Source organism: Bradyrhizobium sp. 4 (assembly GCF_023100905.1).
In the GTDB taxonomy this organism is placed as follows: Bacteria; Pseudomonadota; Alphaproteobacteria; order Rhizobiales; family Xanthobacteraceae; genus Bradyrhizobium.
Map to the genome: position 1 here is coordinate 2162572 of NZ_CP064686.1, position 57146 is coordinate 2219717.

Consider the following 57146-nt stretch of genomic DNA (forward strand, 5'->3'; position numbering starts at 1 on the left):
GAATGACACTGTGCGCGACGTCGTCAAAATCGTATCTCCTGAAGTGACTAGGCGGGGGGTGATTTTACGTACCATTCTTGCGCCTGAGCCTCTGCGGGTGCGGTGCGACTCGATTCATCTTCAGCAAGTCATCATCAACCTCGTGATGAATGGCGTGGATGCCATGGAAGAGGTGCCCAGCCCGCATAATCTGACGATCCGGACAAAGCTGGCTGATACCGATCGGATCGAGGTCCGGATATCCGACACCGGGCCCGGCATTCCCGACCCGAAACTGGTAAGCATTTTTAATGCGTTTGTAACAACGAAACCGCACGGGACGGGATTGGGACTGCCGATCGCACGAACGATACTAGAAAGCTACCGGGGCGAGCTGTGGGCAGAGAACCGCACTCGGGGCGCGGTGTTCTCTTTCAGGCTTCCGCTGGCAACCGCCTAGGCTTGCGAGCCACCGCCGGGCTTGCCAAAGAGCTGGCGATGCGGGTCGGGGGCGGAAGTCGTCTCGCCAAGCGCGCCCTCTACGTGCTGTGATGCCCACCCGGTTCCTCCCTGAACGCGGAGTCCTAAGCGCAAGTTCATGTCGCTCGTCCCAAAATGCGGTCCGGGGAATGAGTAAGATGCGGTGCATCATGCCGCATTTCCCGAGCCCTTTCGATGCCGTGGACCTTGTTGATGACTGGATCGACGCCTGTCCGCAGCATCGATTGGGTAACCTGACCTTTATGATACTAATGCACGCATCGACTGCTCCAACGGCGTTAGCTTCAAAGGCCGAACGGAGCTTCGACGGTACTGGCAGCCCAGACTGCTGAGGTGGGACTGTTCCGCAGCGCGTCGTGGAAGCTGCTGTTCACAGCTGTCGACTTCGTTCAAGGCCTTGATAACGTGAGGAGCGCGCGCCTTCGTCGTCATTGAAGTCGAAAAAGAACCTTGGCATGAGCCTCAAACGCCGAGTGCCGTTCGCCGTTCCTAGCTCTTCTTGGCTCCCGGAAAAATGCCGAGGACCTCGCCATCTGCATCGCGAACGGTGACAGTTCGCCCAGTCATCTCAGCCAGCCGCTTCGCAAGCGCGCACGCCTCATCCGCATTTTCTAGATCCAGAGCGACCACCGACAGCTTTGTTGCGTCAGCTCCAATGACGGCGATATCGAAAGGTTTGTTATAGGCCATGGCGCAACTCCTGCTGTTGGCGGGTAGCGCGATCCTTGGTACAGCAACCGTGATTTAAGGATTAGACACTTTGTGCACAAGTGAACACGGAACATGGTGCGCCACGATTTCGCGGTAAGCAGGCGAACGGACTGTCTCAGATCGCCTGCCTCACCATCCGTAGAAGTTCTTGGCGATGGCCAGGGTCTCAAGTTCGCTCGTCTCCAAGGCTATCTTTTGCACCAGCATCACGTCTCCTTCGACGAGCTCGCCAACCGGGACAAAGCACCATCCCGTTCCCAATCGGCCGGATGCATCGACCTCGCGGATGTTGGCTGACGTTCTCTGATAGATGCGATAGCGCATGCCGGTTTCGCACCCGACGACGTCGAAATAGCCCTTGGCGTCGAACTGGGCACGCTGCTGCGCAGTCAGCCAGCCGCGGAGCAGGCACAAGCCCTTTGTCCGCCTCTCCTCCTGATAGCTTCTGTAGAAAGCCCCACACGCCCGCCGCCGAAAGATCCTGAGGTAATGAGAACCAGCCACGACAATCACTCGTTTGCTTGAAAGGCCGCATCAACGCAATTCCAGTGAAAGATGCCGAGATGCCCGCGCGTGTTCCTAATGCTTGATGCACGCCGATTGCTGCCTTAGGATACGCCGCCCTGCCTCGATCACATTTTGTGAACGATGCCCGCCGAAGAGCGCTCGCTTACGGCGCGGAATGCGGCCGGAGCGAGCCATCGCCTTCAAGGGGCATTCGCAAAATGAACTTGGTTTCTGCCTCAGACGAATCCAACTCGATCGAGCCACCGTGGGCTTTGGCGATTTCGGCCGCGATATAAAGGCCAAGCCCAAGTCCCTGCGACGGCCCGTGCGCCTCTCCCCGGTAGAACGGCTGAAACAGGCGCTTGCGAGCCTCCTCCGGAATAGCCGCGCCTCCATTGGCCACCGAGAGCTCGAACATCTCTGCTTTGGCGGTAGCTTCGACCCGCACGGGCCGGTCCGGCGCGCCGTGGCTGATTGCGTTGCCGAGCAGGTTGGAGAACAACTGGGCGATGCGGGCCGGATCGCAGAAAACCGGCCTCTCGACTTCGAAATTGGTCTCGATGCGGCGCTCCGGATGGGCCGCGACCAACTCGGCCACAACCTGGTCCAGCACGGGTTCGACGGCGGTAATGGCCTTAGAGAGCGAGATACCCCCTCCAAGGCGGCCGCGCGCCAGGTCCATGACGCTCTCGATCATCTTGGCCATTCGGCCCACGCTGCTCTGCATCATGGCCTCGAGCCGCAGCGCGTCTTCCGGCGTCTTGGCCTTGAGCATCAGCCGTGCACCGGCCGCGATCGATGCAAGGGGATTGCGCAGGTCGTGACCGAGGACGGCGATGAACTGCTCGCGCAGCTCCGCGTTCTCGCGCTCCTGTCGCAGACGCTCCTCCAGAGCGGTCCTGAGCTCGTCGCTCTCCTTGCGGGCGTCGATGAGCCCGCGCTCATAGCGCCGCCGATCCGTGGCGCGCATGATCGTCAGGCGCGTGAGTAGGAGCGCGTCGGCATCGGATCGTCGCTCGCGGGCATTCGCGATCGCCGGCAGCCGCGTTCCGTTTTTAGTCAGGAGATCGAGAGCGAACTCGTCGAAGAAACCCTGCATCCGGAGCAGCGGCGCCACATGGGTCTCCAGGAATATGCGACCGGCCATGTTGAGCAGGTCGCTGAGCCGCATCCCGGACAGGTCATCGGGCAGGTAGCCCATCCAATCCGCCAGGGTCCGATTAGCACGATCGATGCGGCCGTCCGGGCGAACGGAGAGGTACCCGCACGGCGCGTTCTGGTAGAGGTCTTCGAAATCGCTGTCAGCAGGGTGATTGTTGTTCACTCAGACGAAGTCCCGGATTGCGGCGATGACTTCGTCCGGGGCACTCAAATTGGGACAATGGCCGGTTGCCTTCAAAACCACCATTTTGCTGTTAGGGATGTTGCGCTGGACGTACGCACCCACCTGTTGCCCGGCGATGATGTCTTCGCTGCACTGGAGGATCAGCGTGCGAGCGTTGACCTTGGCCAGGTCCGCGCGGTTGTCGGACAGGAATGTGACCCGGGCGAACTCCTTGGCGATCGCCGGATCTGTTCGACAGAAGCTGTTGGTCAGCTCCTCGCCAAGTTCGGGACGATCGGGATTGCCCATGATGGCGGGCGCCATCTGCACCGACCAGCCCATGTGGTTCTCCTCCAGAAAAGAAAGAAGCTCTTCGATCTGCTGAGCGCTGAAGCCCCCGAAATAGTCGCCATCGTCGATGTAGCGCGCCGAAGGCCCCACCAGCACCAGGCTTTCGAAGAGTGTCGGATCCTTGATCGCGGCAAGCAGTCCGATCATCGCACTGACGGAATGCCCCACGAACACGGCATCCTTCAGGCGCAGCGAGCGCCCGATCTCGACGACGTCATCGGCATAGCCGGACAATTTGGAATACTTCTGGCGATCGTAAGCGGTGAGGTCCGAGCGGCCCGCTCCGACATGGTCGAACAGCACCGTGCTGAAATCGGCCTCGAAGGCCGGCGCCACGAACCGCCACATGTTCTGGTCGCACCCGAACCCATGAGCGAACATCATCGCACGATCGCCGCGGCCGCGGACTTGCACGTTGTTGCGGACCTCGATCGTCATTTGTTACCCCCGAGCGTGTGACAGTTCTTGTGGTCTGGACGAGCGTAGGGTGAACTGGACCCCTATGCATCCCTTTTCGAGCGCCGGGCAGCTATGACGTTCAGATCAGGAGACCCGACAAAGCCTCGACCAACTGCGCCGGCGCGAAGGGCTTGGGCAGGATGACGCTACGCGGCACGCCGTTTGAGGCCCAGCGATGGGCGCTGTCCCCGGAGACGTAGAGGATCCCGCAGCTTGGATCGCGCTCCCGTACGAGACGGGCGAGCGCCCAACCATCCATTCTGGCGGGACCCAGATTGATGTCGGTGACAAGTGCTCGCGGCAGAGAGCTCTCGCTGAGCAGACCGGCCGCCGCTTCGCCTGAGGCGGCGCTGAGCACGCCGTAGCCTGCCTCGACCAAGGTCTCCTCCAGCATCTCGCGGAGGAGATCTTCATCCTCAACCAGAAGAATGGTTGATCTTTCTGCGGCGTTTTGGGAGTTGCTCAGGTGCATCCTCTCGCATCTCCTATCAAAATGACTCCCGCGGTCCTGATGACGCACGTCACCCGGCCCAACGTAGAACAGGACGAAGCGTTCATTTTTTCTTGCTGCGTCGCCCTCGCAAGGAACCAGGAGAAATGTTGGCGCAGACTTCGCCGATGTGCCAGCAGCAGTCAATTGCCCATCGTTGGGCCAGAGATGCACCTTAATAGGGGACAAACTTCGAAGGCGCTTCCAGTCAGGCCGCGTCCGGTCCCGGAATTATCGCTCGGTGCGAAAGTGGGGTCACAAGCGGTCCCGGACCGCTTGCTCGCGGCAGGTCAGCTATGGGCAACAACTGACACTGGAGGACCGCCAACTGAGGCGGCCTTAATTCATCTTGCGGCGAAGCTTGCGTTGCAGTTCGCGCTGTTCCTCGATGTCCTCTTGGACCATCTGGCGCAAATCATCCTCGCGCTTAGTGCCGGAGGGCGGGGTCTCCCGAGGTGGTTCTTTGTCAGCCATGGTGGCATCCTAAAACACTGGCCGCCGGCCGCCGTGAGGCAGCCTTAATCTTCCCAAATGCGCTCGGCCGCACTTGTCGCATTGTCAAAGGTTGACGGTGCGACCAGTCCCGACGTCCAGCATCGAATATCGCAGCCGAAGGGGGTAGCGCAAGCCGGGCAATGCGTAGGCTGGGGGCGGGGCTGGCGAGACTGTTCGGACATGCAGATTGTATGCGCCCGAACAGCAAAATAGGCCACTAACGAATTCAAACTAGGCCACTGAGGTCGGGAGCAGGCCGGGGCTGCCGAATCCGGCCATTCCGCAGGCACTAACGAATTGACCCTGGGGCGTTCGGGATGGCTATCGCAAACCCATTGGTGCCACCAGCGGGAGCATGCCACCTTGGGTCCTCCAGACTACCCGCCTATGTTCACTTCATTTTCCGAGAGCCGACGGTGATGAAATAAATCGGTTTCCCGGCTTCATCCGTCACCTCTATGCTCCATTCCTGCCCCGGCCGGAACTTGCCATCGATGTCTTTGAACAGAGCGCCTGCATAGCTTGTGGCCTCCCGCCAAGCCGCTGCGTCATCTGCTAATTCCTCGCCCTGGTCGTCAGCGCTAGGGGCTACGTTATGGACGTGAAAAAAGTATTTTGGCATTCTCGGGAATGCCGCCGAGGCGCTTGCTGTTCCTATCGTGCAATTGACGCTAGAAGAATACCTAGAACGGGCAGACCGATACCGGATCGCGCTGGAAACGGTGAAGGACGTCTTCGCCCGCCATCTCCTCGAGGTGATGGAACAGAGCTACCGGACACTGGCCGAGAGCGAGCTGCACTGGTGACCCGAATGGCCCGTTCGAGGCCTGTCCGCTAATGAGCTCGAATGCGCGCTGATATCCATGATGGCCCGGAGCACAACACGCTCCAATCAGAGGCCGGATACATTGATGCAAGACCGCATCTGCCAGGTTGACGAAAACTCTTGCAACGCGCGGCCGGACCATACATCGGGTCACAAGCGGTCCTCGACCGGCTGCGCGCCCCAGGTCAGCAATGGGCTACATGCGGTCCTAACCGGCCGCGCGGCAGGCTCGGCCGTCGCGTATCGAACTTCGCGCTTCTCGATCTATCCGGAACCTTGATCCGTTGATTTCTAACGAGGCGTCAGGTGGAGATAGGTCGGATCGAACCCTGCTAGTTCCTTCAAGCGTTCCAGGTCGAGCGAGTTGAAGCCGGACTTGTCCGTTTCCACGGGTCAGAAGCCGCCCGTTACGCCAAAGGTGACCGCTTCGCTTTGCCTCGGTCAGTACGCGTCTGGGCCGTCACAGAATGAAGGTAAGTCGGGTGACGCGACCTTGCCGGGCCGCCTTTTCGACCATCCTGAGTTGTATAGCGTGATGCAGCAGACCAACGGTGCCTGCTAATACTCTGAAGCTAGTCGGCGTTAGAGCCTTGGCCTAGAAGCGTCCCCATGCAGCGATCGAGAGCGTCCAAAGGGAATGGTTTCTGTAGAAGTGGCCGACCGTTGAATTGCTCTGGTACGCCATCGACGCCATAGCCGCTGGCGAAGACGAAGGGAATGCCGCGGAGCTGCAACGCCTCTGCGATAGCTTCCGAGCTATCCCGGCCAAGCTGCAGGTCGAGAATAGCAGCGTCGCATTCAGCGCTCATGGCCATGGCTAACCCAGAGCCGAGGTCGCTGGCCTCCCCAGCAACCTCGTGACCAAGCTCCATCAGCATATCCGCAATCATCATGCGGATAAGCGTTTCGTCTTCGATCAGAAGTACTGCAGCCATGCTTCTCCTTACGCCGGCAGGCTTGTGAAACGGGAGTCTTTTTCCCGGGCCCTTCGTTCGCGAGCTCGCCCACGTTCCTTCTCTCTCGAAAAACACGGGCGAAACTAAGCCCCCTTTACACTGGGTACAGCGCAGCCTCGCGACGAGGTTAATGAGCTGTTTTGTGCAAAAGTGAACTTAAGCGCGTGAAGGAATTGACGCTCCTCGCATTTTACAGCCAGGGCTGAACAATTGAGCCCAGCCGGAGTCAATTAGAACGAGGAGGGATGCGATCCGATGGATGAAAGGAAAAAGCTCGAGCATCAGATAGCACTGGCTACTCGGACAGCCGCATACACCTCAGACGAGAACACCGCCAGGAGGCTGCGGCAGTTTGCTGATCAGCTGGGGCGCAAGCTTTCTCCCTCTTCTTCGCGGCGCGCTCAAATCACGGCACGCGCCTATCAGCTTTGGGAACGGGCCGGACGTCCCTCGGGGCGAGATTTGGATTTCTGGACCCAGGCGGAGCGGGAGTTCAGCCCCGGCGATACTGCGGGCCAAGATTAGGGGACTGGCTCCGCGCGATCTCCTCGCAAAAAATTATCCAGCGCCAGTTGTGTGCACTATCAGACCGTCAGCAAAAACGGACCATCGATCTTCATTGAGCGCACTGAAACCGACCAGTGCTGCTCACCCATGAAGAATTTGCAGCAATGCTAGGCTTGGACGAGCAAGGCAAGCCGGTCTTTCAACGCTCCATCCTGATCACCAGCAACCCTTTGCCGCCAGGATGACCACGGGCCGATTCTCACACTCCATGCGGAGTGGCAATTTTGACCGAGGCGAAATCCGTGCTCGACGTGACGCGCGAGGTGAAGGGCGCCCAAGGAGCCCCCTAATCGCCGCCTCGAGACCGAGTGTCCGAGGCGGCGTAGTGGGCCTCAGTATTTGAACTGCGGCATAGCCTTCAATTGGTCCTTGGTCGCGTTGTAGACGACGTGGTCCGGATACCAATTTTCGTTGGCTGCACGCACGGGCCGGTTGGAGCGGTTCACTTCTCCAGTCGCGGCACCGGCATTGTTGACGCCAACCGTCGGTTTGTCGGCAGGCGGCGTGGTCGTCGACGTGCGAACGGGCTCGTTGACCCACTTCAGCTTGTCATAGGGCACAGCAACATAATGCTCGCCCATACCGAGGAATCCACCAACACCCAGGATGACGTTCGCAGTCTTGCCCGACTTGTCGAGAATGACCTCGTTGATGTCGCCGATCTTCTCGTTGGCTTCGTTGTAGACGTTGACGCCGACGAGCTTGGAAGCCCGCCATTCGCCTTCCTTGTGCGACGAGGCGGCACTATCAGCGGCGGTCTTGGTCGAGGCAGTTTGCGCCGATGCCGAGCACGTGAACAACGCCGTGGTGAGCAACGCGGCGACGAGATACTTAGACATGCGTCTTCTCCGTTTGCAAATAGTGGGGCGTACTTAGCGCAGCAGCATAATGAGAATGATCAGCGGGATCGGGATTCCGACGAGCCAAAGCAGAATCGGCATGACATCTCTCCTTTCGTTTTCGATGGGTTAGCGGTTGGTTGCAGGCGCATACGCCTTCTTGCCCCAAGTGCCGTCGCGAAGCCCGCCGCCTTCAGTGGCAGCCAGCGATGCGCAGAAGGCGCCGATAAACAGGGAAAGCGTTAGCCAGATCGCAATCTGCATGGCGGCCTTCCTTGCCGCGTCGAGATCAGTTTTCACCTGAGTGACGACGTCGTTGACGCGCTTCTCGGCGTCCGCCTGGCTTAATCCGGTTCGCGCAGACACGACCTTAGCAACGTAGGTGCGGTCGGCGGGACTGACATCGTTGTCTTTGTGGAAGCTGTTGGTGAACAGGCGGACCATCTCACCACGCGAGTCGCCAGTCTGCTGGCCCTGGGAGGACGGGTTATCCGAGCGCAGGAGCGTGTCGACGTAGCCGCTCATCGGCGAATTCTGTGCAGCGTTCGCGGCGCCCTGCGTCGCGCCAGCAAGCGTTCCGCCTAGCAACGTGGTTGCCGGAGCAGCCAGCAACACAGCGCCGAGAACCGAGGCGGCCGCCCAAGCTAAAAAGCCATGCGCCGTATCCCGGAAGTGCACCTCGGTGGTCTGCACGCCGACCCACTTCGTGCGGAGACGGCCGGCAAGATAACCACCTACGGCGGACGAGATCATCGCCATGACGATGAAATATAGACCAGTTCCGATCTTGAAAGTCGTCGCGGACACACCCGAATTGCCCCAGGGCGACACCACAGAGAAACCCATGCCTGCGCCAAAGGATAGAAGCACGAGCGTAAGGGCGAGAGACGCAACGGCCCCGGCCAGGACGGCAGCCCAGGAAACCCCGGCCACCGACGGTTCAACCACCCCGACCTGTGCGTCTTCTCGAAAAGCTTGTGCCATTTGTTTCTCCCAGCAGCTGTTACCCTGCTTAGAAGATGCCCAAATGGAACAAAGGTTCCATGCATTCATGCGCCCACAACGACTTTTTGAGTCTTAGAGGAGGCCCACCCGGAGCTTTAACGATTGCTATCCGGCGACGGGGACTTGGCAGCCGAGAACACTTGAGAACACGCCGAGCCGTATCGGTTGCGTCCCTCGGTACGTCGGTGATCTTGGTCGAGACCTCATGCGCGCCCTGCGTCGCCTGCTGCGCGCTCGGGAGAATTCCTGCGTAGCGGCACCTTGCTCTCTACGGCCGCGGTAATGGCGGACGAGATTTCCAAAGCCGCTCGCTCGTGCCGCTCATCTACGGGATCGCGGCGACCGACTCATCTATCGCTCCGCTTTGACCTCCGATGCCACGACGGCAAAGCCGTTTCCGGCACCGCCTAGATGTGCCGGCTCTTTCCGCCCCCTGGATCGTCATCTGAGCAGTTAAAGCTAAGGTCCGCTGTGGGTCACAAGCGGTCCTCCGCCGGCTACGCGCGGCAGGTCAGCTACGGGCCAAAGCGGAAACCATAGCGGCTTGAATGAACAGCCAAGGCACATCGGCACGCCACCTGCTATCGCATCCGGCAGTCCATTTGTGGTAGAATGTAGATCGCCAGACGCTGCCTTGGGGGCTGCCAAAACACGAGGCAGTCGATGTATATTAGACGAAGGACCTCGCATCCTGCGCTCCGCAGCCTCGTTCGCTCGTTCGAGGAACGTCGCGCAACCTTGGGTCCCGAAGGGCTGACGTGGCCGCTAACGGCACGCCCCCACCAGATCATTGATATATATCTCGGCGATCCATTTCGTGTTCGAATTGACGGAAATGCCTTGCAGACGGCCCCCGAAATGGTCGTGGTAGGTCCGCAAGGGGCGCGCCGAATTCATCTCCACATGTCAGGCGAAGTACACGTCTTCAACATTCTGCTACAGCCGGCTGCGCTCAACAGCCTTGTCGGCGTCGACATGACGTCTTTGGTCAATGACGGCGTTTCGGCTCGCGATGTTATCGGCAAGCGCGCCGAACTGCTGAACGACGCCGTGCGCTCGGCTCCGGACTTTGCCTCGCGTATAGCGGCCGCAGAACGCTGGTTTGCAATGATGCTAGATGACGGTTTGGCACAGGATGGGATCGGTTTTACGTCCCGCCTGCTGCTGGCATCACGGGGGCGAATCCGCATCGACCAGCTTGTGGAGCGATCAGGCTTGAGCCCACGTCATTTTCAGCGCCGCTTTGCGTCACAAGTAGGCCTTTCTCCAAAACTCTATGCGCGGACCATCAGATTTGATGCAGCTTTGACGGCTCACCGCAACGAACCGATGAAGTCCTGGACGCAAATTGCGCATGAAGCGGGTTACTTCGATCAGGCGCATTTCATCCGTGAGTGCCACGCATTAGTCGGCGTTGGACCAAGTCAATTTATAGGTGATTGGGATAATATTCTTTCCCCAGATGGCTGAAATATACAAGCATGTCAGCCCGCGCGGCGGCTATTTGGTATCGAGAAACCGAGCCGTCGGCGCTGGCGGCTGAGTTAACCGGTCCATTCAATGGAGCTTACGGATGGTGTTTCCAGCACAGCAGTCCTTTCTGGCACTTTTCGCAGCTACTTTCACGTTGATCTGTACGATCCCTAGCAGTGCGACCGCTGAGGAAAAACATGCCATCTCCAACGATATCGTTGTGACGCTGCTTGGCACAGGTGGCCCCGAACCGACCGCCTTGCGTTTCGGACCGGCCACACTCGTTCAAGTCGGCGGGAAAAATCTATTGTTCGACGCTGGTCGGGGAGTGACGGCACGACTTTATCAATTGGGTGTATCGTCGGGTAAAGGCATCGATGCCGTTTTTCTGACCCACTATCATTCAGACCATGTCGCCGGCCTGCCCGACCTGTGGATGACGGGGTACATGTTCGGGCCGTTTGGATCGCGTGCCCAACCTATGAGGTTGTGGGGCCCATCGGACAGCTCAACCTCGCCCAGCGGTGTGGCAAAGATTGCTAAAGGCTTCGAGGTGGCATTTTCGGATGACATGAGCATCCGTCAAGCTGACGAACACATCTCAGCGGCTGCCATGCAGATTGAAGTCCACGAGTTCCAAGCGGACGGCGTGGTGTTTGACGAGGCCGGCGTTAAGGTCACGGCGTTTGCGGTTAATCACGGCGACCTGATCAAACCATCGGTGGGCTATCGCATCGACTATGCCACCCGATCTGTAACGATTTCAGGTGACACCAAACTTGACGAAAACCTTATTAAGCACGCAACGGGAACCGATCTGTTGATCCACGAAGTGTTTGCGCTTTCGGCACAATTGGCAAAGTTGCCGCAATTGAAGCCCGTCGCAGATCATCATACCTCCCCTGAGGAAGCTGGCATCGTATTTTCGCGCACAAAGCCCAAGCTCGCCGTCTATTCGCACGTCATCCTGCTTGAAACGAAGGTGACCGAGCTTGTGGCCAGAACACAGAGCACTTACGCGGGTCCATTAGAGGTCGGAGAAGACCTCTTACGCCTAACAGTGGGAGAACGCGTGGTTGCAACGAAATGGAGTTCAGAACTTCGAAGGTATCCGGATTAGTTCACTTCCGCTTCGGGTCAAAAGCGTCGGTCTAGCACTCCACTGCAAACTTCCGGTCTACCCTTCTGAGCCGACATGTAGCGGCACCGCCCCAATGGTAGCGATGGGCCATAAGCGGGCCTGCCAAACCATCGGCCCTTTGCTCAAGCTTCAGCGCAGAAGGACCGTCGAAGTTCTCCATTCAGGGGAGCTGATCTGCTCGCTTTAGCAATTGACTCCGCCCGGCTCATTGCCGCTCCGGCCCGTGCAAACCGCAGAAGTGCACGTTCTTTTTTCAAAGAGGTGCGAAGCGCGCGGGCATGGTCGAGCAATCTGCGACTTTCCTCCCGCGTAACCTGGCACGGGGTAAATAGCGGATCGTCTATAAGGGCATTTGGATGCGATCTCGACGGTTTCTGCATGCAAACAGATTAGCGTCCACACAGCGGCCCCTTGCTTTGGCTCGCGCTTAGAGCAGCGCGGCGGACTTGCCCGGCGATGAGCCGCCCGGCTGGACAGCGCAAAAGCCCGGTTCGATGGGGTCTCTCCGGGCCTCTGGCTCCGCTTCGTCGCGCGCCGGTTCGGGATCGAAAACCGCCGCCGACGAGACGCCGGCAACGAATACAACCTCAGCCCGAGTCGGGCGGCGAAATTGAGGCGCACACCCCGCCGCATACGCACGGCGGTCCGCGACAGCGGTGGAGCGTCACGATGAAAAGATAAGCAATGCCACCAGCACGACGTTGAAAGCGCCCAATGCGATCACGCCGAGGTCAAACAAACGGGTCAAGCTGATCATGGTGTCCCCCGATACACGCTTACCGGGTGGTATGATGCGCCTCCTACGACCGGGCGTCTATGCAGTTCGTGCCATCCCATGGAGAGACTCGCTGGGCTGGAGTCAGCTACGGGTCACAACCGGCCTTCGACCGGCGGCGCGCGCAAGTCAGCTAAGGGCCACAACCAACATACTTGAATTGCGTAGGTCAGCTGAAAAGACACTCTCACGTGTCGACGAGCATTATCAGTTTTTTGGGAGTAATCGCCTCATGCTTTCCCGTCTAAGCTCGCTTTCAAAATGATCAGCCCAACCTCACTCAGGCGCATGCGGACGGTTGTGGATTCGGCCGTCGCGACGGCCGTCTGTGGCTCGTCCTCGACCAGTTCGTTCGCAAGGAGTTTCCAGAGCACGCGCGGCGAGACGCCATTGCGCTCGCTCTTCCAAGCGCTGCCGTTCGGCCCATAAGTGCGAAACACTTTCTGGTCATTGGTCGCGATCATCGCGCGACGAACCGCAGGCGTAAGGTTTAATCTCTGGTGCTCTGGCGCTCTCATCAGGCACCAAGAGAGAAGATACCAAGTTGGCTCTGTTGATCTAAATCAAAACGACCGCTTAGGGTCAAAAGCGTCGGTCTAGCACTCCACTGCAAACTTCCGGTCTACCCTTCTGAGCCGACATGTAGCGGCACCGCCCCTACGGTAGCGATGGGCCAACAGCCGACATTCAGAAATAACCCGGGCCCGCAAGCAGAGCGCGAATGCACCCCCTTAAGGTGGCGTAGGGATCAAGCCGTGACGTTTCATGATCTCGCCCATCCGAGCAGGATCAGGAGGCGCAGGGCCGCCGATGGCTGCCGCCATTTCGCGGAAGAATTCGGGCCCGAGAACCCCCGGTGTGAGAACGCAAAGCATTTTCGCAATCGCCTGTGTCTCGTTGACGAATCCGTGGACAACACCTCGCGGGATGAAGAGATCGTCTCCTGGCTTGATCTCGATCCGTTTGCCAGCGACCGTCCAAGTGATGACCCCCTCAAGACCATAGATCGTTTCTTCCCAGTCACGGTGATGGTGCGGGACCGGCATACGAGAGTTTGGCGGGATCATCACCTCAAACATATCAAGTGCCCCGCTGGTGTCATACTTGGTGCGCAAAAACCGCAATTGCATCGCGCCTACCTTGATGAGTTCAGCCATGGTCGCGCCTTCCGTCGGCTAGAGACAACATCGCGGGACGGCTGCAGCTCATCCGAACCGAACTATCGGCAGGAGCTTATGACCGGGCCTTGGGGATGTCTATTGAGGGAAAGCGCGATGCTGATCACGGGGGTACCTGGAGCGGAATCGGCGCGAAAAGCTTCCGCAACTTAGGCAGCTCAGGCAGCTCAGGCAGCTCAGGATCAAGCCCGGAAGTCGCCAGTCCATCTTGGGCCTCGTCAACTCGGCCTAGGTTCCAGCTCGCGAGTCCGTGACGCGCTGGTTAACCCCTGGTCCACCTTGCTCGCGGCTGATCCCGATTGTAGGATCAAGTCGTCTGCCAATTCGTGGATCATGGTTGAAAAAAAATGGCAGCGTCGCAGCATTCGAGATTCTGCAAGGGCTGCTGGGAGCAGATGCATCTGCCGGTGCCGCTTCACGGCGTTCTCTCAGCGCCATTTCGTGCGTTCGGCATTCGGCCGAGCCGAATGAACCCCAACACCTGTACCGTCTGCGAGTTGATGTTTACGAAGGTGATGAGAGCCCGAAAGATCACCATCGACGCGACCATTATGTTTGCCGATCTGCGAGGTTACACCAGTCTCTCCCAGTCCCAGTCTCCGGATGCCGTTTCGGGGCTGCTCGACGCATTCTATGATGAAAGTGCAAGCGCCATCTGGCACTATGACGGGCTTCTCAACAAAACCATTGGAGACGCGGTGATGGCCGTCTTCAATTTCCCCCTGAAACGTGATGACCATGCCAGAAATGCCGTGCTTGCGGCCCGCGAGATCCAGAAGAACTGGCGCGCCAAGCGCGAGAGTCTTGTCAAAGCGCACGGCCTGACCGAAAACGAATTGGGGATCGGTATTGGTATCCATTCAGGAGAGCTCAGCTTTGGGGAGTTCGGTCGGTCTCACCGAGACCTGACCGCAATCGGTACCGTCGTAAACACGGCCTCCCGCGCGCAGTCGGTAGCTGAAGCCGACCAGATTCTGGTAACGCAGGCGGTTTATCAGCGCGCCCAGTCAGACTTGACGGGCAGTCATGCAAAGCCATTCCAGCTCAAAGGGTTCGAGACCCCGATAGAGCTTTACGCCGCATAGCAAATTGTCTGCCCCGTCCGCCTTCGGTACACCACGAGCGGGTCTGGCGTCATTCTTGCTGCGGTTGAGTGCGCAGCTCCTTTCATTGCGCGCCACTCTGCGGGAAATCTGGAACGGGCTCCCATTGGGTGAACTATCGCGCCCCGCCGAGCCCAGCACCTATGACCAAGCGGCGAACGAAATCGCCGCTAATCACTCAGGACGAAGTCTGCTCTGGGTCTTGGCCGTGTAAAAACTCCATTCCGGGGAAGCCGGGGAGAAAGCCGGACGGGTTTGGCGTCAGGCCGCGATCGCGGCCATCAACGGCTTGGTCCCAACGATGTTCATAACCCGAGTCAGATTGTAGGCCAGGACCGAGAGGGCCATTTCGGCGGCTACTTTTGGGAGGGTTTTGGTCAGGAAGTGCGTCGCACCCATGCGCGCCTTCATGGTGCCGAACGGATGCTCGACGGTCTCGCGACGTAGTCGCATGGCGAGCGGGTTCGCATCGAGCCGCTGCTGCACGGCGTCGAGCAGATGCTCGTGTTCCCATCGCGTGATCCGTCGCTCGGACCCAGGCGTGCACTGGGATTTGATCGAACAATTCTTGCAGGCGTTGGTCCAGTAGCGCCGCAGCATCTTGTCGGCTTCTTCGTTTGTATAGCGATACGGCAACCGCTCGCCGGCCGGACAACGATAGGCGTCGTCCTCCGGCAAATAGACAAAGTCCTGCTTGCCGAAGCGTCCGTCCGACTTGGCGCCCGAAGTCATCGGCTTGGGCAGGGTTACCGTGATGCCGGCCTCGTGGCAGGCGAGGATTTCCGGGCTGCTGAAGTAGCCGCGGTCGGCAACGGCCTCGAGGGTCTCGGTCTGCAATACAGCCTTTGCCTGCCTGGCCATATTGGCGAGTTGCGCCCGATCGTCACCTCATGGGTAATGATCAGGTGATGATCAGTATCCACAGCGACCTGCACGTTGTAGCCGACGACGCCCGATCCGCGGCCGCTGGTTGCCATCGAGCGGCTGTCGGGATCGGTCAGAGATATCTGCTGGTCGGGCAAAGCCAGCATCTGTTTCTCGCAGACGGCAAGCTTACTCATTTGCTCCTTCAACTTCGCCAGCTTCTCCTTGAGCCGTGTCACCTTCGCGGCCAGCGCTTCGGTCGGCTCCTGCCGGTCGGCGGTGTCAAGCTGGCTCAGGTAGCGGGCGACGCTCTCCTCCAGTTGGGCACGCCGCCGCTCCACCTTTGCCCGGGTGAAGTTCCTGTCCCGGTTGTTCACGGCTTTGAACTTGCTGCCGTCGATGGCAACGCTCGCCGTCGCGAGAAGGCCCATCTCACGACAAAGCTCAACGAAGCGCGCACATACCTTGCGTAGCCCCAAGCCGTTGTCCTTGCGGAAGTCCGCGATCGTCTTGTGATCAGGCACGAGCCGGCCCAGCAACCACATCACCTCGACATTGCGGCCGGCCTCTCGCTCCAACCGCCGGCTCGACTGAACCCGGTTCAGATAACCGTAGATGTAAAGCTTCAGGAGCACCGAAGGATGGTACGACGGCCGTCCGGTCGCCGCTGGATCCACCCCATCGAAGCCCATTTCCGCCAAATCGAGCGCATCGACAAACACGTCGATCACGCGAACCGGGTTGCCTTCGTCAATGAAATCATCGAGGCATTCGGGCAGCAGCGTCGATTGCCCACGATCCGCCTCTTCAATAAAGCGCCCCATCAATTCTCTCCCGAGAATCAGACTCATCGAGAGAATCATAGCAGCGCAATGGCGTTTTCACACAGCCAGGGTCACAAGCGGTCCCGGACCCGTTGCTCGCGGCAGGTCAGCTATGGGCCACACACCGGAATTGGCGATGCCGTGCGGGGGGCCACCAACCTAGTGGCGCTTTAAGGGACATCTTCCTCTGGCCGTGTCCGGTCTCAAAAACGAACTGGACGATGAGGCTCTGCCTCCGTGCTGCGGGCTGATCGGGATTTTGAGTACAAGCACTAGTCCAGCTGCGTCTGCAAACAGGCGAGGCGCCGACCATCGCACCATAATTCCACGGGGTGTTCGTCCACTATCGCAGCGGCCCGTTTCCTTTGTTTCGACCTCGGCCGCGCAGCCTGTCCAGGTCCAAACTCAATGCATTGCCGAGTTCGTCGAGCACGTAACTTGATGGATCATCATGATACTTGGCTCGCCAAACGGCTCGGTGCGTTCGTCACTTAAGCTAACATAGGCTTGGGATTGCCAAAATTTCCCGGAAGTCGTCAGATTCTTGTTGGCAGAAGCGAAGCAACTTGGCATGCTCCTGTAACCGGGCCGGCGCGTTCATCTCTCATCTATTTACACCCGGGTTCTGAAGCAACGGCAACGCTGCGGCAGGCGTTTTAGTACGTGTTATTTAGATCGACTGATAAACTCTTGAGGCCGCCTTTAGGTGGCCTCTTCGTTTCGCGTTCAATTCCTGCGGGGACATTGCAATGGCAAAACCAGCCGTTTCCCGTGATGCTTTTCGTGGACTATTCGCTCTCTACTGGGCGAAAGCTCATCACGATCACAAAGCCGAAGCCGAGGAATGCCTTTTGACGTTGTTCGGGTCTGCGGAATACATTCCCGATCGCCTGCTGCAGCAATGGTCTGAGAAAGCTGATCTACTCGGTCCAGAAGCCGTCGGTAGTGTAGTGGAGCCGCGGGCTCGTGAAATCGCGAGCGGCGGCGCGCGGTACGACCATGCGAGTGATTTTCTCCACTCCCTCCTGAGAGACCTCGGGCGCAAAATGCAGTGATTAGATGCGCCGTTTCCGCTGCTCTTACCGCGCGCCTCTGATCAACTTCGACCTTATAGGCAATCTTCTGCCGGCACGCAGCTCGTTAGACCGGCGCGTCGCCTTTTAGCCCTTCGATCTCAACCCGCGCCTTCTCCCTGAGTCTAGGGAGGTGCGTGGCGCCTCAATCTTCGAGGCGAGCGAGCAGGCTGCTGGAGAGATTTGAGTTCGATACGGAGCCGTCAATAACATTTGGAAGATTGCCCTGGTGGCCTTGTAACGAGCTGCAGTCCTGCTGCACTCGCTCCCAGTCAACAAAGGGTTGCCTGACCGGTCAATGACTACCCATCGCCAGCCACGACCCCGTCTCTGTATGGACAGATCAAAGAGAGCAAAATCGCCGGCGTTCATCAGGCAAACCTTCAATACGCACTTGGAAATCGAGGATACATTACAATTTTGACAGGGAGAACTTTCGGGTAATGGTAGAGTTCCACGCCCGCACAGGCCTGATATTATTTGAGGCTTAAATGTTTGCGGCTACTCGACGATCTCCGGTAGCCCTCCATATAGAATGCGACCAAACCTACGCGTCGCAAATTTTCGGGATGCTTTAAGCCCGAGTTGCTCCACCGAAAGCCTGGACAGATGTCCCACTCACCTACCGACAAGATCGCGCTCTTCATCGATGGAGCCAATCTTTACGCGACGGCAAAAACTCTGGGCTTCGATATCGACTACAAGCGCCTGCTGAAGGAGTTTCAGAGCCGCGGGACGCTGCTTAGGGCGTTCTACTACACCGCGATCATCGAGGATCAGGAGTACTCGTCGATCCGGCCGCTGATCGACTGGCTCGACTACAACGGCTACACCGTCGTCACCAAGGCGACTAAGGAATTCATCGACGCGTCCGGCCGCCGCAAGGTCAAGGGCAACATGGACATCGAGCTCGCCGTGGACGCCATGGAGCTCGCCGGGCACATCGACCAGATGGTGCTGTTCTCCGGTGACGGCGACTTCCGCTCCCTGGTGGAGGCCGTGCAGCGCCGCGGTGTGCGGGTCACGGTGGTCTCTACCATCGCCAGCCAGCCGCCGATGATCGCCGACGAGCTGCGCCGCCAGGCCGATGTCTTCACCGACCTCGTCGAGCTGCAATCCAAGCTCGGCCGTGACCCATCCGAACGCCCCGCCCCGCGCGACCGGTTGCCTAAATTCTTGCAGGAGCCGAAGGGAAACGATTCCCTCGACTAAACGACCGGCGAATGCGACTGGAGAGGTCGGCCAGGAACGCTTTCGCGCTACACGTGGCACCTACGGGTTTCTACCGCCCGCCCGTAAGCGGACTTTAACTAGGTGCGTTGGCTGAAGGGCTGGATCCGGTCGTGCCAATTTGGCATCGCGCAAAGAAGACGCCGCAAGGCGGCTCTCAGATGAAACCTGAGCGATTCAGCTACCCATCAAAGCTGGCGCAGAGCTACATCCAGGTCCAGGTAACGCGCTGATTTGTTCGTTGGTGTTGACGTGTGCGGTTCGCTGTAAACGCGATTTTTTACGCTGTTCATTTGGACATTTTCCCTGTTATCAGCTTAGGGAATTGGGAGTGGATACGCTATTTTTGCGGCCTTTTCGGATCCGCGCCCTCTTAGACAGACCCCCGCGGCCGTTATTTCCCTGCAAAATTCCCTGTTTCCAGGGAATTTAGAACGGAGACCGGTGCGAACTGCACTGCGTCGCCAGCCAGTGCTTAGCTCGCGGTGGCTACTCGGTCGCTTCCATGTGGTTTTGGTCCACGACCCGCAGCGTCCGTCGCACCATGCCCTCGACAATGACCGCCGACTCGCTTGGACGCAGATGGATCGCCGTGGACCTGAGCAGCCATGGCAACACCGCCTGCTCGAGCCGCTCCTCATAGGCGTGGCGCATCATGTCGAAGGCCATCAAGCCTGGACCCGCCAGGATGACGTGGTGCGGTCGCAGCACGGATATCGTTGCTGCGACGGCCTCGGCGAGCGCGCGACCCGCCTGCAGGAACAGGTGCTCGAGACGTGGATCTCCGCCCAGTGCGCGCTCGCGTAGCAAGGCCATCTGTCCCTCGGACGGCTGCTGCGAGTCCGCCGGCGGCAGATCGAGAAAGGTGCGGGCGTCGCGGTAGAGCGCATAATCAGCAAGATAAGCCTCGATACAGCCGCGCTGGCCGCAACGGCATTGCGGGCCGTCCGGCGCCAGCTTGACATGGCCGATCTCGCTGCCGGCGCCCCAGCGTGCTTCACCATCGGCAACGACGCCCATCCCGATGCCGTGACCGACCATGATCGTGGCCGAGAGGCCTTCCGCCAATGCCGGTTCGGCGGCCGTGAGGGCGAGCGCGACCGCGACAGCGTCGTTCGCCATCACGACCTCGACCCCGAACGCCTGACGTATCGGCGTCGCCAGATCGACTTCGGTGATCGACAGCGCGGGACTCCACAGCGTCGTGCCGGTGTCGACGTTCACGATGCCTTGCAGCGCGATCCCGATTCCCAACAGCCGATGGCGCGGCGTCTCCGTCGCATCGAGCAGCGCATTGATCTGCGCGATCACGAGATCGCGCAGCGCGCCTGCATCGAGCGCGCGCGTCGACAGTGCAAGTCGCGACTGCGCCACGCCGGAGCCCCGGAAATCCGCGATCAGCGTCTCGATCAGGTTCATGCGCACGGAGATCGCGACGATGCGCCCGAACTCCGGGTTCAGGGTCAGCAGCACGGCCGGCCGGCCGCGGCGACGGCCATTCGGTCCGTCCGCATCCTCTTCCTCGCCGTCCTCGGACCACGGCGTTGCCGCCGTCTCGGTCTCGCACAGCAGCTCTTCCGCGATCAGCCGCGACGTCAGGCCGGAAACAGCCGGGAAGCTCAGGCCTGTACTCCGGGCGAGCGCCACGCGTGGCAGCGGCCCCTGGCGTCGCAAGACGTCGACGAGCCGGCCGCGGTTGGATTCGCGGGCCGTGTTCGACACGCGTCTGGACGGCTCAATTTGGTCAACCATGCTGCCTCTTTAATTCATCACGTAAATTTAATGGAGAGGATGAGATGCCCGTGTGACCGGAAAAGCACAATCGGATTCGGTTTTCAGCAGCCATATTTACTATTATCGTACCATCTGTACTATTTAGACTTGAAGAAGGGGCAAGTACATCCTGATCCGGCTGGTTTGCCCTGCGGCATTTGTTCGCGACGTAAATAAAAGATGGCGCATAAGCGCTGTGAAACCCCTGACCCGGGGTGACCAAGGGAGGTGTACATGAACGGATCGATCAAGAAACTCATGGTGTCGCTGTTTGCGACCGCAGCTGCGCTGGCGCTTGCCACGGGGGCGGCGCAGGCCCAGCAGAAAAAGACCATCGCGCTGGTGACCAATGCCGCGGCCGATTTCTGGACCATCGCCGGCCGCGGGCTCGAAAAGGCTCAGAAGGAGCACCCGGAATACGACATCCAGTTGATCGTCACGAACGAAGCAACCGCGGCGGGTCAGCGGCGCGAGCTGGACGACCTGCTGGTGCGCGGCGTCGCCGGTATCTCGATCTCGGTCGACGATGCGCCGCACGCAACCGAAGAGCTCAACAAGGTTGCGGCCAAGACCGTGTTGATCACGACGGACAGCGACGCGCCGCAGAGTAATCGTCTCGCCTATATCGGTACCGACAACGTCGCGGCCGGGCGGCAGGCTGGCGAAGAAATCAAGAAGGCGCTGCCGAACGGCGGAAAGATCGCGCTGTTCGTCGGCACGATGGACGCGGACAATGCCCGCGAGCGGGTGCAGGGCATCAAGGACGCGATCGCCGGCACCAAGGTCGAGCTGGTCGACGTGTTCACCGATCAGGTGGACTTCGCCAAGGCCAAGGCGAACATGGAGAACGTGCTGGTCAAATATCCCGACATCGCGCTGTTGTCCGGGCTTTGGAGCTACGAGACACCGCTGATCTATGACGCGGTCAAGGCGGCGGGCAAGGCCGGCAAGGTGAAGATCGTCGGCTTCGACGAGGACCAGCGCACGCTGCGGGGTGTTTCCGACGGCACGATCGAGTCGACGGTGGTGCAGCAGCCCTACGAGTTCGGCTATCTCTCCGCCACCAACATCATCAAGACGCTGAACGGCGATAAGTCCTGGATCCCGGCGGGCGGCAAGCTGATCGTGCCGACCAAGGTGATCAGCAAGGCCAACGTCGCGGCGTTCACCGCAGACATGAAGAACCTCCTCAAGAAGTGAGTATCAGGCGCCCGGCGGCACGGCCGCCGGGCGTCGTGCGGGAGGAAATGAATGGCGGAAATCCTGTTCGAACTCGCCGGGATCAGCAAATCCTATCCCGGGGTCATGGCCCTCGATGACGTCAGTTTGCACGTGAATCGCGGTGAGGTCGTGGGCCTGATCGGCGAGAACGGCGCCGGCAAGTCGACGCTGATGCGCGTGCTCGGCGGCGTGATCGCGCCGAGCGAGGGCGTGATCCGCATCGGCGGCACCGACCATGCACGTGTGACGGTGACCGAGGCAACGCAGGCCGGCATCGCCTTCGTGCACCAGGAACTGAACCTGTTCGAAAATCTCGACGTCGCAGCCAACGTGTTTATCGGGCGCGAGAAGCTGATGGGCGGGCCGCTGAAGCTGGTGGACAATGCCGAGATGCGTGATCGCGTGACGCCGCTGCTGGAGCGGCTGGGTGCCGATTTCGCGCCGGATACGCTGGTCGAAGACCTCTCCATCGCCGAGCGTCAAATGGTGGAGATCGCCAAGGCGCTCTCGATCGACGCCCGCGTGATCATCATGGACGAGCCGACCTCCAGCCTGACGATTTCGGAGACGGAACGGCTGCTGGAAGTGATTGCCGATCTGAAGGCGCACGGCATTTCGGTGATCTATATCTCTCACCGGCTCGGCGAGATCATGACCTGCGCTGACCGCGTCGTGGTGCTGCGCGACGGGCGCACTGTTGGCGAGTTGGCGCGGGACCAGCTGAGCCACGCCGCAATGATCCGGCTGATGATCGGCCGCGACCTGAAAGCGCTGCATACCCCGCCGAAACAGGCGCCGCAGCCGGGCGGCTGCGATATCGTCGGCGTCGTGACATCAGCCTTCCCCGACCGGCAGGTTGATCTTTCCGTGCGGCATGGCGAGATCCTGGGCTTGGCGGGGCTCGTGGGCGCCGGCCGCACTTCTCTTGCCCGCGCAGCGTTTGGCATTGACCCGCTGCTGGGCGGCGAGATCAGGATCGACAACGCACCGGTCGCTGTCGCGTCGCCGCGCGACGCGATCAGCCAAGGCATCTATCTGGTGCCGGAGGACCGCAAGAAATCCGGGCTCGTGCTGGAATTGCCGATCCGCGAGAACATGACGCTGGCGAGCCTGTTGGATCATGCGCGGATGTGGCTGGTCAGCGGCGCAGCCGAGCGCAAGGTTGCGAAAGAGCAGGTCAGGCGCCTCTCCATCAAGGCGCCAAGCATCGACATGGAGGTGGTGACGCTCTCCGGCGGCAACCAGCAGAAGGTCGTGCTGGGCAAATGGCTGTCCATGCAGCCGCGCGTGATGTTCTTCGACGAGCCGACCCGCGGCATCGACGTCGGCGCCAAGGGCGAGATCTACGCGTTGATGCGCGAGCTTGCCGACCAAGGCGTCGCGATCGTGATGATTTCCTCGGACATGGAGGAGGTTATCGGAGTCTCCGACCGCGTGGCGGTGATGCATGAAGGCAGCGTCAGCGGCGTGCTCGAGCGGGAGCAGTTCAGCGAATACAACGTATTGCGACTGGCCATGGGCCAGGCGCTCGAAACCGCGGAAGCGGCCGCGCCATGATCAGGAAAGAGCTCGGTCTGGGATTGCTGCTGGTGGTGATCGCCGCCATCACGGGCGCGATCAATCCCGCCTTCCTGTCGCTGGTGAACCTCTTGAACATGGCCAATCTGATCGGCCTGTTCGGTGTGTTCGCGCTCGGCGAGGGGCTCGTGATCATCACCGGCGGCATCGACCTGTCGCTCGGCTCGATGTTTGCGCTGCTCGGCGTCGTGTTCGTCGACCTTCTGACGACCTACGAGGTGCCGTGGCCCCTGGCGCTCGTGGCCGTGCTGCTGGGCGGGCTGGTGCTTGGCGGCATCCAGGGGTTCCTGATCACCCGGCTGAAGATGCAGCCCTTCATCGTGACGCTGTGTGGCTTGCTGATCTATCGCGGCGCCGCCCGCTACTACACGAGCGATTCGACCCGCGGCTTCGGTTACGGCGACGAGGCGGCGACACTGAGCAACATCGCTTCGGGCAATGTGGCGGGAATCCCGAACACCTTCATCCTCCTGATCATCCTTGCGCTGATCCTCGGCGTGCTGCTGCACCGCTCGGTCTACGGGCGCTGGCTTTATGCCGTCGGCAAGAACGAGGAAGCCGCGCGCTTCTCGGGCATCAGCACGAACTTCGTGATCGCAACCGCCTATATCATCAGCGGCGGGCTCGCCGGAGTTTCGACGGTCTTGTTCGTGTTCTACACGAACTCGGTCTCGCCGAGCTCTTCGGCAATTTCTACGAGCTCTACGCGATCGCGGCCGCCGTCCTGGGCGGGTGCAGCTTGCGCGGCGGCGAGGGGTCTATTCTCGGCATCGTGCTGGGCACGGCGCTGCTGCAGGTGTTGCAGAACTTGGTGAACATCCTGGGCATTCCCAATTCGCTGAATTTCGCGGTGATGGGCACGGTGATTCTGATCGGCGTGTTGGCGGATCAGCAATTGCAGGCGCGACGGCGGCGCAAGCGGGCACTGGCCGGCGTCGCCCGCGCCGCGCCGAAATCGACATTGGCCGATCAAGTCCAGGGCGCGTCACCGCGCGCCGCGGATGCGTTGCCGGCGAGAACGGGTGATCGGGCATGACGGATCCAGGCTCCAGTTGACACAAGGCTGCCTGGTCGGCGGCCGCTGGGGAGGGAGTGCGTTCCAGGCTCGAGGGCTTTGGGCAGGGACGTGAGGCGAAACAAGCAAAGCCTGAGACGGCGGGAGGACGAGTAAAATGTTGCGCAGGTTTATAAACACCGCAGGGGTGTGCGGTGTGGGGATTGCTTTCTCATCGCTGTTTTGCGGTGGAGTATATGCGGCCGATTTTTCGACGAAAGCTGCACCTGTTCCGTATGGTACGGCTGACGATTTCTGGACGCGGCCGTATCTGTTCGGCGATCTCGGCAGGACCAAGCTGAAGGAACAGGGCATCGAGCTGGGCCTGACGCTCGGCAACGAATCCGTCGGCAACCTCTCGGGTGGAAGCAGGAACACCGCAGCCAACGCCGGTCAGTTGTGGTTCGGCGCGAAGCTGGATATGGGAAAACTCGCCGGCATCCCCGGCGGCACCGTCGGTCTCACGCTGGTCGACCGCTTCGGCAAGAACCTGAATACCGAAGCGGACATTCCCGCCTTGCAGCTGACCAACGAAGTGTTCGGCCGCGGCAATATTCTGCGCCTGACGCAGCTCTATTACTCGCAGAAGCTTTTCGATGACCGCCTTGAACTCAAGGGCGGCCGTCTTCCGGTCGGCTCCGACTTCTTCTTCGGTCTCTGCGAGTTCATCAACCTGACCTTCTGCGGCGGCCAGCCCGGCAACATCCAGGGCGGCTACATCTACAATTGGCCGGTGAGCCAGTGGGCCGGTGTCGTGCATTACAAGATCGCGCCGGAATTCACGGTGTCGGTCGGTGTCTACGATGCCAATCCGGGTTACCTGACGACGTCAGACCCGGGCGTCTACTTCCTGCCCGGCATTCCCGCCTCGAATCGCGCCAGTGGCGTGATGGTGCCGGTGGAGTTGGTCTGGGCGCCGAAGGGCCCCTTGACCGGGACCTGGAGACTTGGCGGCTGGTACGACAGCGCCTCCTCCATTGATGGCGGTCTTCCGGGTGTTATCAGCACCATCCCGGGCGTCGGTGGCGTCCCGGATCAAAATATCAGTGATCAACGCGGCCGCTTCGGCGTTTACGAGTCGATCCTGCAGCGGTTGACCGTCGAGGGTCCGGGCGCGCAGGGTTGGTATACCTTCCTCAATACCACCGTCGCCGATCATCGGACGTCGTACCAGGATTACCAGATCGCCCTGGGCTTCAGGCATACCGGAACGTTCTCGTGGCGTCCCCAGGACGAAGTCGGCTTCGCGGTGGGAACGACCCACGTGAACACGGCTGCCCTCAGTCCCAACGCCGGCGGCAACGAAGTGCCGCTCGAAGTCTGGTACGGATGGCAGGCAACCGGCTGGCTGAACCTCAAGTTCGACGCCCAGTATGTCATCAATCCCGGTGGGCGCGGCTATAACGCGGTGGGCGTGAAGACCGATAACGCCGTGGTTCTTGGCATGCGCACCGAGGTCCACTTCTGACGGGACGCTCACCCGTCTGATGCTAAAGGTGGGGCATGCCCGTCCCACCGGAGCGCACGCAACATGTGGCGGCTCCACTCAGCGGAGCCGCCCGGCCGCGACTTCGGTCATTACGACGTTGCTGCGGCCAGGCGCGGGACTTGGTGATCACCTATCCCTCGTACTGGTCCGGTCCCATCGCCCAAAGAGATTGATCGTGGCCGGATGCGTAGTTGCGATTGTTCAGCGCCGGATTGCGATTGACCATCGGCCGCATGAACATCGGATGGGTGGCGCTGCGAACCTCGTGCTCGACCGTGAACAGCGGCTCGCCACTGTCGAGATCGACGATGTCGCAGAAGCGGTACTGATATTGATTGTCCTCGCGCGAGATCAGATCGCGCGCCAGCAGCTTGCGATAAGGGCCGGAGAAATCGGTGATGTACATCTGCACATGGTGGCCGTCATAGTCGCCTTGCGGCCGATCGGTCTCGCGAAACAACAAATGCTGGTCGCGGCCGGTCTTCACGGCGGCAACCGTGCCGTCGCCGTTCCGCAACTCGGATGGCATGCCCATGATCTCGGGGTAGAAGGCACAGATGCGCGGGGCGGATCCCACCGGCACGTCGAACTCGACATAGGGAATGCCGAGCGCGACGCGGCCGAAGCGCGCGGCGTCGGGCTCGTAGCAGCGCAAGCGGTTGCCCCACGGACAAATCGCCTCGACATGGTCGTTGTGCTCGGTGAAGGCGAACGCGGTGCCCTCGAGCTTCTTGGCGACCGACGCCAATCGCGCCAGCAACGCCTCGCGGCCCGCGATGACCAGCCCGACATGACCGCGCAGCACCTGCGGCCGGCCGCTCGGCAAATGAAACTGACTTCGTCCGGCGTTGATCCACATATTGGTGTCGGACACCATCAGATAGGGATCGCGGGTGAGCCCAAGGCCTGCGACATAGAACAGCGTGGCAAGCGCTGGTCCGGGACCTGGATGTTGACGTGCTCGAGATGGATCGCGTTGCCGAGATCTTCTTTGGATCGATCGAATTGTTGCGGCATGGACAAGGCTCTGATCGGGGAGGGACAGGTCCATACTAGAGCACAATTTCCGCCAGTCGAAATGATTCGCCCGATCACTCTCGAGGGTGGACATGGTCTCCGTTGCCACCTTGCCGCAAATGCCAATCCCTGTAAGCTGATGAAAAGCACAAAGGAAAGAGATCGATGGGAGGGGTTCTGGACGGCGTCCGGGTTCTCGATTTCGGGCGCTATATCGCGGGGCCCTATTGCGCGACCTTGCTGGCCGAATTCGGTGCCGAGGTCATTCGCGTGGAGAAGCGCGACGGCAGCGAGGATCGCTTCGTGGCGCCGGTCGGCGAAAACGGCGAAGGTGCGCTGTTCCTTCAGGTCAACCGCAACAAGAAGTGCCTCACGCTCGATCCGATGAAGCCGGAAGGGCAGGAGGTGATGCGCCGCCTGATTGCGACCGCGGACGTGGTCGTCGCCAATCTGCCGCCGCAGACCTTGCGCGCGATGAAGCTCGACTACGACTCGCTGAAGGCGATCAAGCCGGACATCATCCTGACGACCGCCACCGCGTTCGGCGGGCCGGGGCCATGGTCCGACCGCGTCGGCTTCGACGGCGTCGGCCAGGTGATGTCGGGCTCGGTGTACATGACGGGCGCCGGCGATCCGCCCTACCGGGCCGCGGTCAACTGGGTTGATTTCGGGACCGCGCTGCATTGCGCGTTCGGCACGCTCGCCGCGCTGATCGAGCGCGGCAAATCCGGGCGCGGGCAGATCGTCGAGGGCGCATTGCTGGCAACCGCCTTGTCCTTCACCAACGCGACGCTGATCGAGCAGGCCGTCATCAACGTCAATCGGGTGCCGACAGGCAATCTCGGCCAGACCGCGGCGCCCGCCGACATCTACCGCACCAGGGACGGCTGGGTCCTGTGCCAGGTCACGGGGCATCCGCTGTTCAAGCGCTGGGCGAAACTGATGGGCGAGGAGGAGGTCTGGCTGAACGATCCGCGCTTTGCCGACGACATCAGCCGCGGCAACAACGGCCCTGTCATCAGCGAGCGGATGGCGCGCTGGTGCGCCGAGCGCACCACGCAGGAAGCCGTCGACACCCTGGGCAAGGCCATGATTCCGACCGGCCCCGTGCTGAGCCCGCAACAAGCGCTGGATCATCCGCACGTCCGCGCCGCCGGATTCATGCAGGACGTCGACTATCCAGGTCTGCCGAAGCCCGCACCGGTGGCGCGGGCCGCCGTCCGCCTGTCGGAAACGCCCGGCAAAATCGCGACGCGCCCGCCCACGCTCGGCGAGCATACCGATGTTATCCTGACCGAGCTCGGCTACGACAAGGCCGCGATCGCGGCGCTCCGGCAAGGCGGCATCGTCTAGCGGTGAACAATGGCACCTGCTTGGCGGCTTGCCGTTGTGATCGCCGCGCTTTGCCGCAAGTTGAGCAATTGCTTCAACGCCTGTGCATCGGCGGGCGCCGCGCTCTTCTGGTCGTTGTCGAAATAGACGTAGACGTCGCAGCCCTGCCGCTTCCAGGACTTGATGCGCCGCGCCCATTGCGCGAGCGTGGGTTTCGTATAGTGCCCGTGATAGCGCCCGCTTGGTCCGTGTCCGCGCACATAGACGAAATCCGCCGTGCGCTTCCATGGCGCCGGCGCGTCGTGATGGTCGGACAGGCACAGCGAGATGTTCTCGTCGGCCAGCATCCGCAAGATGCGCGGCTGATACCAGCTCGGATGACGGAATTCGAAACTGTAACGCCGCTTCCGCGACAACAGCTTGAAGAAGCCGGCGAGGCGGTCCGCGTCGGCTTCGAATTGCGGCGGCAGCTGGAACAGGATCGGGCCGGCCTTGCCGCCGAGCCGTGAGATGCGATCCTCGAGCAGTTCGAGGCTGTTCACCGAGCGATCCGACAGGCGCTTCCAATGCGTGATGAATTTCGAGGCCTTCCAGGCGAAGACGAAATCGCGGCCGGTCTGGTCTCGCCATCCCTTGACGGCCTCGGGCGTCGGGGTGCGGTAGAACACTCCGTTCAGCTCGGTGGTGTCGAACTGCCCGGCGTAATAGCTCAGCTGCTGCTTCAGCGTCACGCCCTCGGGAAAGAACGGGCCTCGCCAGGAGGCGTAATGCCAGCCGGAAGTTCCGATCAGAACGCGCGCCATGTTTGCAGTGTCCATCCGTTGCATTTGCCGGATGGGAACGTCCGTGCGGCCGATACGTTGCTCGTGAGCTTGATCAACGCAGGACCGGAACCGATGTACGCGCTGTTCGAAGGCAACAAGCAGATCGGCGACCCCTTTCCCTCCGAGAAGGAGGTGTGGGAAGCCGCATTGATCGAGGGGCTGGTGACCGACGTGCCGGTCGCGGACGAGGAGGGCGGCAGGCTTCTGCCTGCCGGCTATCACGTCGCGCAGGTCGAGGAGACGTTCGAGCCGAAGCCGGGCTGGAAGCTGCCGCGCGAGATCTCCTGAGCGGGCCTAGTTCGAGGCCAGCACCGCCTTGGCGACTTCTGCCATCCAGCCTGATGCCACCGGCAGGATCGCGTCGTTGAAATCATAGCGCGGGCCGTGCAGCTCGGCGCCATCACGCAATTCGCCATTACCGATCCAGACGAAGGCGCCGGGGCGCCGCGAGAGAAAGTGGGCGAAATCCTCACCGGCCATGCTGGGCGCGAGGTCGCGCCGCAACTCGGCCCGCACCTTGTCCGCGGCGAGGCGCGCGAGATCCGCCTCGGCCGGCGTGTTGATCACCACGCCGACGCCAATGACGATCTCGGGCGTCACCTTGACGCCGAAGCTCGTGGCAATCCCGGCGCAGATCTGTTCGATCCGCGCCACGACGGTGTCCTTCACCGCATTGCGATGGTAACGCAGCGTGCCGCCGATCGAGACGCGTCCGGCGATCTGGTTGCGTGCCGTGCCGCCTTCGAGCGTGCAGAGCGAGAGCACGGCGGTGTCGAGCGGATCGACGCTGCGTGAGACGATCGATTGCAGCGCCACGATCAAATGGCCGGCCGCCATCACCGGATCGCGGGTCAGATGCGGCATGCCAGCGTGCCCGGCGTGTCCGTCGATGGTGATGCTGACGCGCCCGCCGGAGGCCATGACGACGCCGTCATGGACCGCGATGGTGCCGGCAGCAAGGCCCGGCCAGTTGTGAAATCCGAACACCCGCTGCATCGGAAAGCGCTCGAACAGCCCGGCCGCGACCATCGCGCGCGAGCCGCCATAACCTTCCTCGGCCGGCTGGAAGATGAAATCGACCGTCCCGCTCCAGCTAGTGTCGGCGGCGAGCAGCGCGGCGGCGCCGAGCAGCGAAGCGGTATGCCCGTCATGGCCGCAGGCATGCATCACACCGGGATTTTGCGAAGCGTAGGCCAGCCCCGTATCTTCGGTGATCGGCAGCGCATCCATGTCGGCGCGCAGGCCGACGCGGCCCTGGGCGTGCCCGCGCGTCAGGGTCGCGACGATGCCGTGGCCGCCAACTCCGGCCTCGAAGGAAATGCCGAGCTCGGTGAGCTTGTCCTGCACGAAGGCGGCGGTAGCTTTCTCCTGGAGGGACAGTTCGGGATGCGCATGCAAATGCCGGCGCCACGCGGTCAGTTTCTGGTGCAGCTCGGGTGTCAAGGCGGGAATCTCACAGCTTGTGTGTCGGCCTCAACACCATAGCCGAATAACCGCAGCTTGCATCAGGCGTCAGCGAATGCCTCGCGTGCAGCAACGCGTCCCGCCTACGCCGACAGCTTCGCCAGCCCGTCCCAGTCGAAGCTGATGCCGTGGCCGAGACGGTCCGGCGCGAGCGCAAGCCCGTCCTGCAGCACCAGCGGATGCTCGATATATTTGTCGAGCCCAAAACCGTGCGCCTCCAGATACGAACGGTTCGGACAGGCCGCGAGCAGGTGCACGGTGATGTCGTGCGCGCCATGGCTGGTAACGGGCAGGTTGAACGCCTCCGCCAGCCGCGCGATCTTCATGAAGGCGGAGACGCCGCCGCAATTGGTGACGTCAGGCTCGGGATAGGACACCGCGCCCGCGACGATGTAGTTCTTGAACTCCCACAGCGAACGCAAATTCTCGCCCGCCGCGATCGGCACGCCACCGGCCTGCATGATGCGGACATGGCCCGCGACGTCGTCGGGAATGATCGGCTCCTCGAGCCAGGTGAGGTCGTAGGGTTGCAACGCGCGGGCGGCGCGGATCGCTTCCTCGACCGTCCATTTCATGTTGGCATCCACCATCAGCGGAAAGCCGTCGCCGAGATGCTGTCGCATCGCGGAGACCTTCGCTATGTCGGTTTTGAGATCGGGCCGGCCGACCTTCATCTTGATGGCGCGAAAGCCTTTGGCGAGATTGCCGTCGGTCTGCTCCAGCAGCGCCTCGACCGAGAGATCGAGGTCGATGCCGCCGGCATAGCAGGGCACGCGCGCATCGAACCCGCCGAGCAATCGATACAGCGGCAATTTCGCGCGCCGCGCCTTCAAATCCCACAGCGCGATGTCGAGTGCCGAAAGCGCCAGCACCGCCGGCCCGCCGCGGCCGCCGTAATGCAGCGCCCACCAGACCTGATGCCAAATCGCCTCGGTGTCATCGGCCTCGCGGCCCTCGACCAGCGGCGGGATTTCGCGCTTGAGGATGTCGGCGACGGCGCCGCCATTGCGCCCGACTGTGTAGGTGTAGCCGACGCCTTCGGCGCCATCGGCATCGTGGATGCGGCAGGTGATCAGCTCGAACGCCGCGATGTCTCCATGGGTCGAGTCGGAGAGCATGACGGGGAGGGGGATCCGGTAGAATCCGGTCTCGATGTTTGAAATGCGTGCCATGCGGCCTCCCTGCGTTTTCTTTGCAGGCTAGGCCGGCGCGCACCGTCCGGCAAGCGCGCGCCGTGCAAGGCAGATCACCGCATCGTTGCGAGCTGCACGGCCAGCGCGCAGGCGCGATCGTATTCGTCCAGATTGATCCACTCGTCGACCGTGTGCACCTCATTCTGGCCGGCGCCGAAGGTCACGGTCGGAACACCGTGGCGGACCATCCAGTTGGCATCGAGGCCGCCATTGGCGGTGCGCACGTTCGGGGTGCCGCCGACGGCGGACACGGCCTCCACCGCGCGTTTGACGACGGGAAGGTTGTCCTTCATGCGGAACGGGAAGTAATCGGTCTCGGCCTTGAACTTGACCTTGCCGGACTTGCCTTGCGCGTTGGTGACCTTCTTGGCCGCCTTCTCGAACGCAGCCTTGTAGGCTTTCGTGATCTCCTTGAAGAATTTTCCGTCATGGCTGCGGCTTTCCCCGCGCAGATGCACGTAGTCGGTGACGACATTGGTGGCATCGCCCGCAGGCCGCCCTTCGCCGCCGGTGACCGGGCCGACATTGCTGGTGCCTTGCTGCTTGCGCTTGACCACCTTGCCGAACCAGCCGCCGGCCTTCACATCGGCGAGCGCGAGGGCCATGATCATGGTCGAGGAGATGCCGCGCTCCGGCGCGACGCCGGCATGCGAGGCGCGGCCGAAGATTTCCACGGTCCAGCGGTCGGCACCCACGGCGCCGATGACGACGTTGGAGGCCGAGCCGCCGTCATAGTTGAAGGCCATCACCGGCGAGCCGAGCTCGTCCAGCTTGACGTGGCGCGCGCCATAGAGCCCGCTCTCCTCGCGCACGCAGAACAGCAGCGTGATCGGCGGATGATCGAGTTGCTGCTTTTCGAGCTCGGCGGCCAGCGTCACCAGCACGCCACAGCCGCACCGGTTGTCGCCGCCGAGGGCGGTCTTGGCGTCATTGACGATCTTGCGACCCGACTTCTTCGGCTTGGCGCCGGCGCATAGCGGCACGGTATCCATGTGGGTCATGAACATGATGCGCGGCTGGTTGTGCAGCGCGCCGCGGCCGGGCAGGTCGACGATGAGGTTGCCGGTCTCGGTCGGCACCGGAATGCGGGTATTGGCGTCGTCGAGCCGGATCGCCTTCGCCGGCACGCCGCTCTCCTTCAGCGCGGCCGTGAGCTCACGCCCGATCGCGGCCTCCTGTCCGGTGACGCCCTCAACGGCGAGAAAGCGCATGAGGCGGTCGGTCGCGGCTTTGGTGTCGACAGGCATGAGATATCCCCTTGATGCAGGACTCTACTCTATCGCCGGTCTTGGCGAGGTGTAGACCAAAAAGATCAGAGCGCCGATGCCAAGCATGGCAGCCATGAAAAGCAGCACCGCCGGCAGCCCCGCGAACGCCGCCACCGCGCCGGTGACCGACTGCATCAGCGCCGCGCCGAGGAAGAAGGCGAGGTTGATCGCCGCGAGCGCCTTGCCTGCCACTTGCGCGTCGACCAGCTGCCGCGACATGCCGAACAGCAATGGCTGCGCCGAGGTCGCCAAGCCGATGAGCACGAACAGCACGAGGTCGTATTGCGGCGGCATCACGGGCACGCCGAACAACACGGAGACCGCGTAGTGCGGCGCCCCTAGCGCCATCAGCGCCAGCAGCAATGCGCCAACCAGGTGCGTTCCCGCCACCAGCGCACGGCGGCGGCCGATCCTGCGGTCAATCATGCCGACGAGAAGCGGACCGGCAATCATCGCCAGCGTGAACGCGCCGAGCTGGTTGCCGGCATCGACCCGCGACAATCCCTTGACCTGCATCAGCCACGGCCCGCCCCACAGGCCGCGCAGCACCAGCGAGGTCGCAAGCGACACCAGCGCCAGCGCGATCAGGCCGCGCAAGGGCCGCGACAGTCCGAGCCTGAGCACCTCGATCATCTGCGACAGCGGCGAGGATTCGTCCTTGTGCTCGGCGGGCTGGCTCGGCACCAGCAGGAACACCGCGAGCGCCACGGCGACGCCGCCGAGCGCCGAGATCCAGAATCCGGCGCGCCAGCCGTAAGTGTCGACCATGAAGGCGAGCGGGCTCGACGACAACAGCATGCCGATATTGCCGATCGAGAGGATCGCGCCCGACCACAGCCCGAAGCGCGCGGCCGACAATTGCTTGGCCGCCAACGTCATCGGGCACATCAGCATGCCGGAGGTGGCAACGCCCAGCAGCACCTGTCCGACGGCGAAGCTTTCGGGTCCCGACGCAAAGCCGGACGCGATGGCGCCGACCACGGTTCCCGCGAGCAGGCTCAGCGACACCGGCCGCACGCCAAAGCGATCCATCGCCGCACCGACCGGGATCTGCGCAGCCGCAAACGCGAACGGATAGACCGAGGTGAGGCTCGCCAGCGCCTGGGGTTCGATGCCGAAATCCGCCGCCATCAGGTCGAGGCTGACGGCGGGAATGGTGCGCAGCAAGGTCGAGAGCATGTGCCCGCAGGCCAGCGCAAGCAGCGCAAAGATCAGCGCGCGGGTGGCTCCCGCGTCGTGGGTGGCGGCGGTGGTCATGGGCGTTGCGTCCCGGCAAGGTTTCGGGTGGGGTTACATGATTGGCGGGTGCATGCCAACATCGGGACCGCCATGGCCGCGGACGCGCAGCGGACTGGACGCGCAAGGCAAGCAGCATCATGTATCTCGGCATCGATCTCGGCACCTCCGCCGTCAAAATCGTTCTGGTCGACGACGCGCAGCGCGTGGTGGCGAGCCGCAGCCGATCGCTGACGGTCTCCTCGCCGCATCCCGGCCATTGCGAGCAGGAGCCGGCACAGTGGATCGAGGCGACTTTCGCGACGCTGGACGCGCTGAAGGCGGATCACGCGCACGAGCTGGCCGAGGTCGAGGGCATCGGCCTGTCCGGCCAGATGCACGGCGCGACGCTGCTCGACGCCGGTCACACGCCGTTGCGGCCCTGCATTCTCTGGAATGACGGACGGTCCTTTGCGGAATGCGCCGAGCTGGAGCGACGCTGGCCCGCCTTGCGGACGACGACAGGCAACAAGGCGATGCCGGGATTCACCGCGCCAAAATTGCTGTGGGTCGCCAGGCACGAACCCGAGATCTTCGCGGCGACAAAACTCGTGCTGCAACCCAAGGCCTATCTGCGCCTGGTGCTGACGGGCGAGGCGATCGAGGATGTTTCGGACGCCTCGGGTTCGCTGTGGCTCGATGTTGTCAGCCGCGATTGGTCAGACGAGGGGCTCGCTGCGACCGCGCTGTCGCGCCGGCAGATGCCGCGCCTAGTCGAGGGCTGCGCGCCGGCGGCACGGCTGCGGAGCGAGTTGGCGCAGCGCTGGGGCATGACCAGGCAACCGATGCTCGCCGGCGGGGCCGGCGACAATCCGGCGGGAGCCGTCGGCATCGGCGCCGTCAATCCCGGCGCAGCCTTCATTTCGCTCGGAACCTCCGGCGCATTGCTGGTGCCGACCAAGACGATCGCGGCCAACCCGGAGCGGGTCGTGCACACCTTCTGTCACGCCGTCCCCGGCAGGTGGATTCAAGCCGGCGCGATCCTCTCGGCGGCATCGTGCCTGGCGTGGATCGCGCGGCTGTTCGGGACCCCCGAGGCCGACCTGCTGGCGCCGCTCGGGTTGCGCCCGAGCGCGCCGTCGCCGGTCAGCTTCCTGCCGTACCTCTCCGGCGAACGCACCCCGCACGATGATCCCGACGTGCGCGGCATGCTCGATGGCCTCAGTCACGCCACCGACCGTGACGCGGTCGTGCAAGCCGTGCTCGAAGGCGTCGCCTTCGCGCTTGCGGATTGCCGGGACGTGCTTGCCGAGACAGGACTGGCGATCGCGGAGGCGGATGTCATCGGCGGCGGTTCGCGGTCGCGGTTCTGGTTGTCGGTGCTGTCCAATGTCCTCAACATCCCCATGCATCGCTTTGCCGACGGCGAGACGGGCGCGGCGTTCGGTGCGGCGCGGCTCGGCCGCCTCGCCGTCACCGGTGAGGCGATCGACGCCGTCTGCACCGCGCCACGGCGCGTTGAGACGTTCGAGCCTGAGCCCGCGCTTGCGCAGGCCTATGCCGAGCGGCTGCCGGAATGGCGCCGCCTGTACCGTCCGCGGCGCTGATCGCGATACGCGATGATGTGGCGAAGAAAAGGCATCACGCGCGAGATCGGTTCCGTCTGCAAAAGATAAAAGCAGCGCCGGACCGTTGGTCGGCGTGCGGGAGGTATTGCCCTGCGCCACAACCTTTTGTTTAATGCTCGCACCCGCGCCGGGGACCAACGAGACGCGGGTGAGATTGCGATGCCGCCGTCGGCGCATCGGGGAGGTGTGATGAGCGAGCCCATCCTCGAGATGCGCCGGGTCTCTAAATCGTTCTTCAGCATCAAAGCGCTGCGCGATGTCGACCTCACCGTCTACGCGGGCGAGATCCACGCCTTGATGGGCGAGAACGGCGCCGGCAAATCCACCCTGATGAAGATCCTGTCGGGCGCCTACCGGCCGGACCCGGGCAGCGAAATCCGCATCGACGGCCAGCCCGTGCAGATCAGCGGCCCGCTCGGCGGCCGCGCGGCCGGCATCGCGATCATCTATCAGGAACTCTCGCTCGCCCCCAATCTGAGCGTTGCGGAGAATATCTATCTCGGTCGCGAGGTCTCCCGCGGCGGCTTGCTGGCGCGCGAGGCGATGCAGGCCGGCGTCGGTCCGATCCTGGCGCGACTCGGCGCGGATTTCACGCCGCAGACGCTGGTCGCCAATCTTTCGATGGGACAGCGCCAATTGGTCGAGATCGCGCGCGCGCTGCACGCCCGCTCCAGGATCCTGATCATGGACGAGCCGACCACCGCGCTGTCGGCCGGTGAGAGCGAAAGGCTGTTCGCGCTGATCCGCCAGCTGCGCGCCGAAGGTCTCGCCATCATCTACATCTCGCATCGCATGGACGAGGTCTATGCGCTCGGCGATCGCGTCACGGTGCTGCGCGATGGCACGCTGGTCGGTTCGCTCGACAAGGGCGACATCCGCGCCGACACCATCGTCCGGATGATGGTGGGACGCGACGTCTCCTCCTTCTACAAGAAGGAGCATGATCCCAGGAACGATCCCAACGCGTGGTCGGGAGCTCCCGTGCTTGCGGCCGTCGACATCGCCGACGGCAGGCGCGTCAAGGGATGTTCACTGGCGGTGCATGCGGGCGAGGTCGTCGGCCTTGCCGGCCTGGTCGGCGCCGGCCGCACCGAGCTTGCGCACCTCATCATCGGCGCCGCGCCGATGGTGTCGGGCCATGTCGAGATCGAGGGGCGGGCGGTCTCCATCCGCACGCCGGGCGAGGCGCTGGACGCCGGCATTGCCTATCTCACCGAGGACAGGAAGGCGCTCGGCCTGTTCCTCGACATGTCCTGTCTCGACAACATCAATCTCGCGGTGCTGGGCCGCGACGCGAAATTCGGCGGCATCCTCGACCGCGACAAGGCCCGTGACCGCGCCAAGCGCGCGTTCGCGGGGCTCGGCATCCGTGCTGCGAATGTCGGTGTTCCCGCCGGCGGGCTCTCCGGCGGCAACCAGCAGAAAGTGCTGCTGTCGCGGCTGCTCGCGATCGGCCCGAAGATCCTGATCCTCGACGAGCCGACGCGCGGCGTCGACGTCGGGGCCAAGTCCGAGATCTATTCGATCATCGACAATCTCGCGAAGTCGGGCACCGCGGTTCTCGTCATTTCGTCCGACCTGCCCGAGATCATCGGCATCTGCGACCGCGTCATCGTGATGCGCGCGGGACATATCGCCGGGCAGATCCGGCGCGACGCGACATCGCCGCTCAGTCAGGAGGAGATCATGGCCCTCGCCACTGGAACGGAGCAGCTCGATGCCTGAGAACGGCGCTTCCGCGAAAGCGGCCCCCGTGGCGTCCGGTCTTGCCGCCGCGCAGGAGACGAAGCGGCAGCGGACGCGGATGATCATTCGCGCGGTCGGCATGCTGCCGGTGCTGCTGTTGCTGTGCATCGGCTTTCACGTGCTGTCGGACGGCCGCTTCTTCACCGGCCAGAACATCGGCATCGTGGTGCAGCAATCCGCGGTCAATACCGTCCTGGCCGCAGGCATGACCTTCGTCATCCTCACCGGCGGCATCGACCTCTCGGTCGGCTCCATCCTGGCGGCATCGGCGATGGCCGGGCTGATCATCTCCAAATTCCCCGATCTCGGGGTGCTGTGGTTGCCGGCCGCGGTGCTCACCGGTGCGGTCTTCGGCGTTCTCAATGGCGGCTTGATCGCGCTGTTGCGCCTGCCGCCCTTCATCGTCACGCTGGGATCATTGACCGCCGTGCGCGGCGCGGCGCGGCTGCTCGGCGCCGACACCACCGTGTTCAATCCGTCGATCCCCTATGCCTTCATCGGCAACGGCGCCTTGACCCTCATTCCCGGCGTGTTGTCGATTCCCTGGCTCTGGGTGATTGCGTTGCTGGTCATCCTGGTGTCGTGGCTGGTGCTCAAGCGCACCGTGCTCGGGGTGCACATCTACGCGGTCGGTGGCAACGAGAGCGCCGCGCGACTCGCCGGCATCAAGGTCTGGGCCGTGCTGATCTTCGTCTACGGCGTGTCGGGCCTGCTCGCCGGTCTCGGCGGCGCGATGCAGGCGGCGCGGCTCTATGCCGCCAATGGCCTGCAACTCGGCCAATCCTACGAGCTCGACGCCATCACCGCCGTGATCCTGGGGGGCACATCCTTCGTCGGCGGCATCGGCTCGATCTGGGGAACGCTGGTCGGCGCGCTGATCATTGCGGTGTTGTCGAACGGCCTGATCCTGATCGGCGTGTCCGACGTCTGGCAATATGTGATCAAGGGTCTGGTGATCATCGGCGCGGTCGCACTGGACCGCTATCGGCTGCAGGGCTCGGCCCGCACTTGAGAGCAAGAAATGCAGCGGGCGCTGCGCCCTCATGTTCATTCCGTCACGGCAACTGGTCGCCGTGCCGGAGCTTCAAACAGACCAGGGAGGAAGCCAATGTTGAAGTCGATCTCGTTTGCCGGCGCCGCGATGGCGCTCGTCCTGAGCTCCGCGCCGTCCGGCGCCAAGGAGCTCAAGTCGATCGGCGTTTCGCTGGGTTCGCTCGGCAATCCGTTCTTCGTCGCGTTGTCGAAGGGCGCCGAGTTCGAGGCCAAGAAGACCAACCCCAACGTGAAGATCACCACCGTCGGCTTCGAATATGATCTCGGCAAGCAGGTCACCCAGATCGACAATTTCATTGCCGCGGGCGTCGACCTGATCCTGCTCAATCCCGGCGATCCCAAGGCGGTCGGCCCGGCGATCAAGAAGGCGCAGGCCGCCGGCATCGTCGTCGTCGCCGTCGACACCGCGGCCGAAGGCGCCGACGCCACGGTGACCACCAACAACGTCCAGGCCGGCGAGATCTCCTGCCAGTACATCGTCGACAAGCTCGGGGGCAAGGGCGACGTCATCATCGAGAACGGCCCGCAAGTTTCCGCGGTGATCGACCGCGTCGTCGGCTGCAAGAACGTGCTCGGCAAGAATCCCGGCATCAAGGTCCTGTCCAACGACCAGGACGGCAAGGGCTCGCGCGAAGGCGGCCTCACGGTGGCGCAGGGCTATCTGACCCGCTTCGCCAAGATCGACGCCATCTTCGCCATCAACGATCCGCAGGCGATCGGCACCGACCTTGCGGCGCGCCAGCAGCAGCGCACCGGCATCGTCATCACCGCGGTCGACGGCGCACCCGATATCGAAGCAGCGCTCAAGGACCCGCAGGCGACGCAGATCCAGGCCTCCGCCTCGCAGGACCCGTTCTTCATGGCCCGCCGCGCCGTGCAGGTCGGCGTCAACATTCTCAACGGCCAGAAGCCGGCGTCCACAGTCGAGCTGCTGCCGTCGAAACTCGTGACGCGCGACAATGTCGGCGAGTACAAGGGCTGGACCTCGGACCGCTCGCAGTAGCAGGCGGAAGACGGCCGGCGCCGGGTGCGGCGCTGGCCGGCCTCGCGTGGTGCGGTGTTAGCCGGGCATGCAGCGGTCGACCGGGCTTAGGTCGGCCGCGCTCTGTTAGGCTCATGATCATGAGGTCGTAGTTCAAATCCTGTCCCTAATCATAGTCGCAGGCTCGACCAGCCGACGTCCGCTTTTCGACACCAAGCGACTTTCAATGCATGAGTTCAGCTTGTGATCCATTGCGGAAGTGAGATGGTGTTGGTGATCTGCGACCGTAAGTCGTCGTTCTTCGACGCCTTTACGCGATTGCGGCAACCTGAGCTTAACCAAAGACATGAGCGGAAATTTCACCGGTGCGCTCTACCAAACTGATCTTCGGTTGAACGCCTCATAGAGCGTTGAGCACAGGTGAAGCTGCCCGGCATGGAAGTACAAGCGGCAAGGCCTCTCCTCAAGACGATCGGCTTCGTATTCGGGTTGTTCTGTCTTCTTATGGCCTATGCTTCGGGCGTTCGTCTTTACGAACACGTGCTGGGGGGCCGCTCCATGCCACAGCACAGGGTAAGCCTTGTGCTCGATATTGGCGGGAATGTTCTCCTTTTAGGCATGAGTTGCTTAGGGGTGATTGCAGTATTGCTCATCGGCCGAAGAGGGTTGGACCGTGTCGTAGGAACCTGGCCATATGTCCTTCCTGCGGTCTTGGTCGCCGTATTCTGCGCGACGATAGCCGCTACGCTGGGCGCCAGACAAATGACCTGGGTTCTTCCGGCGGCCAGCCTTTTTGGCCTCATCGGGCTATGGGCCGGATGGAGTGTTCTTAGACAGCATGGACTGCCTATCACTACCCGCGTCTCGGACATGTCCCTGATCCGAAAACAGAACGAGACCAGTGAGTGACGGGGCATTCCGAACGTACGGCTGCTTCTGGCCCCAAGCCAAAGAGCGCCTCAACCGCCGCGACGTCCGCCGTCGCTGGTAAACTGGACGCCGAGCTGGACCTGCATCGACCGCCGTTTATGACCCAAGGCGGACGTCGTGTTGCTACGGTTGGTTGTTACGTCCGCGTCATGAGGTATCATGCTCAACTCGGGTTTCGAGGGAGCATACCCGCGTGTTCAAGCTCGGCGATTTCGTCCGCCACAAAAGCGGTGGCCCCATCATGGTTGTAGACCAGGAGGTTTTCCGTTCCTCTATCGAGCCGACGATCCGTTGCGCTTGGATTGAGGCCGGGAAACGGCATCACGCTTCATTCAAGGAAGGCGAACTCCAACCGGTACATGGTGACGGCACTCCAAGGGGTTACAGGGCAGAAGACTGAGCCGCTGTCCCTTAGTCGAATGTCGTCTATTGGCCCGTAGCTGACTTGCTGTCCGCAGCCGGTCGAGGGCCGCTTGTGACCCTGAGCGGAAGTTCCGCCTTGGTTCATTCTAAATTGAGCATCCGGCGTCTTAGAGGTTGACGCAACCAGTCCCCGACATTGCTGTGAACCCAACGGCAACAAATTTCTGAAAGACAGGTGTTTTCGGGACGCGGCGTATGAACGGGAAGAAATTGCTTATTTGGATGGGCGGGAGTGTGGCAGCTTGTGCAGCAGCCGTCATTTTTTATGAGCGCAGCCCGCCGAACACATTCAATCCGCTTTGTACCTACAACCTTGCGTATCGCTTAACTGTCACTCTTGAAATCGGGGGGAAGCAATACACTTCCGAGGCTGTCAATCAGCTGACCCGGCCGGCCCATTGGGTTGGGGGGATCAATGGTCGGGGGTGCCCACAGCTACGTGGAACGGCGCTTTCGTTTCGACTGGCGGACAATCGCCTCATTTTGCTAACGACGTGGATTTGTAACACTGCTTTCTCCACTTTCGGCACCATAGATAGAGACGGTGATGGCGTTGGCTATCGTGAGGCGATGCGGGTACATCGAAAGGTCAATATCGCTGCGAAGTGTGTTGGTATCCGTCGATCATACACCTACAATGCTGGTGGCCCCTTTGACGGATTTCTAATCAATGATGCGGATAAGCCTGCCACTTGGCGTGGATTTTTCTTTCATAAGTCTAACGTCGCCACTTTGAACGCTGATGAGGATGTTAGGATCATTTCCGCAGTAGCAGAAGCCGATGATGTTGCACCGGAGGACCAACTCGACACGGTTGCTCCTGCGGTTCTCAAAACAAGGTTTCTGAGCCCGATTTCGGACACGCCAGATTATCTGTTACCTGAACGAAAAGTAGAACCGCAATTCTTTGCATCAAAAGATCCGCTAAGCGACGCGGACAGACTGAGGCTGCAAACCGAAGCGAAGGAGGAAGCGCGCGCTCTGGGCCTCATACACTGACCATCGCCGCCCGGTCGATCACAGCCGGCGCATCGGGCCTGGCTCGTAGCGGCGCGAAATAACTACGGTAGGGTTGAGACGCAGTCCAGTGGCCGCTTCTCACAGGGCGTCCGTTGTTGGCCCATAGCTGACCTGCCCCGCGCAGCCGGTCCATGACCGCTTGCGACCCTTAGCGGACCTCGCGCCGCTTGGCTCAGGTGCGGACATCAAGTTGTCGTCGGACAATTCCAGCGGGTTGCGCAGCGACATCGTATGTTGGTGGGTCGCGCCGCCGCGTCAATGCGTTACCACGATGAAATCCGTGTCTTTTCCTGTCTCCTGGCTAATTCCGTTGTCGGAAACAATCAACGAAGAGGCCGGCGTCAGGAGTTCAGAAATCTTCTCAACCGTATCCTGGGGCATTTCGATACGATTGAGCGCAGCGTTGGCTTTGTCGGGTAATGGTTCCGGCGCGGTTTGCTTCGCGGGCGCTTCTCGCCGTTTCGTGGCAGCTTCGGACATACGGGGCAATTCCTCTGGAATCGACACGACGCTCCAGCGAATAGCCGTCCCCTCGTTCTGGAATTCCATTGCGGTAAACACGTGCGTTCCCAGCGGCTCCTCCGGATTGTCGATCTTGACCGGGACATCAAACAACGGCGTGAAGCCCTGACGCACGAACAGCTTGCTCAACTTGCGACTGACGAAGATGGAGATCGGGACGATCTTTTTGGGCACGCTTGCAGCGGGAGCCGAGCCCGGCTCCTGGAGACTGGCGGCTTCTGGAGTCTCGGCGTTTGACACCACTGATCCCTGCGTTGCCGCGGCTGCACCGATGCTCTTGGTTGCGACGGTGGCACTCTGGAATTCGGACGAACCGGACGCGGCTTTCGGTTGAAAAAGATGCGGATTGGTTATCTCGACCGGCTGGGCATCACCATGCGCAATGATCACGCGCGTGCCGCGCTTCGTGAGATGCCAGAGTCGAACGGCAAAATCATCTTTCAAACGGATGCAGCCGTGTGACGCTGGATGCCCAGGCACGACACCGGCGTGCAACGCTATCCCTGACCAGGTGATGCGTTGCATGTAGGGCATGGGGGCGGCGCTATAAATATTTGAACGGTGCCATCGTTGTTTGCTGATGACGCTGAAGACGCCGAGGGGCGTCGGATGCCCTTCCATTCCCGTGGACACCGAAGAGCGTGCAATCAGCGCCCCGTTGTCAAAAAGCGAGACCCGTTGGTCTGCTATCGAGATGATGATCTGGAGCGGGCCCTTCGGAAGGGGCTCGGGCCGAACGCTCTTCGCCGTTTCAGAGTTTGTCTGCCGATGGTGGTGCTTGTCTTTGTACGGAGCGTATTGGCTTCGCCAGAACGTGTGTTGGGGTCCAAACAGAAATTGAGCGTGTGCGATCCCCGCAGGGAGCATGAAAATGGCGAATACAGCGATTGATATCGCACGCTGCATTGCTGGTAATTCCTTAACGAACATCGCCCGGTCCCATAGGCGCGGTTCCATCGTTTCGAGACGATGCGCGAAGCCGAAGCCTGATGCGTCATTCTGACAGCGCACCAAGCCTCTCCTCCAAATCCGGTCGCAGTGGGTCGAAAATTGGACCGAGCTCACAATTAGCGTGGGAGTTGCCGCTGGAGACGGGCGCGATTGCTTGTGATCGACGCGTTGCAATGGGGCAACACGTTTTAGAAAAATCGACGAGTGGCCGTTTGTGCCATTGCGCGACCCACATTGATCCCAAGAATGAGCCTCTTCGCATGCTTGGCTTTTCTACACGGCTCCGGTGGAGCCTATGGGGGCGACGGCATCATGAACCCGCGGCGACTTACGATAGTGGCGCCGACGTTTTGCGGAACGGTCGTTCTCGCGGGGTGGATCGTTGGCTGGCTGGCCGGCTTCGGTCCGGCCGGCTCCGAGAACGCCCGCGCAGTGACAGTCCAGGACCGCGCAGCATCTCTCGCCGCCACCGCGAGGCTCCCGGATGAACCGCAGGCAATCGCAATGGGCAACACCGGACCCGCGGACGCCGCTGTCGCTAGCGCCGAAGTGGCGATAGCCGCGGAGCCCGCGGCGGGGACGGCCACCGACACGACGGCGGCCTCGGATAAATCGGAATCGATCGTCGTGGCCGCGTTGCCCGGTCCGTCGCAAACGCTGTCGGCCGATTTACCGCCTGCGCAGGATTCGGTGGACTTGGGCCACCACGATGTCGCCCAGCCGGCGCCGACCACGTGCGGTGCATCCGGCGGTGCCTCCAGCACGGGGCCGCGGGATTTCCGGTATCTCATTTGTTATGTCTGGTCCGAACTGCCGCCTGCCGAGAAGCCGGCGGCGATCGTCTTGCGTTCGTTCAAGGACATCCCGGTCGGGACGCCGGTGGAAGAGATCAAGCGCGCGTCCGACGCTTTCGGTCTGGATTTCACTTTCATGAAGGCCGTGGCCAAGGTCGAGTCCGGTTTCGACCCCAAGCAGCGCACCGGGTCGTATATCGGGCTGTTCCAGCTGAGCAAATACGAGTTCGGAAAATTCGGCTCCGGAGACATTCTTAATCCCCGCGATAATGCCGTTGCGGCAGCCTACAAGGTCATCACGGAAGGCATTCTATTCCAGTGGGTGACGCACAGAAAGCCGGACTTGAACGATCTCTACCTGATCCATCAACAGGGCTGGGAAGGCGCCGCGGAGCACCTCAGCCAACCCAATCGCATCGCCTGGAAATCGATGTGCGCCACTGGCGAAGGCCGGGAGAAGGGCGAAAAATGGTGCAGGCGCGCGATCTGGGGCAATACGCTTCCGGCCGTCAAAGAGGCGTGGAAATCCGTGGAGAAGCTGACGTCGGAAGCGTTCGTCGGAATGTGGCGCGAGCGGGTTGCTCATTTCCAATCGAAATACATGGGCACCGCGACCGCCGACGCCGAGCGGGCGCAGGCGCCAGTGAATGTCCGTTGAGTGGTTAGCAGGAGTTGCCGCACCCGCGGGCGAGCGGGGCTTCACCGTCGCCGGTCGCGCGGATGCACTTTACATCGTCAACGACGCGCTCGGGTCGTTCTTGCTGCTAGCGAGGCCATCGATCAGGTGCTGATGTCTGCTTGTGGCCCGAAGGCTAAGTGTCCGGCACGCCGGCAGCTAGGCCCATAGCGGACATCGAGAATACGCGGGCAGATCGACGCGAATGACCCGAAGCGGAGCACCTTGAAAGTGAAGTCAAGTCATGATTCCGGGCATGAAGCATCGGACGCGCGGATGGCCGTCTATGTAATGCCTCCAGACCATTGTACGGCCGAAGCGGTTTGGTTCTGTGACAACCGCACCGTCAGGTACGAGCACCCATTCGCCGTCGATGAGGACGCGGTAACGGCCCCGACTGGACTCCCAATCGGCATCGGACACTATGTATCCGTCGGCATCGGTACAGCACTTTCCAAATTCGCTCTGCAAGCTTTCGAACCAAGACTTCAGCGGAGAATGGTCGTATCGGCCATCGTCGCGCGCAAGGACCGGCGTCAGTAGCAACGCTGACCCCAGCAACGATGCCGCAAGTTTCGCTGGAAACATCTGTTTGCCTCCGCGATATTCGCCCGCCGATCCGCTGGCTTGGTGCGGCTTAGGCTGGCAACCCGGAAACCAAGTCCGTTGCAACTGCCGCTGACGAGTGACGACAGCTACGATCGCTCGATGCTGTGATGGGACAGTTCATTCCCATCCCCACTGACGTGAGTCCGGAAGTTCGAGCGAAGGTTCAAATACGACAACGCTTCAACTAAAGGTCAGTGCAGCTGCTTCTTTGGCCTAGCCTGCCCTTAGCCGACCTCCAGGCTGGCGCCGAGCTTGTCGCTCATGACGGCGTAGCCGACCAAAGCCCTTACAGACTTAAGGAAATGACCCACGGTGGAAGTCTGCAGGGCATCTGTTGCGGGTCTCTGCAAGCGTGTTCGTCAACAACGATTGCGATCTACGTTGGTCGCCCGCAACGTCTATTCGGCAACTCGCGACAGCTCCGCAAGGAGCTTCAACGCATCATCCAGCACGGCCTGGTCCTGCGTTCGTTCAGCGACCGCATCACGCGTGAATGCGCCATGCGTTCGCGCATTCTGATTTCCCTTCGGCGCGCCTGTTCTCCGTGCGCCGCCGTGCATGCGGCAGCGGACCTTGCCGTGCACGGCCGGCGCGCGGCAGGTGGTGCCGTTTCGCGTTTCGGCGCCACAGCGCGGGCTCGTCCACATCGCACGCGTGTTGCGAATGTGGTCGCCGCTCATGCATTGCTGCCTTGCCTGGATTCGGCCTGTTCGCACGCGCCGGCCTCACGCGGCGGGACCAGTCCTGCGGCTGTCGCAACGTTCGGCTCCGCGACGATCAGGCTCGCGTGTTGCGTCACGTTGCCCACGATCGCCCTGCCGCCATCCTGCACCGACAAGTTCCGGACCGTGATCGCACGCTCGCCGTTGTTGCGGTGGCGGCTGAGTGCCTCGATCTGGCTTGCGAAGGTGCGGGCCAGCCGGGTCAGCGCGCGTGTGAGGCTCTCCTGCTGCGGAATGTCATCGGTGAGGGCGAGGCGGCAGGCGGAGCGCATCGCTGCCGCGTGAACCGACGCCATCTGCACCGCGAGCATGGCCTCGATCGAGTCCTTCGGCGCGATGCTCTTCACCAGCGAGATCATGAAGGCGAGATTGGCTTCATCGGGCTTGCGTCCAGTCATGCTGGCCTTCACCAATTGCTTGAGGAGGCCATGCAGCGCGTCGCGGTCGGCGGCGCCGAGCGCCTCGGCCAGCAGCCGTTCGCCGGCTTGCGGGTCGGCATGGAGGATCGCAATCCCCCGCTTGTAGAGCTTGATCCGCGGGCTCGCGTCGGGGCCGCTGCGATCGTTTGCCGCAACCGGCAGCGTGCCGTGGTGTTTCGCAGATGTCGTCATGTGCTGTGTCCTTTGCTCGCGCGGGCTCATTGCGCGCGAAATCGATCGCTCGCTGCGCGCCTGTGGGATTTTTGAGATTTCGATGAAGGGCTTACGCGCAATCGCCGCGAGCCCCCCGTGGTCGGGCGGCGTGGACGCTGGCGATTGTTGCGATGGTGGCATTCTGCCAGTGTTTTGCCCGACGAGTCAAACGGCATTACGAAGCGCGCAATCCTCGTTCGTGCCAATCCGCGTTCGTGCAAGTCCTTGTTCTTGCAGTTGCCGGCTACTGTGCATGGGGTTGTTTTCGCATTTTTTGTTTCGGAGGGGCCCTGACTTGCCGCGCGACGGAATGCCGGCGCGCAAACGCGATTGCGAAATCCGGCGCGCCCGCTCATCATGATGTGCGAATGCGCTGCGTCATGCCAAAGCGCCGCGAGCGTCTGGGGAGAAAACGAATGCAACGAACGCTTCGCCTGCTGGCGATCGTCGCCGGATTGTGCGTGACCACGCAGGCCTTCGCGCAGAAATATCCGGCGCGGCCTGTCAAGATCATGGTCGGCTTCAGCGCGGGCGGCCCGGTCGACGTCGTCGCGCGCATCGTCGCCGATCGATTGAGCAACAAGCTCGGACAAGCCTTCGTGGTCGAGAATCGCGCCGGCGCCAACGGCATGATCGCGGCTGAAGGCGTCGCGCATGCGGAAGGCGACGGCTACACGATGCTGGCCTGCAACTCCTCCACGATCACGCTCAACAAAACGCTCTTCAAGGACATCCGCTACGATCCGGAAAAGGACTTCGCGCCGCTCACCACCGTCGTGTCGGCGCCGCTCGTGCTGGTGGTCAATCCGGAGAATCCCAAGACGGCCAACATCAACACCGTCGCCGATCTCGTCGCCGCGGCAAAGACTGCGCCCGGCGCGCTTGCCTACGGCTCGGGCGGCAACGGCAACCTCGCCCATCTCGCCATGGAGTTGCTCGGCCAGAAGGCCGGCGTCAAGATGATCCACGTGCCCTATCGCGGTGGTGCTGCGTCCGAGGTCGGCATCCTCGCGCAGGAGGTCCTGGCGGTGTTCGATCCCTTGTCCGCCGTGCCGCTGGTGAAGGCCGGCAAGCTGCGCGCGCTCGCGGTGTCCTCAGCCGAGCGGCTGCCGGCGCTGCCTGATGTGCCGACCGTCGCTGAAGCCGGCTATCCCGGTTTCGACATCTCGTTCTGGGTCGGCTTCTTCATGCCGAAGGCAACGCCCGCGCCGACCCTCGAGATGCTGCACCGGGAGATCATCGCCGCCGCCAACGATCCGGTGTTACGCGAGCGGCTGGAGACGCAGGGCGTGGTCAGCGTGCTCAGTCCGGCTGAGTATGCTGCGAAGATCGCCAAGGAGACCAGGGAGCTCGCCGAAGTGGTGGCGGCGGCGAACATCAAGGCGGAGTAGCGCGTCTGCTTGACGTGATGCCGGCCACCTGATCCAGCCGCTCGAGCAGCGGGCGTTGTCCTGCGTTGATCTTCTCGTGCGCTTCTGCGAGCGTGAACCATTCTGCACGGTCGACCTCAGGGAAGGTCTGGCGTTTGCCGCTGCGTGGCGGCCATTCCATCTCGAAAGTGTTGCTGCGAATGCTGCGCACGTCGAAGTCGAATTCGGCCGCGAACGCGGTGACGACCTTTCCGCCGCGCTGCTTGACTTGGCCAAGCGAAGTCAACGGCGTGGACAGCTCAAGTCCAAGCTCCTCGGCAAACTCCCGTCGCGCGGTGGTTTCTGCGTCTTCTTCGTCGGCATACTCGCCCTTCGGGATCGACCAGGCGCTGAGGTCCTTGTTGCGCCAGAACGGCCCGCCGGGATGAACGAGCAGGACCTCGATCTCCCCGCGCTTCCGATAGGCAACGATCCCGGCACTTTTCGATGGCATCGCAGGTTCCGTGCAGGCGGCGCATTCGCTCGGGAAAAAGTGGAACAGACGGTTTTAGCGCAGGTTAATAGCCAACGCTTTAACCGAACAAGGGAGTGACCCATGATCCGCCTGTTGGCAACGACCGCCTTAGGCCTGGTGCTGGCGAACGCCGCCTTTGCGCAATCGCCAAACACCAACACCAAATCCGAGCAGACGCCGCAATCCCAGTCCAATTCCACAGCTCCGTCCAACACGTCGCCGTCTGGCGCGGCACAAACGCAGCAGTCCACGTCGCAACCGCAGCAATCATCAACGCCGGGAGCGTCGACACAGAATACCCAGGCGACCACTCCGTCTTCCGGGTCGGCCAATTCCGGCCCGGGGACCAACGCCACCAACAGCGCGGACACGTCCTCCCGGCCGCCGAGCGGTACGGCAAACTCGAACACGGCCGGCAACCAGCCCGCCTCGCAGCAGAGCGCCAATCCGCCGGCGGCAAACTCGAACCAGACACAGGATCGCTCCAATCCTCCGGCGAACACTACCAATCAGGCGCAGCAGGCGCCCAGTGCATCTGGAACCAACCAGGCCCAGCAATCGCCAAACACGCCGAGCAGCAATCAGGCGCAAGACCAGCGGACCGGTGCCAATTCACAGGCCGCCGCCCGCACTGACGTCAACCTCAACAAACAGCAGGAGACCAAGATCAGCGCGTCCATCTCCCATCTCAACGTGCGGCCGCTGACCAGCGTCAATTTCTCGCTCAACGTCGGCACGGTGGTGCCGCGCGATGTCCAGCTATCGACGCTGCCGCCCGATGTGGTCGAGATCGTGCCGCAATATCGCGGCTACAGCTTCGCGCTGGTGAAGGATGAGATCGTCGTGGTCGATCCGGCGACATACAAGATCGTGACGGTGCTGCCGTACTCTGGACAATCCACGGCGACAACGACGACGACGCGCGAGCGCAGCGCCAGCAAGTTTTCGGATCGCGACCGCGAAGTGATCCGCAAGCATGCGAAGACCCGCACCGAGGGACGGAGCGAAGGACAGACCACCGGCAGCACTGCGCGATCCGAGATTCACGTCGGTGACCGCGTTCCCGAGAGTGTCGAGGTCGAGGAATTCCCGAGCACCGTCTACCGGGACGCGCCCGACCTGCGCGAGTACCGCTACATTCACCGCGATACGCGGACCTATGTCGTCGAGCCCGGCGAACGCCGCATCATCGAGGAGATCGACTAATCCACGGACCATCGGAAGCCGCTCCATCGAGCGGCTTCTGGATTTGCGCATCAGCCTGAAGATCGTTCGCGCGCTGCAAAACGGATGGCGCGGGCCTTCGCGCTCTTTCCCGCCGCGCGCGCGGCGATCATGCTGCGTGCCTTGCCCGGGGTGCTCTTTCGGATCAGGGACGCGAGCCGCTTGCGTGCGCGGCTGGCGGTCAATCGCGCCGCCAGTTGCTCTGCCTTGCGAATGATGGTCGTGACCGAGGGCGTCAGGTTCACCGGAACCCAGGCGACGTCTTTGGTCTTGGACAGGCTGCCGATGCCTTCGCATGGCGCCTCGCGCGGCAGGTCGATCCGGATCGCGAGGGCTTCCGCACGTTCGGTCCAGTCCTCAGCCCTGGTGCCGGTGATGATGCGGACATAGTCGCGTGTCTCACGCGGCAGCTCGCTCTCTTTGGCAAGCCATTTCTGGATCCGGCCGGGACCTGCGTTGTAGGCGGCTGCGGCAAGTCCGAGATTGCCGAAATCGTCGCGCAGCTTGCGCAGGAATTTGGCCGATGCCGGCAGCGCCTTCATCGCATCGAACGGATCATCCAGCCCGACCTCGGCTGCCGTTTCCGGCATGAACTGTGCGACGCCTTGCGCGCCGGCCTGGCTGACCTCGTTGGACTTGAAGCGGCTCTCCTGCCAGATCAAACGCGCGAAGAACGGCACGGGAATGCCGCTGGCTTCGGCAGCGCCACGAAGCGCGTGGCAGAAGCGCTCCGTCGGCGAAACCGGCGCCTGCGCGACGGGTTCGACCGCTCGCTGCGGCTCTGGTGTCTCCTCATAGGCCGCACGCGCATTGGCGAGCTCGAGGGCCTGCACGCTTGCAAGGAACAGCTCGACCACCGGAACAAGTGGCGAGGCCTGAGTGTTTTGAAGAACGGTGTGATCGAAAGCTGATGTTTGGCGTGACGCCGACGGATCGAAGTCGCACATCAGAAGCATGAACGCGGCGCAAGCCGCGACGACAAATCGCATTTGCTGGAGCAACCTCGAACTGTGGGTGAACGGCCAGCGGTGCGCCGGCAATAAGGAGTTATTAACCGAGGGATTACGGCAAAGCTGCGGTCTCGTCGGTTCCGCCGGTGTTACTACGGTGTTCCCGACGGGAAACTCTCTTCCCCGCGATTTGCGGGCATGGCGAATTGGGACGAGCGAGATGATGCGGTGGATGCTTGGCGCGGTGATTTCGCTGTCGGTGATCTCTCCGGCGCTTGCGGGCAATCTCGATGCAGCAGCGGTAAACGACGCTGCGCGTCCCGCAAAGCAACCTGCTAGCGACAAGCTCAACGCATCGATCGTGAAGCTTCAGATTCTGCTCGACCATGCGCGGTTCTCGCCCGGGGAGATCGACGGCAAGCTCGGCGAGAACGCGCACAAGGCGCTGAAGGCGTTCGCTGAGCAGAACGGCGTTGCATCCGACAAAACGATCGTACCGGAGCTTTGGGATAAGTTGAATGCAGCGAACGAAGGCCCTGTCCTCGTCGAATACAAGATCACGGACGCGGATGTGAAGGGCCCGTTTCTGAAGGAACTGCCCGGCAAGCTCGATGACATGAAGCAGCTGAAGGCGCTGAGCTACACCAGTCCGCTCGAAGGGCTTGCCGAGAAATTCCACATGAGCGGAGACCTGCTTCGGACGCTCAATCCCGGCAAGTCCTTCGACAAGGCTGGAGAGACGATTACCGTTGCGAATGTCTCTGCACGAAGCGAGCTGCCAGCCGTTGCGCGGCTCGAGATCGACAAGAAGAACGGCACGCTGAAAGCATTCGACGGGGGCGGCACCCTGATCGCATTCTATCCCGCGTCAATCGGAAGTCCGGATCGTCCGACGCCGAGCGGTACGCTCAAGGTCACCAGCACTCACGAGAATCCGGTCTATCACTACAACCCCGACTACAAGTTCAGAAGCGTCAAATCGAAAAGGCCGTTCGATGTTCAGCCGGGCCCGAACAATCCGGTGGGAGCATACTGGATCGGCTTGTCCGCTCAGGGTTACGGCATCCACGGAACGGCGGAGCCTGACAGGGTCAGCAAGTCCGCGTCGCATGGCTGCGTCAGGCTGACCAATTGGGACGTGCGCGCGCTGGGCGAGCACGTCAAGCGCGGCACGCCGGTGGTCTTCCTGGATGCGCCGACGGACTCCTCGTCCAGGCAGCAGGTGAAGTCCGGCGGCAGGCGCGCCTCGAACTAGTCTTTAGGAAAATCCTTGCGCATCGCGATCTCGGCGGCATCGCCGGGCGATAGCACGGTCTGGTCGAACGCTGCTTGCGGCCTCGTCATGATATCGTACAGCGAGATCCCCTTGATCGGCTTGCCCATGAGCTCGCGGACGCAGTCGGCGAGTGTGCCGTTGTAGACGAGATAGGGCGGACCTCGATCCTTCTGCCTCTCGCCTTTCAGCGACGGCCACTTTTTCAGTTCGGCCGGCGCGTCATAGGCGATCGGCGATTTCTCTTTAAACATGCGCTTGGCCCCTGAAGGCGCGGGTAGCCCGGAAGCCTAGGGCGGCCCGGTAAAACGCTTGTTAAAGAATTAGTTCAAATCAGCCGGCAACAAAGGCGAGCAGGGTGCCGTTCGCCTTGGCCGGCGGCACGCAGATCGCAGACCCGCTGCGCACGGCTGCCGAACCAAGCGCCTTCTCGGTGGCCGCGAGATCGCCGCTCACAAGCACCAGGGCAGCGCCACCGCGTTCGGAAAGACCCGCGAGCGGCACGCCGGGATAGCGTTTGCCGAGCTGCTCCAGCGTCAAGTAGACGAAGTCGGCCCGATCGCCACCGGAGGGTGCGGTCACCGCGCCGTCAGCCTCGGCCTTCGGCTCGCGGTCGATCAGTCGTCCCAGATGCGCGGCTTCCTTCGCGGGCTCGGGCGTCGCGATCAATGTCTGCTTGATCCGCCTGGCCGCATTGGCGTGCTTCATCAGCTCGGGAATCCACACGGTGTCGCGCGTCTTGTGCTGGCAGGCGAAAATGCGCACGCCGCCGGGCGCTTCCGCGGTCGGCCACATGAAGGTACGGAATTTCGCCGCCGAGACCGTGCCGTCAGGCAGCGTCACGGGCCGTTCGAAATCGGTCGGGCCGATCGGCTCCAGGCCGCGCGCGCGGATCTCCTCCGCGCCGGCGGTGGAATCGACCGCGGTGAAGGCGATGCGCTCGATGCCTTCGCCGCGCTTGTCGAGGAAGGCACGCGCCGGCGCGTTGTGCTCGGTCGCCGCGAGCACGCCGAGCAGCTCCATATAATCCGGGTCGAACATGATGGTGTAGTTGCCGGTGCCCATATGTGCGCTGTGAGTGCCGCGCGGCGAGATGGTGAAGCCGAGCTGCCGGTAGTTCTCGGCGGCTTTGTCGAGGTCCTGAACCATGACGACGGCGTGGTCGATACCGATGACGTTCTTGAGAGCCACTGTTCTTTCCCCGCATGCAAACTGACTGCACCGCCGCTGGCGGCCGCAGGTCCTGTCTACGCCGGATAGGCGGTCAAGTCATTTTCAAATCGGCGGGACATGCAGAAATTTCATTCCGCGAAAGGCGATATCGACGCGCGATGGCGTCAGCGCGCCTGCTCGATATAGGCGGCGAGGATGGCGCGCTCCTCGCTGGTCATTTCGGTGATGTTGCCCGGCGGCATCGCATTGGACCAGGCGGCGACGCGGCCGATCAGGCGGATGTTGCGATGGATGTGCTCGGGCGCGTCGAGCAATATGCCCTTCGGCGCGGTCACGATGCCGGCCCAGACCGGCTCGGTCGCGTGGCACATGCTGCAGCGGGACATCACGATCTCCTCGACATTGGCAAGCGTCGGCTGCGCCGACAGCGCGCTTGTCTTGACCTCGCGCGGGCCGGCCGCCGAGAGGAAGAGGATCGCGATCACGCCGACCGCTGCGACACCCCACACCCACCACGGCGATCTGCGTCCGGCATGACCCTCGTTGAAGAAATGACGGATCACGGGACCGAGCGCCAGGATGATGGCGACGATAATCCAGTTGAAGCGGGTGGCATAGAGCAGGGGATAGTGGTTGCTGATCATCAGCACGACGACAGGCAGCGTCAGATAGTTGTTGTGAACCGAGCGCTCCTTGCTTGACTTGCCGAGCTTTGGATCGGGCGCCTGCCCTGCGAGAAGGGCGGCTACGATCTTCTTCTGGTTCGGGATGATCAGCGTGAAGACGTTGGCGACCATGATGGTGCCGATGATCGCCCCGATCTGGTTGAAGGCGCCGCGCCCGCTCAGCACGTGGGTGAAAGCATAGGTCAATGCGACCAGGAACAGATAGCCGCCGATCGCGAAGGGCAGATCGCGCTGCGCCAGCCCGGTACGGCAGGCGCCTTCATAGAGCAGCCACGCGAGCGCGAGGCTGCAGAGGCTGAACAGGCCGGCCTGGAATGGTGTGAGGTCGAGGATCGACCTGTCGACCAGAAACAAATCGGCCTCGAGATAATACACCACCACCATCAGCGCGAAGCCGGACAGCCAGGTGGTGTAGGCCTCCCATTTGAACCAGGTCAGCTTGTCCGGCATCTGGGCGGGCGCGACCAGATATTTCATGATGCGGTAGAAGCCGCCGCCATGGACTTGCCAGGCCTCGCCTTGCACGCCGTCCGGCAGATCGGACCGGGGCCTAAGGCTGAGGTCGAGGGCGATGAAATAGAAGGAACTGCCGATCCAGGCGATCGCGGCGACCACGTGCAGCCAGCGGAGCAGCAGGCTCGCCCATTCCGATATGATGGATCCCCACATGATCACCCCAACAGATGCGACCCCAATGCCGCAGCCTTGATGACCGCAACCGGCGGCCACGCCCCTATAATGTGTCGCACCGATCAGCCGCATTTTCCAGTACGATGGGCTGCGGCTGATGCACATCGTGCGGGCATGAGCTGACGTGGGATTCGGCAGGCATTTGACCTGTCGCAGAACGCTTGCGTGTCGATCGGCGTTGATGCGCCAGACGTGACGGCCGGGAGGAAACGACGTGAGGAACAGGATTTCGTTCGTGGCGATGTCCGCGGGGTGGCTGGTCGCGGTCGCGAACTGCGCCCAGGCGGAGCCGGTGCTGCAGGGCAAGGATGCCTACGGCGATTGGCAGGCCGACAAGCCTGGCACGGTCAGGTTGATCCGGCCGCAGGATCTGGTCAGGCCTGGGGCCACGCGGTCGGTTGCGAGCTCGTCGCGCGTGGTGCCGCGTCCGCCGGAGGGGGCGCTTCAGGTCCCGGCCGGCTTCAAGATCGAGCTGTTCGCAGAGGGCCTGCGCGCTCCGCGCATCGTGCGCGTGGCGCCGAACGGCGATGTTTTCGCCGCGGAGACGCGCGCGGGCACCATCCGCGTGTTGCGCGCCGGCGAAGGCGGCAAGGCCGCGACCAACGAGGTCTTCGCTGCCGGACTGAGGCAGCCGTTCGGCATCGCCTTCTTCCCGAACGGCGACAATCCGCAATGGGTCTACGTCGCCAACACCGACAGCGTCGTCCGCTTTCCCTATCAGGCCGGCGATCTCAAGGCGCGTGGCAAGGCGGAGACGATCGTCGCGAGCCTGCCGCATGACGGCGGTCATTCCACCCGCGACGTCGTCTTCACGCCCGACAACAGGCGCATGCTGGTGTCGGTCGGTTCGCTCAGCAACGTCGCCGAGGGCATGGGCACGCCGCCGGGCGGAGTGGAAACCTGGTCGAAAGCGCAGCCGCTCGGTGCGGCCTGGGCGAGTGAGACCGAGCGCGCCACGGTGCTCGCCTTTACCCCGGAGGGCAAGGAGCGGAAGATCTACGCCACCGGCATCCGCAACTGTGTCGGTCTTGCGATCCAGCCGCTGACCGGGCTGCCCTGGTGCTCGACCAACGAGCGCGACGGGCTCGGCGACGATCTCGTGCCTGACTATGTGACGAGCGTGAAGGAAGGCGCGTTCTATGGCTGGCCATGGTTCTATATCGGCGGCAACGAAGACCCGCGCCACGCCGGCGCGCGGCCGGACCTCAAGGACAAGGTGACGGTGCCTGATGTGCTGGTGCAGCCGCACTCGGCCTCGCTCGGCATGACCTTCTATCAGGGCACGCAGTTTCCGTCAGAGTATCAGGGCGATGCTTTCGCGGCCGAGCACGGCTCCTGGAACCGGTCGAAGCGCACCGGCTACAAGGTGATCCGCATCCGGATGAAGGACGGCAAGCCGACCGGCGAGTATGAGGATTTTGTCACGGGATTCGTGGTGAGCGATACCGAGGTATGGGGGCGGCCGGTCGGTGTTGCCGTGGCAAAGGATGGGGCGCTGCTGGTGTCGGAGGACGGCAACGGCACGATCTGGCGGGTAAGCCGTTAGCCTCGCTGCGCAGCGTTGAGACGGGTGAGGGGTTCTATCGGCGAACTCCCCGCGTCTGCGGAGAGCAACCCCTCATCCGGTGCTTCGCGCCACCTTCTCCCGCAAGGGGAGAAGGGAAGACGCACTGCGCTTGCGGCGCTCACCCCCGTCGCACACTGGCTCCGCCATCCACCGGCAACGTCACACCCGTGATGAAATTCGCCTCGTCCGAGGCCAGGAACAGCGCGGCATTCGCGACGTCCCACCCCGTTCCCATCTTCCTGCGCAGCGGCACCTTGCTGTCGCGTTCGGCTTCGACTTCGGCGCGGGTCTTGTGCCATTCGCGGGCGCGGGTGTCGACGGCCATCGGTGTGTTCATCAGGCCCGGCAGGATGACGTTGGCGCGGATGCCGTATTCGGCGTTCTGGTAGGCGAGCTGTTCGGTGAACGCGATCATCGCCGACTTCGTCGCCTTGTAGGCGACGTACGGGTAGGTCGTGATCGCCGCCATCGAGGAGATGTTGATAATCACGCCGCTTCCTTGTGCGCGCATGATCGGGATCACCTCTTTCGCCGCCCAAATGCAGCTCTTCAGATTGATGGCGACGACGCGGTCGAACGCCTCCTCGGTGATTTGCAGCAGCTCGGCGTCGCCGCCGGCCAGGCTTACGCCGACATTGTTGTGCAGTACGTCGATCCGGCCCCAGCGCGCCTGCGCCTCCGCGACCATCGCCTTGATGTCGGCGGATTTTGTGACGTCGGCCCTGAACGCCACGGCGGTGCCATGCTTCGCGGCGATCATGGCGGCGGTTTCCTGCGCCGATTCCAGATGATGATCGACGCACAGCACCTTGGCGCCCTCGCGCGCGAAGGTCAGCGCAGTGGCGCGGCCGTTGCCCATGCCTTCGCCGGGACTCTGGCCGGCGCCCACGACGATCGCAACCTTGTCCTTCA

51 protein-coding genes and 3 pseudogenes (2 of these 54 only partly in view) are annotated in these 57146 nt (G+C 62.2%); 24 read left to right on the top strand and 30 right to left on the bottom strand.

The window, feature by feature from the left end:
- Nucleotides 1–439, top strand: the 3' portion of a protein-coding gene (locus IVB45_RS09930) for a sensor histidine kinase (RefSeq protein ID WP_247356799.1). Its footprint begins 1385 nt before the window's first position; the window shows 439 of its 1824 coding nt (coding positions 1386–1824); the start codon falls outside the window, past its left edge; it ends in the stop codon at nt 437–439.
- A 530-nt stretch (nt 440–969) separates the two neighbouring features.
- Here IVB45_RS09930 and IVB45_RS09935 read toward each other — a convergent pair.
- From IVB45_RS09935 to IVB45_RS09960, 7 genes are all read right to left on the bottom strand, one after another.
- Nucleotides 970–1170: a hypothetical protein gene (locus IVB45_RS09935; protein WP_247288364.1), complete on the bottom strand. Its 201-nt coding sequence runs from the start codon at nt 1168–1170 to the stop codon at nt 970–972.
- A 150-nt stretch (nt 1171–1320) separates the two neighbouring features.
- A complete protein-coding gene (locus tag IVB45_RS09940) occupies nt 1321–1605 on the bottom strand; it encodes a hypothetical protein (protein ID WP_247288366.1) in 285 nt (94 codons plus the stop codon).
- A 256-nt stretch (nt 1606–1861) separates the two neighbouring features.
- Nucleotides 1862–3022 carry a PAS domain-containing sensor histidine kinase gene (locus IVB45_RS09945; protein ID WP_247360149.1) on the bottom strand — a complete coding sequence of 387 codons (1161 nt, stop codon included), beginning with the start codon at nt 3020–3022 and terminating at the stop codon, nt 1862–1864.
- Nucleotides 3023–3811, bottom strand: a complete 789-nt coding sequence (locus IVB45_RS09950) for an alpha/beta hydrolase (RefSeq protein ID WP_247360147.1) — start codon at nt 3809–3811, stop codon at nt 3023–3025.
- A 100-nt stretch (nt 3812–3911) separates the two neighbouring features.
- Entirely contained in the window at nt 3912–4469 is a 558-nt protein-coding gene (locus tag IVB45_RS09955) for a response regulator (protein ID WP_346016172.1), read from the bottom strand.
- 192 nt (nt 4470–4661) lie between these two features.
- On the bottom strand, nt 4662–4796 hold the full coding sequence (locus tag IVB45_RS38900) for a hypothetical protein (protein ID WP_256464258.1): 135 nt from the start codon (nt 4794–4796) through the stop codon (nt 4662–4664).
- Nucleotides 4797–5208: 412 nt separating this feature from the next.
- Nucleotides 5209–5439 carry a hypothetical protein gene (locus IVB45_RS09960; RefSeq protein WP_247288370.1) on the bottom strand — a complete coding sequence of 77 codons (231 nt, stop codon included), beginning with the start codon at nt 5437–5439 and terminating at the stop codon, nt 5209–5211.
- Between the two features lie 37 nt (nt 5440–5476).
- Here IVB45_RS09960 and IVB45_RS09965 point away from each other — a divergent pair, with 37 nt between their 5' ends.
- Nucleotides 5477–5623 (top strand): hypothetical protein, encoded by a 147-nt coding sequence (locus IVB45_RS09965; RefSeq protein ID WP_247288371.1) that lies wholly within the window; start codon nt 5477–5479, stop codon nt 5621–5623.
- 592 nt (nt 5624–6215) lie between these two features.
- On the opposite strand, the gene IVB45_RS09970 is transcribed toward IVB45_RS09965, so the two are convergent.
- The gene (locus tag IVB45_RS09970) at nt 6216–6578 is read right to left on the bottom strand and encodes a response regulator (protein ID WP_247360145.1); all 363 of its coding nucleotides are present in this window, start codon (nt 6576–6578) and stop codon (nt 6216–6218) included.
- A gap of 276 nt (nt 6579–6854) precedes the next feature.
- Here IVB45_RS09970 and IVB45_RS09975 point away from each other — a divergent pair, with 276 nt between their 5' ends.
- On the top strand, nt 6855–7124 hold the full coding sequence (locus IVB45_RS09975) for a DUF2934 domain-containing protein (protein WP_247434935.1): 270 nt from the start codon (nt 6855–6857) through the stop codon (nt 7122–7124).
- Between the two features lie 374 nt (nt 7125–7498).
- On the opposite strand, the gene IVB45_RS09980 is transcribed toward IVB45_RS09975, so the two are convergent.
- Nucleotides 7499–8005 carry a PRC-barrel domain-containing protein gene (locus IVB45_RS09980; protein WP_247360144.1) on the bottom strand — a complete coding sequence of 169 codons (507 nt, stop codon included), beginning with the start codon at nt 8003–8005 and terminating at the stop codon, nt 7499–7501.
- Nucleotides 8006–8134: 129 nt separating this feature from the next.
- Nucleotides 8135–8989, bottom strand: a complete 855-nt coding sequence (locus IVB45_RS09985; protein WP_247360143.1) for a hypothetical protein — start codon at nt 8987–8989, stop codon at nt 8135–8137.
- Between the two features lie 861 nt (nt 8990–9850).
- On the opposite strand from IVB45_RS09985, the gene IVB45_RS09990 reads away from it, so the two are divergent.
- Both IVB45_RS09990 and IVB45_RS09995 read left to right on the top strand, forming a co-directional pair.
- Entirely contained in the window at nt 9851–10480 is a 630-nt protein-coding gene (locus tag IVB45_RS09990; RefSeq protein ID WP_247360141.1) for a helix-turn-helix transcriptional regulator, read from the top strand.
- A gap of 103 nt (nt 10481–10583) precedes the next feature.
- Nucleotides 10584–11603 carry an MBL fold metallo-hydrolase gene (locus tag IVB45_RS09995; RefSeq protein ID WP_247360139.1) on the top strand — a complete coding sequence of 340 codons (1020 nt, stop codon included), beginning with the start codon at nt 10584–10586 and terminating at the stop codon, nt 11601–11603.
- Between the two features lie 1026 nt (nt 11604–12629).
- Here IVB45_RS09995 and IVB45_RS10000 read toward each other — a convergent pair.
- Both IVB45_RS10000 and IVB45_RS10005 read right to left on the bottom strand, forming a co-directional pair.
- On the bottom strand, nt 12630–12863 hold the full coding sequence (locus IVB45_RS10000; protein WP_247360138.1) for a hypothetical protein: 234 nt from the start codon (nt 12861–12863) through the stop codon (nt 12630–12632).
- A 267-nt stretch (nt 12864–13130) separates the two neighbouring features.
- The gene (locus IVB45_RS10005) at nt 13131–13556 is read right to left on the bottom strand and encodes a cupin domain-containing protein (RefSeq protein ID WP_247360135.1); all 426 of its coding nucleotides are present in this window, start codon (nt 13554–13556) and stop codon (nt 13131–13133) included.
- A gap of 368 nt (nt 13557–13924) precedes the next feature.
- Between IVB45_RS10005 and IVB45_RS10010 the strand changes: the two genes are divergently transcribed.
- Nucleotides 13925–14662 (top strand): adenylate/guanylate cyclase domain-containing protein, encoded by a 738-nt coding sequence (locus IVB45_RS10010; RefSeq protein ID WP_247360134.1) that lies wholly within the window; start codon nt 13925–13927, stop codon nt 14660–14662.
- A gap of 279 nt (nt 14663–14941) precedes the next feature.
- Here the strand turns inward: IVB45_RS10010 and IVB45_RS10015 are convergent.
- Nucleotides 14942–16368 (bottom strand): annotated as a pseudogene (locus tag IVB45_RS10015) (IS1182 family transposase).
- Between the two features lie 749 nt (nt 16369–17117).
- Here IVB45_RS10015 and IVB45_RS10020 point away from each other — a divergent pair.
- Both IVB45_RS10020 and IVB45_RS10025 read left to right on the top strand, forming a co-directional pair.
- On the top strand, nt 17118–17423 hold the full coding sequence (locus IVB45_RS10020; RefSeq protein ID WP_247360132.1) for a hypothetical protein: 306 nt from the start codon (nt 17118–17120) through the stop codon (nt 17421–17423).
- Nucleotides 17424–18050: 627 nt separating this feature from the next.
- Complete coding sequence (locus tag IVB45_RS10025; RefSeq protein ID WP_247360130.1) at nt 18051–18653, top strand: NYN domain-containing protein; 603 nt, start codon at nt 18051–18053, stop codon at nt 18651–18653.
- Nucleotides 18654–19160: 507 nt separating this feature from the next.
- Here IVB45_RS10025 and IVB45_RS10030 read toward each other — a convergent pair.
- On the bottom strand, nt 19161–20423 hold the full coding sequence (locus IVB45_RS10030) for an ROK family protein (RefSeq protein ID WP_027568730.1): 1263 nt from the start codon (nt 20421–20423) through the stop codon (nt 19161–19163).
- A 255-nt stretch (nt 20424–20678) separates the two neighbouring features.
- Between IVB45_RS10030 and IVB45_RS10035 the strand changes: the two genes are divergently transcribed.
- From IVB45_RS10035 to IVB45_RS10050, 4 genes and pseudogenes are all read left to right on the top strand, one after another.
- The gene (locus tag IVB45_RS10035) at nt 20679–21644 is read left to right on the top strand and encodes a sugar-binding protein (protein ID WP_247360128.1); all 966 of its coding nucleotides are present in this window, start codon (nt 20679–20681) and stop codon (nt 21642–21644) included.
- Nucleotides 21645–21695: 51 nt separating this feature from the next.
- Nucleotides 21696–23222: a sugar ABC transporter ATP-binding protein gene (locus IVB45_RS10040; RefSeq protein ID WP_247360126.1), complete on the top strand. Its 1527-nt coding sequence runs from the start codon at nt 21696–21698 to the stop codon at nt 23220–23222.
- Nucleotides 23219–24279 (top strand): annotated as a pseudogene (locus IVB45_RS10045) (ABC transporter permease). The gene IVB45_RS10040 and the pseudogene IVB45_RS10045 overlap by 4 nt, the downstream one beginning before the upstream one ends.
- 136 nt (nt 24280–24415) lie before the next feature.
- Complete coding sequence (locus IVB45_RS10050; RefSeq protein WP_027568734.1) at nt 24416–25765, top strand: carbohydrate porin; 1350 nt, start codon at nt 24416–24418, stop codon at nt 25763–25765.
- Nucleotides 25766–25916: 151 nt separating this feature from the next.
- Here IVB45_RS10050 and IVB45_RS10055 read toward each other — a convergent pair.
- Nucleotides 25917–26803: pseudogene (locus IVB45_RS10055) on the bottom strand (hypothetical protein).
- 165 nt (nt 26804–26968) lie between these two features.
- Here IVB45_RS10055 and IVB45_RS10060 point away from each other — a divergent pair.
- A complete protein-coding gene (locus IVB45_RS10060; protein WP_027568736.1) occupies nt 26969–28156 on the top strand; it encodes a CoA transferase in 1188 nt (395 codons plus the stop codon).
- On the opposite strand, the gene IVB45_RS10065 is transcribed toward IVB45_RS10060, so the two are convergent.
- Nucleotides 28153–28938 carry a DUF72 domain-containing protein gene (locus IVB45_RS10065; protein ID WP_247360122.1) on the bottom strand — a complete coding sequence of 262 codons (786 nt, stop codon included), beginning with the start codon at nt 28936–28938 and terminating at the stop codon, nt 28153–28155. The two genes, IVB45_RS10060 and IVB45_RS10065, sit on opposite strands and share 4 nt — an antisense overlap.
- A gap of 93 nt (nt 28939–29031) precedes the next feature.
- Here IVB45_RS10065 and IVB45_RS10070 point away from each other — a divergent pair, with 93 nt between their 5' ends.
- Entirely contained in the window at nt 29032–29247 is a 216-nt protein-coding gene (locus tag IVB45_RS10070; protein WP_007607539.1) for a hypothetical protein, read from the top strand.
- A 6-nt stretch (nt 29248–29253) separates the two neighbouring features.
- Here the strand turns inward: IVB45_RS10070 and IVB45_RS10075 are convergent, their stop codons facing one another.
- From IVB45_RS10075 to IVB45_RS10090, 4 genes are all read right to left on the bottom strand, one after another.
- Nucleotides 29254–30402, bottom strand: a complete 1149-nt coding sequence (locus IVB45_RS10075) for an amidohydrolase (RefSeq protein WP_247360121.1) — start codon at nt 30400–30402, stop codon at nt 29254–29256.
- Nucleotides 30403–30506: 104 nt separating this feature from the next.
- A complete protein-coding gene (locus tag IVB45_RS10080; protein ID WP_247360119.1) occupies nt 30507–31595 on the bottom strand; it encodes a mandelate racemase/muconate lactonizing enzyme family protein in 1089 nt (362 codons plus the stop codon).
- A gap of 74 nt (nt 31596–31669) precedes the next feature.
- Complete coding sequence (locus tag IVB45_RS10085; RefSeq protein ID WP_247360117.1) at nt 31670–32863, bottom strand: M20/M25/M40 family metallo-hydrolase; 1194 nt, start codon at nt 32861–32863, stop codon at nt 31670–31672.
- 24 nt (nt 32864–32887) lie between these two features.
- Nucleotides 32888–34141: an MFS transporter gene (locus IVB45_RS10090; protein WP_247360115.1), complete on the bottom strand. Its 1254-nt coding sequence runs from the start codon at nt 34139–34141 to the stop codon at nt 32888–32890.
- 119 nt (nt 34142–34260) lie between these two features.
- Here IVB45_RS10090 and xylB point away from each other — a divergent pair, with 119 nt between their 5' ends.
- The 5 genes from xylB to IVB45_RS10115 all read left to right on the top strand — a co-directional run bounded on the left by xylB (nt 34261) and on the right by IVB45_RS10115 (nt 41860).
- Nucleotides 34261–35706 (top strand): xylulokinase, encoded by a 1446-nt coding sequence (gene xylB, locus IVB45_RS10095; RefSeq protein ID WP_247360113.1) that lies wholly within the window; start codon nt 34261–34263, stop codon nt 35704–35706.
- A gap of 210 nt (nt 35707–35916) precedes the next feature.
- Nucleotides 35917–37452, top strand: coding sequence for a sugar ABC transporter ATP-binding protein (locus tag IVB45_RS10100; RefSeq protein WP_247360112.1), 1536 nt, complete (start codon nt 35917–35919; stop codon nt 37450–37452).
- Nucleotides 37445–38485: a ribose ABC transporter permease gene (locus IVB45_RS10105; protein ID WP_247360110.1), complete on the top strand. Its 1041-nt coding sequence runs from the start codon at nt 37445–37447 to the stop codon at nt 38483–38485. The genes IVB45_RS10100 and IVB45_RS10105 overlap by 8 nt, the downstream gene beginning before the upstream one ends.
- A 96-nt stretch (nt 38486–38581) precedes the next feature.
- Nucleotides 38582–39529, top strand: a complete 948-nt coding sequence (locus IVB45_RS10110; RefSeq protein WP_247360109.1) for an ABC transporter substrate-binding protein — start codon at nt 38582–38584, stop codon at nt 39527–39529.
- A gap of 1527 nt (nt 39530–41056) precedes the next feature.
- A complete protein-coding gene (locus tag IVB45_RS10115; protein WP_247360108.1) occupies nt 41057–41860 on the top strand; it encodes a hypothetical protein in 804 nt (267 codons plus the stop codon).
- Nucleotides 41861–42136: 276 nt separating this feature from the next.
- Here the strand turns inward: IVB45_RS10115 and IVB45_RS10120 are convergent, their stop codons facing one another.
- On the bottom strand, nt 42137–43414 hold the full coding sequence (locus IVB45_RS10120; RefSeq protein ID WP_247360107.1) for a L,D-transpeptidase: 1278 nt from the start codon (nt 43412–43414) through the stop codon (nt 42137–42139).
- A gap of 444 nt (nt 43415–43858) precedes the next feature.
- Here IVB45_RS10120 and IVB45_RS10125 point away from each other — a divergent pair, with 444 nt between their 5' ends.
- Nucleotides 43859–44806, top strand: coding sequence for a transglycosylase SLT domain-containing protein (locus IVB45_RS10125; protein WP_247360105.1), 948 nt, complete (start codon nt 43859–43861; stop codon nt 44804–44806).
- Nucleotides 44807–45061: 255 nt separating this feature from the next.
- On the opposite strand, the gene IVB45_RS10130 is transcribed toward IVB45_RS10125, so the two are convergent.
- The 3 genes from IVB45_RS10130 to IVB45_RS10140 all read right to left on the bottom strand — a co-directional run bounded on the left by IVB45_RS10130 (nt 45062) and on the right by IVB45_RS10140 (nt 46766).
- Nucleotides 45062–45412: a hypothetical protein gene (locus tag IVB45_RS10130; protein WP_081747933.1), complete on the bottom strand. Its 351-nt coding sequence runs from the start codon at nt 45410–45412 to the stop codon at nt 45062–45064.
- Nucleotides 45413–45831: 419 nt separating this feature from the next.
- Nucleotides 45832–46113: an HGGxSTG domain-containing protein gene (locus tag IVB45_RS10135; RefSeq protein WP_247360104.1), complete on the bottom strand. Its 282-nt coding sequence runs from the start codon at nt 46111–46113 to the stop codon at nt 45832–45834.
- On the bottom strand, nt 46110–46766 hold the full coding sequence (locus tag IVB45_RS10140) for a hypothetical protein (RefSeq protein WP_247360102.1): 657 nt from the start codon (nt 46764–46766) through the stop codon (nt 46110–46112). The genes IVB45_RS10135 and IVB45_RS10140 overlap by 4 nt, the downstream gene beginning before the upstream one ends.
- A gap of 437 nt (nt 46767–47203) precedes the next feature.
- Between IVB45_RS10140 and IVB45_RS10145 the strand changes: the two genes are divergently transcribed.
- Nucleotides 47204–48178: a tripartite tricarboxylate transporter substrate binding protein gene (locus IVB45_RS10145; RefSeq protein WP_247360101.1), complete on the top strand. Its 975-nt coding sequence runs from the start codon at nt 47204–47206 to the stop codon at nt 48176–48178.
- On the opposite strand, the gene IVB45_RS10150 is transcribed toward IVB45_RS10145, so the two are convergent.
- Nucleotides 48165–48650 (bottom strand): NUDIX domain-containing protein, encoded by a 486-nt coding sequence (locus IVB45_RS10150; RefSeq protein WP_247360099.1) that lies wholly within the window; start codon nt 48648–48650, stop codon nt 48165–48167. The two genes, IVB45_RS10145 and IVB45_RS10150, sit on opposite strands and share 14 nt — an antisense overlap.
- Nucleotides 48651–48752: 102 nt before the next feature.
- On the opposite strand from IVB45_RS10150, the gene IVB45_RS10155 reads away from it, so the two are divergent.
- Nucleotides 48753–49877, top strand: coding sequence for a DUF1236 domain-containing protein (locus tag IVB45_RS10155; RefSeq protein WP_247360097.1), 1125 nt, complete (start codon nt 48753–48755; stop codon nt 49875–49877).
- Nucleotides 49878–49927: 50 nt separating this feature from the next.
- Here the strand turns inward: IVB45_RS10155 and IVB45_RS10160 are convergent, their stop codons facing one another.
- On the bottom strand, nt 49928–50884 hold the full coding sequence (locus IVB45_RS10160) for a lytic transglycosylase domain-containing protein (protein ID WP_247360095.1): 957 nt from the start codon (nt 50882–50884) through the stop codon (nt 49928–49930).
- A gap of 181 nt (nt 50885–51065) precedes the next feature.
- Here IVB45_RS10160 and IVB45_RS10165 point away from each other — a divergent pair, with 181 nt between their 5' ends.
- Nucleotides 51066–52100, top strand: coding sequence for a L,D-transpeptidase (locus IVB45_RS10165; protein WP_247360093.1), 1035 nt, complete (start codon nt 51066–51068; stop codon nt 52098–52100).
- On the opposite strand, the gene IVB45_RS10170 is transcribed toward IVB45_RS10165, so the two are convergent.
- From IVB45_RS10170 to IVB45_RS10180, 3 genes are all read right to left on the bottom strand, one after another.
- Nucleotides 52097–52372 (bottom strand): hypothetical protein, encoded by a 276-nt coding sequence (locus IVB45_RS10170; protein ID WP_027516602.1) that lies wholly within the window; start codon nt 52370–52372, stop codon nt 52097–52099. The genes IVB45_RS10165 and IVB45_RS10170 overlap by 4 nt on opposite strands.
- 79 nt (nt 52373–52451) lie before the next feature.
- Nucleotides 52452–53309, bottom strand: a complete 858-nt coding sequence (locus IVB45_RS10175; protein ID WP_247360092.1) for a VOC family protein — start codon at nt 53307–53309, stop codon at nt 52452–52454.
- A 146-nt stretch (nt 53310–53455) separates the two neighbouring features.
- A complete protein-coding gene (locus IVB45_RS10180; protein ID WP_247360091.1) occupies nt 53456–54646 on the bottom strand; it encodes a urate hydroxylase PuuD in 1191 nt (396 codons plus the stop codon).
- 235 nt (nt 54647–54881) lie between these two features.
- Here IVB45_RS10180 and IVB45_RS10185 point away from each other — a divergent pair, with 235 nt between their 5' ends.
- Nucleotides 54882–56213: a sorbosone dehydrogenase family protein gene (locus tag IVB45_RS10185; protein ID WP_247360090.1), complete on the top strand. Its 1332-nt coding sequence runs from the start codon at nt 54882–54884 to the stop codon at nt 56211–56213.
- A 139-nt stretch (nt 56214–56352) separates the two neighbouring features.
- Here IVB45_RS10185 and IVB45_RS10190 read toward each other — a convergent pair whose 3' ends face one another.
- On the bottom strand, nt 56353–57146 hold the 3' portion of the coding sequence (locus tag IVB45_RS10190; protein ID WP_247360089.1) for an SDR family oxidoreductase. It continues 7 nt past the right edge of the window; 794 of the gene's 801 nt are visible here — the last part of the coding sequence; its start codon lies beyond the right edge, outside the window; its stop codon occupies nt 56353–56355.

Coding starts and splice junctions, on each gene's coding strand:
- IVB45_RS09935 (WP_247288364.1), bottom strand. CDS start 1,170: ATGGCCTATAACAAACCTTTCGATATCGCCGTCATTGGAGCTGACGCA.
- IVB45_RS09950 (WP_247360147.1), bottom strand. CDS start 3,811: ATGACGATCGAGGTCCGCAACAACGTGCAAGTCCGCGGCCGCGGCGAT.
- IVB45_RS38900 (WP_256464258.1), bottom strand. CDS start 4,796: ATGGCTGACAAAGAACCACCTCGGGAGACCCCGCCCTCCGGCACTAAG.
- IVB45_RS09960 (WP_247288370.1), bottom strand. CDS start 5,439: ATGCCAAAATACTTTTTTCACGTCCATAACGTAGCCCCTAGCGCTGAC.
- IVB45_RS09970 (WP_247360145.1), bottom strand. CDS start 6,578: ATGGCTGCAGTACTTCTGATCGAAGACGAAACGCTTATCCGCATGATG.
- IVB45_RS09975 (WP_247434935.1), top strand. CDS start 6,855: ATGGATGAAAGGAAAAAGCTCGAGCATCAGATAGCACTGGCTACTCGG.
- IVB45_RS09980 (WP_247360144.1), bottom strand. CDS start 8,005: ATGTCTAAGTATCTCGTCGCCGCGTTGCTCACCACGGCGTTGTTCACG.
- IVB45_RS09985 (WP_247360143.1), bottom strand. CDS start 8,989: ATGGCACAAGCTTTTCGAGAAGACGCACAGGTCGGGGTGGTTGAACCG.
- IVB45_RS09995 (WP_247360139.1), top strand. CDS start 10,584: ATGGTGTTTCCAGCACAGCAGTCCTTTCTGGCACTTTTCGCAGCTACT.
- IVB45_RS10000 (WP_247360138.1), bottom strand. CDS start 12,863: ATGATCGCGACCAATGACCAGAAAGTGTTTCGCACTTATGGGCCGAAC.
- IVB45_RS10005 (WP_247360135.1), bottom strand. CDS start 13,556: ATGGCTGAACTCATCAAGGTAGGCGCGATGCAATTGCGGTTTTTGCGC.
- IVB45_RS10010 (WP_247360134.1), top strand. CDS start 13,925: ATGGCAGCGTCGCAGCATTCGAGATTCTGCAAGGGCTGCTGGGAGCAG.
- IVB45_RS10020 (WP_247360132.1), top strand. CDS start 17,118: ATGGCAAAACCAGCCGTTTCCCGTGATGCTTTTCGTGGACTATTCGCT.
- IVB45_RS10025 (WP_247360130.1), top strand. CDS start 18,051: ATGTCCCACTCACCTACCGACAAGATCGCGCTCTTCATCGATGGAGCC.
- IVB45_RS10030 (WP_027568730.1), bottom strand. CDS start 20,423: ATGGTTGACCAAATTGAGCCGTCCAGACGCGTGTCGAACACGGCCCGC.
- IVB45_RS10035 (WP_247360128.1), top strand. CDS start 20,679: ATGAACGGATCGATCAAGAAACTCATGGTGTCGCTGTTTGCGACCGCA.
- IVB45_RS10040 (WP_247360126.1), top strand. CDS start 21,696: ATGGCGGAAATCCTGTTCGAACTCGCCGGGATCAGCAAATCCTATCCC.
- IVB45_RS10050 (WP_027568734.1), top strand. CDS start 24,416: ATGTTGCGCAGGTTTATAAACACCGCAGGGGTGTGCGGTGTGGGGATT.
- IVB45_RS10060 (WP_027568736.1), top strand. CDS start 26,969: ATGGGAGGGGTTCTGGACGGCGTCCGGGTTCTCGATTTCGGGCGCTAT.
- IVB45_RS10065 (WP_247360122.1), bottom strand. CDS start 28,938: ATGGCGCGCGTTCTGATCGGAACTTCCGGCTGGCATTACGCCTCCTGG.
- IVB45_RS10070 (WP_007607539.1), top strand. CDS start 29,032: ATGTACGCGCTGTTCGAAGGCAACAAGCAGATCGGCGACCCCTTTCCC.
- IVB45_RS10080 (WP_247360119.1), bottom strand. CDS start 31,595: ATGGCACGCATTTCAAACATCGAGACCGGATTCTACCGGATCCCCCTC.
- IVB45_RS10085 (WP_247360117.1), bottom strand. CDS start 32,863: ATGCCTGTCGACACCAAAGCCGCGACCGACCGCCTCATGCGCTTTCTC.
- IVB45_RS10090 (WP_247360115.1), bottom strand. CDS start 34,141: ATGACCACCGCCGCCACCCACGACGCGGGAGCCACCCGCGCGCTGATC.
- xylB (WP_247360113.1), top strand. CDS start 34,261: ATGTATCTCGGCATCGATCTCGGCACCTCCGCCGTCAAAATCGTTCTG.
- IVB45_RS10100 (WP_247360112.1), top strand. CDS start 35,917: ATGAGCGAGCCCATCCTCGAGATGCGCCGGGTCTCTAAATCGTTCTTC.
- IVB45_RS10105 (WP_247360110.1), top strand. CDS start 37,445: ATGCCTGAGAACGGCGCTTCCGCGAAAGCGGCCCCCGTGGCGTCCGGT.
- IVB45_RS10110 (WP_247360109.1), top strand. CDS start 38,582: ATGTTGAAGTCGATCTCGTTTGCCGGCGCCGCGATGGCGCTCGTCCTG.
- IVB45_RS10115 (WP_247360108.1), top strand. CDS start 41,057: ATGAACGGGAAGAAATTGCTTATTTGGATGGGCGGGAGTGTGGCAGCT.
- IVB45_RS10125 (WP_247360105.1), top strand. CDS start 43,859: ATGGGCAACACCGGACCCGCGGACGCCGCTGTCGCTAGCGCCGAAGTG.
- IVB45_RS10130 (WP_081747933.1), bottom strand. CDS start 45,412: ATGTTTCCAGCGAAACTTGCGGCATCGTTGCTGGGGTCAGCGTTGCTA.
- IVB45_RS10135 (WP_247360104.1), bottom strand. CDS start 46,113: ATGAGCGGCGACCACATTCGCAACACGCGTGCGATGTGGACGAGCCCG.
- IVB45_RS10140 (WP_247360102.1), bottom strand. CDS start 46,766: ATGACGACATCTGCGAAACACCACGGCACGCTGCCGGTTGCGGCAAAC.
- IVB45_RS10145 (WP_247360101.1), top strand. CDS start 47,204: ATGCAACGAACGCTTCGCCTGCTGGCGATCGTCGCCGGATTGTGCGTG.
- IVB45_RS10150 (WP_247360099.1), bottom strand. CDS start 48,650: ATGCCATCGAAAAGTGCCGGGATCGTTGCCTATCGGAAGCGCGGGGAG.
- IVB45_RS10155 (WP_247360097.1), top strand. CDS start 48,753: ATGATCCGCCTGTTGGCAACGACCGCCTTAGGCCTGGTGCTGGCGAAC.
- IVB45_RS10160 (WP_247360095.1), bottom strand. CDS start 50,884: ATGCGATTTGTCGTCGCGGCTTGCGCCGCGTTCATGCTTCTGATGTGC.
- IVB45_RS10165 (WP_247360093.1), top strand. CDS start 51,066: ATGATGCGGTGGATGCTTGGCGCGGTGATTTCGCTGTCGGTGATCTCT.
- IVB45_RS10170 (WP_027516602.1), bottom strand. CDS start 52,372: ATGTTTAAAGAGAAATCGCCGATCGCCTATGACGCGCCGGCCGAACTG.
- IVB45_RS10180 (WP_247360091.1), bottom strand. CDS start 54,646: ATGTGGGGATCCATCATATCGGAATGGGCGAGCCTGCTGCTCCGCTGG.